58 protein-coding genes (2 of these 58 cut by a window edge) are annotated in these 56,544 nt (G+C 46.9%); 35 read left to right on the top strand and 23 right to left on the bottom strand.

Annotated features, from left to right (window positions below; genetic code table 11):
- From ORJ00_RS06770 to ORJ00_RS06725, 10 genes are all read left to right on the top strand, one after another.
- A protein-coding gene (locus ORJ00_RS06770) for a glycoside hydrolase family 97 protein (RefSeq protein WP_306139359.1) crosses the window boundary here: on the top strand, positions 1-730 show its 3' end. It extends 1,298 nt beyond the left edge of the window; 730 of the gene's 2,028 nt are visible here — the last part of the coding sequence; its start codon lies beyond the left edge, outside the window; its stop codon occupies positions 728-730.
- A 204-nt stretch (positions 731-934) separates the two neighbouring features.
- The gene (locus ORJ00_RS06765) at positions 935-1,231 is read left to right on the top strand and encodes a hypothetical protein (protein ID WP_027669985.1); all 297 of its coding nucleotides are present in this window, start codon (positions 935-937) and stop codon (positions 1,229-1,231) included.
- Positions 1,232-1,302: 71 nt separating this feature from the next.
- On the top strand, positions 1,303-1,650 hold the full coding sequence (locus ORJ00_RS06760) for a hypothetical protein (RefSeq protein WP_306139358.1): 348 nt from the start codon (positions 1,303-1,305) through the stop codon (positions 1,648-1,650).
- A 173-nt stretch (positions 1,651-1,823) separates the two neighbouring features.
- Positions 1,824-2,213: a hypothetical protein gene (locus tag ORJ00_RS06755; protein ID WP_027669987.1), complete on the top strand. Its 390-nt coding sequence runs from the start codon at positions 1,824-1,826 to the stop codon at positions 2,211-2,213.
- A gap of 242 nt (positions 2,214-2,455) precedes the next feature.
- Entirely contained in the window at positions 2,456-2,752 is a 297-nt protein-coding gene (locus tag ORJ00_RS06750; RefSeq protein ID WP_306139357.1) for a hypothetical protein, read from the top strand.
- A gap of 35 nt (positions 2,753-2,787) precedes the next feature.
- Complete coding sequence (locus ORJ00_RS06745; RefSeq protein WP_306139356.1) at positions 2,788-3,120, top strand: hypothetical protein; 333 nt, start codon at positions 2,788-2,790, stop codon at positions 3,118-3,120.
- Between the two features lie 38 nt (positions 3,121-3,158).
- The gene (locus ORJ00_RS06740; protein WP_027669990.1) at positions 3,159-3,530 is read left to right on the top strand and encodes a PH domain-containing protein; all 372 of its coding nucleotides are present in this window, start codon (positions 3,159-3,161) and stop codon (positions 3,528-3,530) included.
- A 37-nt stretch (positions 3,531-3,567) separates the two neighbouring features.
- On the top strand, positions 3,568-3,903 hold the full coding sequence (locus ORJ00_RS06735) for a gamma-glutamylcyclotransferase family protein (protein ID WP_027669991.1): 336 nt from the start codon (positions 3,568-3,570) through the stop codon (positions 3,901-3,903).
- A 6-nt stretch (positions 3,904-3,909) separates the two neighbouring features.
- Positions 3,910-4,095, top strand: coding sequence for a DUF5655 domain-containing protein (locus ORJ00_RS06730; RefSeq protein WP_306139440.1), 186 nt, complete (start codon positions 3,910-3,912; stop codon positions 4,093-4,095).
- A 34-nt stretch (positions 4,096-4,129) separates the two neighbouring features.
- Positions 4,130-4,501: a VOC family protein gene (locus tag ORJ00_RS06725; protein WP_027669992.1), complete on the top strand. Its 372-nt coding sequence runs from the start codon at positions 4,130-4,132 to the stop codon at positions 4,499-4,501.
- 47 nt (positions 4,502-4,548) lie between these two features.
- Here ORJ00_RS06725 and ORJ00_RS06720 read toward each other — a convergent pair whose 3' ends face one another.
- Positions 4,549-6,015: an MFS transporter gene (locus ORJ00_RS06720; RefSeq protein WP_027669993.1), complete on the bottom strand. Its 1,467-nt coding sequence runs from the start codon at positions 6,013-6,015 to the stop codon at positions 4,549-4,551.
- Between the two features lie 204 nt (positions 6,016-6,219).
- Between ORJ00_RS06720 and ORJ00_RS06715 the strand changes: the two genes are divergently transcribed.
- The 3 genes from ORJ00_RS06715 (at position 6,220) to dauA (ending at position 10,984) form a co-directional block, all read left to right on the top strand.
- Positions 6,220-7,947: an alpha-amylase family glycosyl hydrolase gene (locus ORJ00_RS06715; protein ID WP_306139355.1), complete on the top strand. Its 1,728-nt coding sequence runs from the start codon at positions 6,220-6,222 to the stop codon at positions 7,945-7,947.
- 106 nt (positions 7,948-8,053) lie between these two features.
- Entirely contained in the window at positions 8,054-9,091 is a 1,038-nt protein-coding gene (locus ORJ00_RS06710; protein ID WP_306139354.1) for an alpha/beta hydrolase family protein, read from the top strand.
- 129 nt (positions 9,092-9,220) lie between these two features.
- Positions 9,221-10,984, top strand: coding sequence for a C4-dicarboxylic acid transporter DauA (dauA, locus tag ORJ00_RS06705; RefSeq protein ID WP_306139353.1), 1,764 nt, complete (start codon positions 9,221-9,223; stop codon positions 10,982-10,984).
- A gap of 5 nt (positions 10,985-10,989) precedes the next feature.
- Here dauA and ORJ00_RS06700 read toward each other — a convergent pair whose 3' ends face one another.
- Both ORJ00_RS06700 and ORJ00_RS06695 read right to left on the bottom strand, forming a co-directional pair.
- Entirely contained in the window at positions 10,990-12,018 is a 1,029-nt protein-coding gene (locus ORJ00_RS06700) for a LacI family DNA-binding transcriptional regulator (RefSeq protein ID WP_306139352.1), read from the bottom strand.
- Between the two features lie 174 nt (positions 12,019-12,192).
- Positions 12,193-12,651: a hypothetical protein gene (locus ORJ00_RS06695; protein WP_027669997.1), complete on the bottom strand. Its 459-nt coding sequence runs from the start codon at positions 12,649-12,651 to the stop codon at positions 12,193-12,195.
- Positions 12,652-12,850: 199 nt separating this feature from the next.
- Here ORJ00_RS06695 and ORJ00_RS06690 point away from each other — a divergent pair, with 199 nt between their 5' ends.
- From ORJ00_RS06690 to ORJ00_RS06675, 4 genes are read left to right on the top strand one after another with little or no spacing between them, the layout of a single operon-like run.
- Positions 12,851-13,666, top strand: a complete 816-nt coding sequence (locus ORJ00_RS06690; protein WP_240474820.1) for a MipA/OmpV family protein — start codon at positions 12,851-12,853, stop codon at positions 13,664-13,666.
- Complete coding sequence (locus ORJ00_RS06685; RefSeq protein WP_027669999.1) at positions 13,666-14,046, top strand: DUF3019 domain-containing protein; 381 nt, start codon at positions 13,666-13,668, stop codon at positions 14,044-14,046. The genes ORJ00_RS06690 and ORJ00_RS06685 overlap by 1 nt, the downstream gene beginning before the upstream one ends.
- Positions 14,046-14,738 carry a winged helix-turn-helix domain-containing protein gene (locus ORJ00_RS06680; RefSeq protein WP_027670000.1) on the top strand — a complete coding sequence of 231 codons (693 nt, stop codon included), beginning with the start codon at positions 14,046-14,048 and terminating at the stop codon, positions 14,736-14,738. Before ORJ00_RS06685 ends, ORJ00_RS06680 begins: the two co-directional genes overlap by 1 nt.
- Positions 14,739-14,748: 10 nt before the next feature.
- The gene (locus tag ORJ00_RS06675) at positions 14,749-15,966 is read left to right on the top strand and encodes an ATP-binding protein (RefSeq protein WP_306139350.1); all 1,218 of its coding nucleotides are present in this window, start codon (positions 14,749-14,751) and stop codon (positions 15,964-15,966) included.
- 11 nt (positions 15,967-15,977) lie between these two features.
- On the opposite strand, the gene ORJ00_RS06670 is transcribed toward ORJ00_RS06675, so the two are convergent.
- Together ORJ00_RS06670 and ORJ00_RS06665 are read right to left on the bottom strand one after the other, a co-directional pair.
- Positions 15,978-16,658, bottom strand: a complete 681-nt coding sequence (locus ORJ00_RS06670) for a DUF3334 family protein (RefSeq protein ID WP_027670002.1) — start codon at positions 16,656-16,658, stop codon at positions 15,978-15,980.
- A 74-nt stretch (positions 16,659-16,732) separates the two neighbouring features.
- Positions 16,733-17,422 carry a substrate-binding periplasmic protein gene (locus ORJ00_RS06665; RefSeq protein WP_169338534.1) on the bottom strand — a complete coding sequence of 230 codons (690 nt, stop codon included), beginning with the start codon at positions 17,420-17,422 and terminating at the stop codon, positions 16,733-16,735.
- 210 nt (positions 17,423-17,632) lie between these two features.
- Here ORJ00_RS06665 and ORJ00_RS06660 point away from each other — a divergent pair, with 210 nt between their 5' ends.
- The gene (locus ORJ00_RS06660; RefSeq protein WP_027670004.1) at positions 17,633-18,814 is read left to right on the top strand and encodes a multidrug effflux MFS transporter; all 1,182 of its coding nucleotides are present in this window, start codon (positions 17,633-17,635) and stop codon (positions 18,812-18,814) included.
- On the opposite strand, the gene ORJ00_RS06655 is transcribed toward ORJ00_RS06660, so the two are convergent.
- Positions 18,811-18,963, bottom strand: coding sequence for a hypothetical protein (locus tag ORJ00_RS06655; protein ID WP_169338535.1), 153 nt, complete (start codon positions 18,961-18,963; stop codon positions 18,811-18,813). The genes ORJ00_RS06660 and ORJ00_RS06655 overlap by 4 nt on opposite strands.
- Positions 18,964-19,103: 140 nt before the next feature.
- On the opposite strand from ORJ00_RS06655, the gene pyrC reads away from it, so the two are divergent.
- Entirely contained in the window at positions 19,104-20,135 is a 1,032-nt protein-coding gene (pyrC, locus tag ORJ00_RS06650) for a dihydroorotase (protein WP_306136741.1), read from the top strand.
- 144 nt (positions 20,136-20,279) lie between these two features.
- Here pyrC and ORJ00_RS06645 read toward each other — a convergent pair whose 3' ends face one another.
- Positions 20,280-21,782, bottom strand: coding sequence for a YifB family Mg chelatase-like AAA ATPase (locus ORJ00_RS06645; RefSeq protein ID WP_305976525.1), 1,503 nt, complete (start codon positions 21,780-21,782; stop codon positions 20,280-20,282).
- A 183-nt stretch (positions 21,783-21,965) separates the two neighbouring features.
- Here ORJ00_RS06645 and ORJ00_RS06640 point away from each other — a divergent pair, with 183 nt between their 5' ends.
- The 3 genes from ORJ00_RS06640 to ORJ00_RS06630 are packed head-to-tail and all read left to right on the top strand — an operon-like array spanning position 21,966 to position 26,688.
- Positions 21,966-24,263 carry an efflux RND transporter permease subunit gene (locus ORJ00_RS06640; RefSeq protein WP_306139349.1) on the top strand — a complete coding sequence of 766 codons (2,298 nt, stop codon included), beginning with the start codon at positions 21,966-21,968 and terminating at the stop codon, positions 24,261-24,263.
- Entirely contained in the window at positions 24,256-25,047 is a 792-nt protein-coding gene (locus ORJ00_RS06635; protein ID WP_305976527.1) for an outer membrane lipoprotein-sorting protein, read from the top strand. The genes ORJ00_RS06640 and ORJ00_RS06635 overlap by 8 nt, the downstream gene beginning before the upstream one ends.
- Positions 25,048-25,065: 18 nt before the next feature.
- Complete coding sequence (locus ORJ00_RS06630; RefSeq protein WP_306139347.1) at positions 25,066-26,688, top strand: FimV/HubP family polar landmark protein; 1,623 nt, start codon at positions 25,066-25,068, stop codon at positions 26,686-26,688.
- 35 nt (positions 26,689-26,723) lie between these two features.
- On the opposite strand, the gene ORJ00_RS06625 is transcribed toward ORJ00_RS06630, so the two are convergent.
- Positions 26,724-27,272, bottom strand: coding sequence for an SRPBCC family protein (locus tag ORJ00_RS06625; RefSeq protein ID WP_306139346.1), 549 nt, complete (start codon positions 27,270-27,272; stop codon positions 26,724-26,726).
- Between the two features lie 240 nt (positions 27,273-27,512).
- Between ORJ00_RS06625 and ORJ00_RS06620 the strand changes: the two genes are divergently transcribed.
- The gene (locus ORJ00_RS06620) at positions 27,513-30,716 is read left to right on the top strand and encodes a DEAD/DEAH box helicase (protein ID WP_306139345.1); all 3,204 of its coding nucleotides are present in this window, start codon (positions 27,513-27,515) and stop codon (positions 30,714-30,716) included.
- A 17-nt stretch (positions 30,717-30,733) separates the two neighbouring features.
- Here the strand turns inward: ORJ00_RS06620 and ORJ00_RS06615 are convergent, their stop codons facing one another.
- Positions 30,734-32,158: an alpha-amylase family protein gene (locus ORJ00_RS06615; protein WP_306139344.1), complete on the bottom strand. Its 1,425-nt coding sequence runs from the start codon at positions 32,156-32,158 to the stop codon at positions 30,734-30,736.
- A 257-nt stretch (positions 32,159-32,415) separates the two neighbouring features.
- On the opposite strand from ORJ00_RS06615, the gene ORJ00_RS06610 reads away from it, so the two are divergent.
- Positions 32,416-32,916, top strand: a complete 501-nt coding sequence (locus tag ORJ00_RS06610) for an Mpo1 family 2-hydroxy fatty acid dioxygenase (RefSeq protein WP_306126386.1) — start codon at positions 32,416-32,418, stop codon at positions 32,914-32,916.
- An 83-nt stretch (positions 32,917-32,999) separates the two neighbouring features.
- A complete protein-coding gene (locus ORJ00_RS06605; protein ID WP_306139343.1) occupies positions 33,000-33,740 on the top strand; it encodes an endonuclease in 741 nt (246 codons plus the stop codon).
- Between the two features lie 5 nt (positions 33,741-33,745).
- On the opposite strand, the gene ORJ00_RS06600 is transcribed toward ORJ00_RS06605, so the two are convergent.
- Together ORJ00_RS06600 and ORJ00_RS06595 are read right to left on the bottom strand one after the other, a co-directional pair.
- Positions 33,746-34,531 carry a polysaccharide deacetylase family protein gene (locus tag ORJ00_RS06600; RefSeq protein ID WP_027670016.1) on the bottom strand — a complete coding sequence of 262 codons (786 nt, stop codon included), beginning with the start codon at positions 34,529-34,531 and terminating at the stop codon, positions 33,746-33,748.
- Positions 34,528-35,280 (bottom strand): substrate-binding periplasmic protein, encoded by a 753-nt coding sequence (locus tag ORJ00_RS06595; protein ID WP_306139342.1) that lies wholly within the window; start codon positions 35,278-35,280, stop codon positions 34,528-34,530. The genes ORJ00_RS06600 and ORJ00_RS06595 overlap by 4 nt, the downstream gene beginning before the upstream one ends.
- Positions 35,281-35,429: 149 nt before the next feature.
- Between ORJ00_RS06595 and ORJ00_RS06590 the strand changes: the two genes are divergently transcribed.
- Positions 35,430-35,825: an MAPEG family protein gene (locus tag ORJ00_RS06590; RefSeq protein WP_027670017.1), complete on the top strand. Its 396-nt coding sequence runs from the start codon at positions 35,430-35,432 to the stop codon at positions 35,823-35,825.
- Between the two features lie 79 nt (positions 35,826-35,904).
- Here ORJ00_RS06590 and ORJ00_RS06585 read toward each other — a convergent pair whose 3' ends face one another.
- Positions 35,905-36,810 (bottom strand): hypothetical protein, encoded by a 906-nt coding sequence (locus ORJ00_RS06585; RefSeq protein ID WP_306139341.1) that lies wholly within the window; start codon positions 36,808-36,810, stop codon positions 35,905-35,907.
- A 295-nt stretch (positions 36,811-37,105) separates the two neighbouring features.
- A complete protein-coding gene (locus tag ORJ00_RS06580) occupies positions 37,106-39,163 on the bottom strand; it encodes a tetratricopeptide repeat-containing diguanylate cyclase (RefSeq protein WP_306139340.1) in 2,058 nt (685 codons plus the stop codon).
- A 184-nt stretch (positions 39,164-39,347) separates the two neighbouring features.
- Between ORJ00_RS06580 and ORJ00_RS06575 the strand changes: the two genes are divergently transcribed.
- Positions 39,348-40,199, top strand: coding sequence for a PA4780 family RIO1-like protein kinase (locus ORJ00_RS06575; RefSeq protein WP_306126390.1), 852 nt, complete (start codon positions 39,348-39,350; stop codon positions 40,197-40,199).
- 3 nt (positions 40,200-40,202) lie between these two features.
- Here ORJ00_RS06575 and ORJ00_RS06570 read toward each other — a convergent pair whose 3' ends face one another.
- Positions 40,203-41,066: a hypothetical protein gene (locus tag ORJ00_RS06570; protein ID WP_306139339.1), complete on the bottom strand. Its 864-nt coding sequence runs from the start codon at positions 41,064-41,066 to the stop codon at positions 40,203-40,205.
- Positions 41,067-41,305: 239 nt separating this feature from the next.
- Between ORJ00_RS06570 and ORJ00_RS06565 the strand changes: the two genes are divergently transcribed.
- Complete coding sequence (locus ORJ00_RS06565; protein WP_306126392.1) at positions 41,306-41,971, top strand: DUF4097 family beta strand repeat-containing protein; 666 nt, start codon at positions 41,306-41,308, stop codon at positions 41,969-41,971.
- Between the two features lie 57 nt (positions 41,972-42,028).
- Here the strand turns inward: ORJ00_RS06565 and ORJ00_RS06560 are convergent, their stop codons facing one another.
- Positions 42,029-42,652 carry a DUF2799 domain-containing protein gene (locus tag ORJ00_RS06560; RefSeq protein ID WP_306139338.1) on the bottom strand — a complete coding sequence of 208 codons (624 nt, stop codon included), beginning with the start codon at positions 42,650-42,652 and terminating at the stop codon, positions 42,029-42,031.
- Between the two features lie 231 nt (positions 42,653-42,883).
- Here ORJ00_RS06560 and ORJ00_RS06555 point away from each other — a divergent pair, with 231 nt between their 5' ends.
- On the top strand, positions 42,884-43,651 hold the full coding sequence (locus ORJ00_RS06555) for a hypothetical protein (RefSeq protein WP_306139337.1): 768 nt from the start codon (positions 42,884-42,886) through the stop codon (positions 43,649-43,651).
- Between the two features lie 70 nt (positions 43,652-43,721).
- A complete protein-coding gene (locus ORJ00_RS06550; RefSeq protein ID WP_305977885.1) occupies positions 43,722-44,552 on the top strand; it encodes a substrate-binding periplasmic protein in 831 nt (276 codons plus the stop codon).
- Here ORJ00_RS06550 and ORJ00_RS06545 read toward each other — a convergent pair.
- The 3 genes from ORJ00_RS06545 to ORJ00_RS06535 are packed head-to-tail and all read right to left on the bottom strand — an operon-like array spanning position 44,546 to position 45,380.
- Entirely contained in the window at positions 44,546-44,932 is a 387-nt protein-coding gene (locus ORJ00_RS06545) for a TM2 domain-containing protein (RefSeq protein ID WP_306126396.1), read from the bottom strand. The two genes, ORJ00_RS06550 and ORJ00_RS06545, sit on opposite strands and share 7 nt — an antisense overlap.
- On the bottom strand, positions 44,910-45,161 hold the full coding sequence (yidD, locus tag ORJ00_RS06540; RefSeq protein ID WP_306126397.1) for a membrane protein insertion efficiency factor YidD: 252 nt from the start codon (positions 45,159-45,161) through the stop codon (positions 44,910-44,912). The genes ORJ00_RS06545 and yidD overlap by 23 nt, the downstream gene beginning before the upstream one ends.
- Entirely contained in the window at positions 45,162-45,380 is a 219-nt protein-coding gene (locus ORJ00_RS06535) for a DUF4177 domain-containing protein (protein ID WP_306126398.1), read from the bottom strand.
- A gap of 176 nt (positions 45,381-45,556) precedes the next feature.
- On the opposite strand from ORJ00_RS06535, the gene ORJ00_RS06530 reads away from it, so the two are divergent.
- From ORJ00_RS06530 to ORJ00_RS06515, 4 genes are all read left to right on the top strand, one after another.
- Positions 45,557-46,108: a histidine phosphatase family protein gene (locus ORJ00_RS06530; RefSeq protein WP_306139336.1), complete on the top strand. Its 552-nt coding sequence runs from the start codon at positions 45,557-45,559 to the stop codon at positions 46,106-46,108.
- An 80-nt stretch (positions 46,109-46,188) separates the two neighbouring features.
- Positions 46,189-46,854 (top strand): hypothetical protein, encoded by a 666-nt coding sequence (locus ORJ00_RS06525; protein ID WP_306126399.1) that lies wholly within the window; start codon positions 46,189-46,191, stop codon positions 46,852-46,854.
- 113 nt (positions 46,855-46,967) lie between these two features.
- The gene (locus ORJ00_RS06520; RefSeq protein WP_027670029.1) at positions 46,968-47,291 is read left to right on the top strand and encodes a YceK/YidQ family lipoprotein; all 324 of its coding nucleotides are present in this window, start codon (positions 46,968-46,970) and stop codon (positions 47,289-47,291) included.
- A gap of 7 nt (positions 47,292-47,298) precedes the next feature.
- Positions 47,299-47,958, top strand: coding sequence for a hypothetical protein (locus ORJ00_RS06515; protein ID WP_027670030.1), 660 nt, complete (start codon positions 47,299-47,301; stop codon positions 47,956-47,958).
- A gap of 245 nt (positions 47,959-48,203) precedes the next feature.
- Here the strand turns inward: ORJ00_RS06515 and ORJ00_RS06510 are convergent, their stop codons facing one another.
- The 5 genes from ORJ00_RS06510 to ORJ00_RS06490 all read right to left on the bottom strand — a co-directional run bounded on the left by ORJ00_RS06510 (position 48,204) and on the right by ORJ00_RS06490 (position 55,338).
- Complete coding sequence (locus ORJ00_RS06510) at positions 48,204-48,746, bottom strand: hypothetical protein (protein WP_027670031.1); 543 nt, start codon at positions 48,744-48,746, stop codon at positions 48,204-48,206.
- Positions 48,747-48,948: 202 nt separating this feature from the next.
- Positions 48,949-49,812, bottom strand: coding sequence for a DUF7281 domain-containing protein (locus ORJ00_RS06505; protein WP_306139335.1), 864 nt, complete (start codon positions 49,810-49,812; stop codon positions 48,949-48,951).
- On the bottom strand, positions 49,812-51,053 hold the full coding sequence (locus tag ORJ00_RS06500) for a hypothetical protein (protein ID WP_027670033.1): 1,242 nt from the start codon (positions 51,051-51,053) through the stop codon (positions 49,812-49,814). The genes ORJ00_RS06505 and ORJ00_RS06500 overlap by 1 nt, the downstream gene beginning before the upstream one ends.
- A complete protein-coding gene (locus ORJ00_RS06495) occupies positions 51,053-51,673 on the bottom strand; it encodes a hypothetical protein (protein ID WP_305977045.1) in 621 nt (206 codons plus the stop codon). The genes ORJ00_RS06500 and ORJ00_RS06495 overlap by 1 nt, the downstream gene beginning before the upstream one ends.
- Positions 51,673-55,338: an ATP-binding protein gene (locus ORJ00_RS06490; RefSeq protein WP_306139334.1), complete on the bottom strand. Its 3,666-nt coding sequence runs from the start codon at positions 55,336-55,338 to the stop codon at positions 51,673-51,675. Before ORJ00_RS06490 ends, ORJ00_RS06495 begins: the two co-directional genes overlap by 1 nt.
- A 410-nt stretch (positions 55,339-55,748) precedes the next feature.
- On the opposite strand from ORJ00_RS06490, the gene ORJ00_RS06485 reads away from it, so the two are divergent.
- Positions 55,749-56,544, top strand: the 5' portion of a protein-coding gene (locus ORJ00_RS06485; protein ID WP_306139333.1) for a hypothetical protein. Its footprint extends 77 nt past the window's final position; only the first 796 of its 873 coding nucleotides appear in the window; the start codon lies at positions 55,749-55,751; its stop codon lies off the right edge, out of view.

Here is a 56,544-nt window from a genome sequence, read left to right as displayed (position 1 = left end):
GATGGTAAACCATTATCTGTATTCAGTGACTGAAGCAGCCAAACGGCAGATCAGCATTAATACCCATGAACCCATCAAAGACACCGGCCTGCGCCGCACCTACCCGAACTGGCTTAGCCGCGAAGGCGCCCGTGGCCAGGAATATAACGCCTGGGGCTCACCACCGAACCCACCAGAGCATACGGCCATGCTACCGTTTACCCGGATGTTATCCGGCCCGATGGACTTCACGCCCGGCATTTTTAATTTGGCTTATAACGGGCTGGATGCAGAAAACCGCGTGCAAACCACACTAGCCAAACAGTTAGCATTATATGTGGTGCTGTACAGCCCCATTCAGATGGTGGCCGACTTACCCGAGCATTACGACGCCCACCCTGCTGCGTTTCAGTTTATTAAAGACGTACCCTCCGACTGGGCACAAAGCAAAGCACTGCAAGGCGAAGTCGGCGATTTTGTGGTATTCGCCCGCCAGGATAAACACAGCGATGACTGGTATGTTGGCGCGCTTACCGACGAAAAGCCCCGCACTGTTACGGTAAAACTGGACTTTTTACCGGCTGGTAAACGCTTTAGCGCGCAAATTTACCGCGATGGTAAAGACGCCGACTGGCGTACTAAACCGTACGAGATGATTATCGAGCAGCAAAGCGTAACCGCCAACGACAGCTTAACTTTACCAGTCGCCAGCAGCGGCGGCGCCGCCATCCGCTTTAAAGCAGAAAACTAAACCCACGCAAAACGTTCTACAAAGCGCTGAAAATCAGCGCTTTTTTCGTTAATCAACACACCGCAAGTTTGCCCCCACTTTCAACACCCATTTTATGCTTCGACCAGGTAAGATGTAGTTGATTTAGTGAAAAATATTAGCTAGTTTAACAAAATGTAAATACTGGATATAAAGAAAATTTCCGTGTGAAAATAGGGACACCTCATGACCAAAAATGAAGTTGAAGCTCATTTGCTTTTTAATAAAATGCAAAGAAAAGAAGCAATATTAGAGGAGTTTGAAAGGCTTCGTCCAAATTGGAAAGGCAGTGTAATCAGATTTGCTAGCATGGTTTTAGGTATAGCATTTTTAATCTTGATGTACCCAGAAATCATGCAGCAGCCTGTATTGTATGTTTTTTTAATACTTATTTTTGGTATGAGTGCCGAATTGCATGCAGAAAGCAAAAAAATCAATAAGCGTATAGATGCGTTGCACAGGTTGTTAAACGATGATGTATGACAAGGCGCTATTGTCGCCCCAAAGCTTTGCGTTAGCTGTGTTTCGGCCTCAAATCACATAAGGAAGATAAAATGAAAATTAAGGCAAGTTTACTGGTTACTACTTTACTGGCGTCGGTGTCATGCTTCGCGGCTGATACTTACCAAGTATCCACGTCTGTGTACTCTCAGGGCAAACTGGTTGCTTCTCCAACCATGGTAGTTGAGGCAGATAAAATGGGCTCAATCACTATGGATAATGGCTTCAGCTATAACCTTACAGTTAAACCAAACCAAGATGAAACCGCAGGTATTGTTGCTGCAGTTACCGTTGGTGATAGTACGATGAATCCTTCATTTACTGTTGCCTACGGTAAAGAGGCAACAATGGAAATTGGTGCTCAAAAACTGACGCTACTGGTAAATAAGGTTGGCAGCTAACAAGTTACTAAATTTCGTTCCGGCCACTAACATCGTGGCCTCCACGGGACTGGAATCGCGAGTTGCTCACGTGAGTGGCGGGCGTTATAGCTAATTAAGATCTAGTCTTATAGACAACACTACAAGCCATCTTTCTAGCTTATAACCTTGCTGTTACGCAGGACAAGTATTCGATGATTACGTTATTCGCCCAGGCGATTGTTACTCTAACTGGGGTTTTTCTTCTTTGCCTGGCAGTGGCTTCGGTATTCAGGCCACGGCTAGCGGCACATTTTCTGAATGGGTTTGCCAACTCTGCGCGGGCACATTACAGCGAAATCAGCCTAAGGCTGCTTGTTGGTGCGGCCCTTATACTGGCAGCCCCAAGCATGCATTTCTCCTACGTATTTAAGCTGTTTGGCTGGTTGATTGTTGTTACTAGTATGGTATTACTGCTATTGCCATGGCGTTGGCACCAGCGCTTTGCCCAAACTGTACTGCCACCACTCACCAAGCAGGTGTGGCTGTTTGCTCTGCTTTCACTACCCCTTAGTGTTGCACTTCTTTACGCTGTTCTATTTTAAATACTGGTGATTGCTACTTAATTCCTTACGCTAGACGCGATGATGTTTGTTACCTACGAGGAAAACTAGTTGCCCGGCTGAGTTTAAGCAAATTGAACTGCTGATTGAAAAAGCTTATTAGCTTCCACTACCGCCACACAAACTGCCATTTCCCTGCGTTACCGCCACTAAACGTTATCTGCTATAACCACTCACGTTTGGTGTTATAGTTTTGCCAGACTGATCCGGCATAAGGCCCTAACATGCACGTAGATAAAGCGAAAAAACGTATCGCCAAACTTATCAACAAAGGCTTTGGCGGTTACCCACAAATTGAATTGGCCTACTTTGGTGCTACTGAAGATTGTGCTACTGAAGTGGTAGTTAGTTTTGTCTTAACTGAAGGCGACGCACCGCAGCAACAGCGCTTTACCAGCACGCAAGATGTGCGCAACGATGAAACCATTCAATCAGTACTAATTAAAATTATCGACCGCGCTAACGCTGGCACAGTAACAGAAGTAGCTGGCGTTGCTTTACCACAAAAAAACATTCTATAGTGTATTTGGCAGTAAAACATTGGAGCATTAGCGAGATGAAGCCTGCGTTAAAAGCCCTGTCTGAACTCATCGCTAAAGCGAACGATAGGTTTTATGCAAAACACCCAAAAGTACATACAGTAATGGGTATTATGGATAAAGCCTTGCGTAATCAAGGTGTGGCTGCCGATGCTATAACACTTGATTGTTCAGCACTTGACCGGAAAATTGTATTCTTATTGCCTGACAGCAGCCCTGACAGGTTTACAGTTGCCATTGGTAATAAAGCTGGTGACATTCACAGTAGCTCTGAACATGATAGGCCTGAACTCACGGTAAGCCAGATTGTCAGTCTATTAGAAACGCACCTACTAAGCGATAATGCTTAAGTTTGAGTGACTTAAACTAACACAACTATAGAGTTAACATGATCGACTTTAACAATAAAACAGTGTTTAAGCTAAAACAAAACCCCGAGTATGCCGAAAAAGTTAGCAGCTTGCTGCTTGGTGATGAAAGCATTGTCGACAGCTACAGTTCAATGCGTGACGGCGTGGTGTTTACCACTAAACGCATCATAGCCGTAAACGTGCAAGGCCTTACTGGCAGTAAAAAAGACTTCACTTCAATGCCTTACAAAAATATTGTCGCTTATTCAGTAGAAACCTCTGGTACCTTTGATCTGGATTCAGAACTGGAGCTGTATTTCTCTGCCATTGGCAAGGTGCGGTTTGAATTCAGTGGCAAAACAGCGATTATCGAAATATCAAAGCATATTTCACAGCATGCTTTGTATTAATAGATTTGTTTTGCGTCAGAGACTAACAAGGTAAACCATGCCTTTATTATTTTCCTACGGCACATTGCAACAACGTGAAGTGCAACTGGCTAATTTTGGCCGCGAGTTAAACGGCAGCAAAGACTTACTGCAAGGCTATATCGTAGCTGAAATAGAAATTACCGACGCGCGTGTGTTGCGTGAGAGTGGTAAAGCTATGCATCCTATTTTGCGTTACAGCGGTAATATTGCCAATGAGGTGAGCGGTACCGTATTCAATTTAACGGATGCGGAATTGGCGCAAGCAGATGACTACGAAGTTGAAGCGTATGTACGTATTCAAGTCACATTACAATCTGGCACCCAGTGCTGGATTTATGCTGCAGCTATATAAGCCTTAATTTCCTCCTCAACTGCAACCCGGCTAGACTTAGGACTTAATTTAAAAGGAGTTGAACCGGCAGGAAAACTTGAAGCGTCTGGCAGCTTTAATGCCATGTGCAGCCACCGCATACGCTTAACCTGTGCAACGGATATTGATGATCACGTTAAGCATTGGCTGGCAGAGGCTTATAAACGCAGCTAAGCTGGCTAAACAATTCCAGTAAGGAGAGATAAAAATGGATCTGGGTGCATTTTCTGTCAGCTTAACGGTTAAAGATATTGCCGCTTCCAAAGCCTTTTACGAAAAGCTCGGATTTACTTACAAAGGTGGCGACCAAAGCCAGGGCTGGCTAGTGCTGAAAAATGGCACTACGGTTATCGGTTTATTTCAAGGCATGTTCGATAAGAATATTCTTACCTTTAATCCGGGCTGGGACAGCAACGCGCAACACCTGGCTGAATTTACCGATGTACGCGATATTCAAAAACAGCTACAAGAGCAAGGTATTACGCTGGCAGTAGCCGCAGATGCCAACAGCAGCGGCCCTGCGCATATTGTGCTGGAAGACCCGGACGGCAACCAGATTATGCTGGATCAGCATCGCTAAAAAACAACAAAGGCGCCCAAGGGCGCCTTTGTTAATATAGCGGGATGTTATTTCGCTGTGACAGTGTCTGGTTCTTTCACCAACCACACCGACAGTGCGCCCAGCACCATGGCAGCACCGGCCAGCATCACAATATAGACGGCATGGTTTTCAAACACGGAGCCTAAAATCCAGCCAGCAATTAAACCTGAGATAATCTGTGGCGCAGCAATGGTAAAGTTAAATATGCCCATGTACACACCGGTTTTCTCTGGCGGTAACGCGCCAGCGAGTATTGCATAAGGCATCGCCAAAATTGCCGCCCAGGCGATACCTACACCTATCATGGGCAGCATCAAACCTAACGCGCCTTTGGGGATTTCTACCTGGGTGATAAGCAAGTTAACGTGCGTCATGCTGGGATCGGTAAACAGCACAAAGCTTAAGTAGCCTAAACCGCCGGCTAACAACGACATGGAGTAGACAAACTTACGGCCAAACAGGTTAGCCAGTTTAGCCATGACCAAGGAGAACAGCACAGCAAACAGCGAGTAACCAGCGTATAAAATACCTACCCAGTCCCCTGCTGCGCCTTTAGCTGCAGCAATATGCGCCGGTACACCGCCCATTTGCGCAATGTAGCTGCCATCGTACCATTCTACGCCCACACCCCAGGTGTTTTGCGCAATAGCGGCGGGAAAGTAAGTCCACATAATAAACAGCGCAAACCAGGAGAAAAACTGCACCAATGCCAACTGTTTCATTATGCGCGGCATGCTTTTCATTGTTTGCCAGAAATCACTGAGTTTTTCAGTTAACGAACGTGATTGGCGTACCTGCTCTGCCAGCGCTTGTGCCTCTGAATCCAGGCCTTTATAAGCATAATATTGTTCTGGCGCGTATTCTTTGGTGCGAAACACTGTCCATAACACACTGCCTAACAGCACTGTTGCGCCGATGTAAAACGCCCACACTACCGAGGGCGCCACCTCACCGGCTTTAGAGGCGTTCTCCAGCCCGACGACGTTAGTCAGTACAAACGGCAAAATAGAGCCAAACACCGCACCGATATTGATCAGCAACGTTTGTACCGAGTAACCCAGGTTGCGCTGCTCCGCCGGCACCATGTCCGATACCAAGGATCGAAACGGTTGAAAGGTAACGTTAAACGCCGCGTCTTTAATGGCAAAGATCACCAGACCAAACAACATTGGCGGAATAAACGCCACCATCATTGACGCGTTAGGTAACAACACCATCGCTGCAGCCGCCACAATGGCACCACCAAGCATAAAGGGTAAGCGTCTGCCCAGTTTGTTCCAGGTTCGGTCTGAGGCAGCGCCCACAATAGGTTGAACCAGCAGCCCCATGATAGGTGCAGCCAACCAGAATAACGACAGGGACGACAAGTCAGCACCTAAGTCTGACAAGATGCGGCTAACGTTACCATTTTGCAGTGCAAAGCCTATTTGAACCCCTAAAAAGCCGAAACTGAGGTTCCAGATCTGCCAGAAGGATAACTTAGGTTGTTTCATTACTCGTCCCCGGATATTTTTATTATGATATGAAACCGTATTTGTTTGCCTAAGCTACACGATAGCAGCCATTTTGCGCAAAACTGTGCATACGTATTCATCTTGTTGTTGCACTGTTTTGGCGTTATTACGAACAATAAGCAAGCATAGCAGCACGGCGTTGCAGCGCTATGGTGCAACATAGAAAATACAAACGGGGATGCAATGAAAGCCTTTACTTTAAGCGCACTGGCATTGTCTTTATTGTTGGCGGGTTGTAAACCAGCGCCACAAAATGATGGTAACCAAGCAAACAACATAACACCTTCGACAGCGGCACAGCATAGCCATTCCAGCACATTACAAAGTGAAGCCTGGTGGCAAAACGCCGTGTTTTATCAAATTTGGCCGCGCAGCTTTTATGATACCAACGGCGACGGCCATGGTGATTTTAACGGCATGACCGCTAAGCTGCCCTATTTACAGGAGTTGGGGGTAAATGCACTGTGGCTAACGCCAATGTTTGAAGCGCCGTCCTACCATGGTTATGACTTTACCGAGTTTTATCAGGTAGAAAGTGACTATGGCAGCATGCCCGAATTTGAAGCCTTTATTCAGGCAGCGGATGCCAAAGGCATGAAAGTGATTCTGGATTTAGTGATTAACCATATCTCTAGTGAACATGACTGGTTTAAGCGCTCAGCAGCCGGAGAAGCACCGTATAAAGATTACTTTATTTGGCGCGACGATATGCCAGCAGCCGGCAGCGGCTGGGGCCACGCCTGGAGCAATAACGACAACCCTGAAGCTGTATGGCACTACAACGACACGCGTAAAGCTTATTATTATGCTGCCTTTGGCGCCAGCCAGCCCGATGTTAACCTGCGCCACCCCGATGTAATAGCTGAAATGAAAAAAATGGCCAAATTCTGGCTGGATAAAGGCGTTGCCGGTTTTCGCCTAGACGCAGTGCGCTTTGCCATGGAAGGTGGCCCGGATGCTCAAGCCGACACAGCCGAAACCATTGCCTATTGGCAGGATTTTAACCAGTTTGTCAAAAGCGTAAACCCACAAGCCTATTTAGTTGGCGAAGCCTGGGTAGATATTCCTGTTGCAGCGCGTTACTTCGGCGACGGCACCGGTTTAGACCAGGGTTTTGATTTTGAAGTGGGCTACAAAATTTTGGGATTATTAAAACCCGATGCCAGCGGCGAAGCACAGTTTGGTACTATGCAGTCTAATGCACAAAAAACTGCTGATGCCTCGGTACTACAGCAGAATGTGCAGCAACGTGCTGATTCTGTCGCACCGCTTAGCTTTTTTGCGCCGTTTTTAACCAACCACGATCAAGAGCGTATTGCCTACCAGCTTAAGCAAGATAACGCCAAAGCCAAGTTAGCCGCAGCCATGCTGTTCAGCTCACCCGGCACGCCGTACATTTATTACGGTGAAGAAATTGGCTTAACCCAGGACCGTAGCGGCCACGACGTGTTTAAACGTGCACCCATGCTGTGGGATAACACCCAGCAAGCCGGCTTTACCCAAAGCGCGAATAGCTGGGTGGAGCAATTAGCATTGTTTGGCGACGGCTTCCCAAATTGGTATCCGGATTTTCTGGCGAAGCAACTTAGTGCAACCGATCGCAGTGTCGCAGCACAGCAAGCGCAACCTAATTCAGTATGGCAGCTATATAAGCTTTTAATTGCGTTGAAAAAACAGCGGCCAGAGTTGGGAACTGATGGCAGCTATCAGGTAAACCAGTTAGCCAATGGCATAGTGCAAATAACACGAGAACTCAACGGCAGTAAAAGCGTGTTTGTGCTGAATTTGGCCGACAGTGCGCAGGATATTAGCACCATTAACCGCGACGGCTTAAGCGCTAACTGGGCGTTTGATGTTAATGGTCAGCAGCTTGCAGCCCATGGTTTGCTGATTTTAAACAGCCAGCACTAAGTAGATATCGCTCTCCCTGAAACCGCCGGCTAGTTTAGCGGCGGTTTTTTCTTGCCTTCGCCAGCTTGTTAATTTATCGTTTCAATAAAATTAACAAGGAATGTGTATGAAGCTTTATCTTATGTTACTCAGCAGCTTACTGCTGACAACTGCCACACATGCTGAACCGATAAAAAGCCCAAAAGGCCCGCAGTTATTACCGGCGTTTTCCACAGCAAGCTCGCTAAAACAAAACTTCAGCTGCTATATGGGCCCCTTTGCCAGCTATGACAGCTGGTTGGCTATGATGAGTAAAAAGCCAAAATTTAATGCCGCAATGTTTGGCCAACGCTTCTCCAGAGCTGATGTTGAACGGCGGCAGCAGACGCTGGATTGTCGTGTATTCGCCTATGAATCTGACGGTGTTCTGGTGGAAGGCGTAATGGTACGACCAAAAAATACTGCAGCAGATGCAAAGTTACCCGTTGTGATTTATAACCGCGGTGGCAATGCTAAGGGTGGCACTTTGGTTTATGGCGCAATTCAGCACAATGTAATGCCACTGGCAGAGCTTGGCTATATTGTCATTGCCAGCCAGTATCGCGGTGCTAAAGCCTTTCCAACCCTTGTCACTGGTGACATGCAGCTTGATCAGTTTGGCGGCAATGATGTAAACGACATTAAAAACCTGCTGCCAATCATTAACGGCATGCCCGAAGCTGACAGCGAGCGGATTGCGATGAAAGGTTTTAGCCGTGGCGGCATGATGAGTTATCTGGCCGCACGTAATATGCCAAAACTAAAGGCATTGATTGTTGAAGCAGGTGTGGCCGATCTGGAAGCCAGCCTGGTAGTACGTCCAGCGATGGAAAATATTTTCACCAGATTTATTCCTAACTATGCTACAGAAAAATCCGCACAATTACAGGCGCGCTCGGTGCTGCAATGGCTGGATAAACTACCGCCCAAGTTGCCGATACTGCTTTTACATGGCGATAAAGACGAAAGGGTAGAAGTGGCGCAATCGCAGAATTTGGCAAAAGCACTGGCCGAAAAAGATCATCCGCATAAACTGGTAGTATACCCGGGCGCCAATCATGGTATGCATCCCAACCGCGCAGAAGCCGATGCCGAAACCGCGGCCTGGTTAAAACAATACCTGTAAGCCATTCTGCCGCTGCATTACTAAACTGCAGCAGCATAAAAACAATTAGTTGTCAGACTAATAGCGCATACCGCCAAGCAGGGTTTGTTGCTAAGCTCATTACACCTGTTCTGCTGTTGCGGAGTTGTGGTGTCTGACCGTTCCCATCTGTTTTCCCTGCGTATTGGCCATGCGCTACGCGAGGTGCTGGCCGAAGGCTATGGCCTGAATAAACTCAGTAAAGATCTGCTGGCCGGTATTACTGTCGGCATTATTGCCATACCGCTAGCTATGGCGCTGGCTATTGCCTCCGGTGTGGCACCGCAGTACGGTTTATATACCGCGATTATTGCCGGTTTTGTTATCTCGCTAACCGGCGGCTCGCGTTATAGCATTAGCGGCCCGACTGCTGCTTTTGTAGTTATTTTATATCCTGTCGCGCTCAAGTACGGTTTAAGTGGTTTATTGTTGGCTACTGTGCTGTCAGGTGTATTGTTGTTACTGATGGCGGCAATGCGACTGGGCCGTTTAATAGAATATATCCCTGAGTCAGTCACCTTAGGCTTTACTGCCGGTATTGCGGTGGTTATTGCCACCTTGCAGGTTAAAGATTTCTTTGGCTTGGCTATCCCACATATGCCAGAACATTATGTTGAAAAAATTGCGGCTCTGGCACTACGTTTACCACACATGTCCTGGCCTAGCCTGTTTGTTGCTGGCATCACACTGGCAGTAATGCTGCTATGGCCAAAACTAAGAACCATCATTCCTGCGCACCTACCAGCGTTGTTTATCGGCACCTTACTCGCGCTACTACTGCTTAGTCTGGGTTTTGAGCTTGATACCATCGGTTCACGTTTTAGCTATAACTTAGCCGACGGCAACAGCGGCAATGGTATTCCGCCCTACTTACCCTACTTTGACTGGCCCTGGTTGCGCCCCGGCCCAGACGGTGCTGCACTGGTTTTTAGCTGGCAATTAGTGAAAGACTTACTTGGCGCCGCCTTTGCTATGGCCATGCTGGGCGCAATTGAATCACTGCTGTGTGCTGTGGTGTTGGATGGCATGTCGGGGCGGCGCCACAGTGCCAACAGCGAGTTGCTGGGCCAGGGTATTGGCAATATTATTACGCCGTTTTTCGGCGGCATTACCGCCACGGCGGCACTGGCGCGCTCATCAGCGAATTTTAAAGCCGGTGCCCAATCGCCGGTAGCAGCGATGATTCATGCGCTGGTGTTACTGCTGGGCCTTGTCTTGCTGGCACCACTGTTATCTTACGTGCCAATGGCTGCACTGGCGGCATTGCTGTTAATGGTGGCATGGAATATGAGCGAAGCGCCCAAAGCGCTGCATTTACTTAAAACCGCACCGCGCAGCGATATCTGGGTGTTTGTCACCTGCTTTAGCCTCACCGTACTGTTTGATATGGTAATTGCTATTACCACCGGCATCCTGCTGGCGGCGTTATTGTTTGTTAAAGAAATTGCTGAAATGAGCAAAGTGACTGATATCAGCGGCAACCGCAAACAGGTTGAACAGCCAATTCCTCATGGCTGGCAGGTATTAAAAATTAGCGGGCCGCTGTTTTTTGCCGCCGCCGATCGGATTTTTGCCGATATTGCCCGTTTAACAGACCATAGCCGCGGCATAGTGTTATATATGGACGGCGTGCCACTGCTAGACGCCGGCGGCCTTGCAGCGCTAAACAAGCTCATTAGCAAATGCCATAAAAACCAAACCCAGTTGGTTATTGCCGATTTACAGTTTCAGCCATTAAAAACGTTGGCCAAAGCCGGCGTAAAACCCATACCTGGCACACTAAGCTTTTACCCCACGCTACGCGAAGCATTAGAGCCGCTATATGTCCAGGCTGCCACATTCACTTTTGCCACAGCAGTACCACTTGATGAGTAACCCTATTACAAATTATGGCCGCAAGACTTGCGGATTATTAACTTAGGTTCTATCTGATTTACCGTAATTGGCTGATCATTGATTAATTGCAGCAGGTTATTTACCAGCAACTCGCCAGCTTGTGTAGTGTCTTGTTGTATGGTGGTTAAAGGGGGTGAAGAAAATGATGCTACGGGGATGTCATCGAAGCCCATCACGGCAATATCTTCCGGCACTCTTAGGTTACGCCTTTTTAAACAGCGCATTACCCCAATGGCAATTAAATCACTGGCACAGAAAATAGCATCAACTTGCTGCCCCGATGCCAGCAATTGCTCAGTGGCATGATCACCAGCACTTTCGGTAAAGTTAGCGTCATATTGCGGTACCTGGCTAATATCCATGCCTGCATCAACCAAGGCATCAACAAACCCCAAATACCGCTCTGAAAATTCCGGGCTACCGGCAGAGGCATTCCCCACAAAAGCAAACGCTTTATGGCCAGTGGCCAATAAATGCTCTCCCGCGATGCGTCCGCCAAGCCGGTTATTGCTGCGTAGCGTAAATTCAGGATGACCATGCACGTCAGCCCCCCAGCAGACAAAGTGGGTTTCCTGCGCTAACAGTTTTTCTAGTTTTTCCTCGTAATCTTTATAGTCACCGTAACCCAACAAAATAATGCCATCGGCTTTGTTGCTGTCTTCATAGTCAGCATGCCAGTCGTCACTAAGCTGCTGAAAAGAGACTAATAAATCTTGCCCCCGTTTGGCACAGGCACGGGTAATACTGCCCAACATAGATAAGAAAAACGGGTTAATTAGAGACTGTTCGGTAGTGGGGTCTTCAAACAACAGCAGCGCCAGCGTACTACTACGTTGATTACGCAGATTGCTGGCATTTTTATCTACTTTGTAATTAAGTTGCCGGGCAATAGCCTGAACTTTCTCGCGGGTTTCTTTATTTACCTGCGGGCTATTGCGTAGTGCACGTGACACCGTTGACTGCGAAACGCCAGCCATGTAAGCAATGTCGAATGAAGTAGCTTTGTCTTTCATCTGATGCTCTGTTGTAACAGAAAATTATACATCTGAGCGCGCCATCAGAATGGGCGTATGGGCGCCGCCTTATGATTTTTATAACGTTATCATAGAGGGTATTGCAGATGGATTCAATTTTGTTATTAAAGCATTACATTGCCCTACTTTCAGAACTCTCACAACTATGAACTGCTAGCAGGGGGTAACTTTAACCTGCTCCTGAATAGACAAGGGTTTGTCGACACGCGGAAACAACACCAGCATCCAAGGCTGTAGCACGACTGTTGGCACCGCACAATTCTCACCGGCATATTCTGCCTTAAGTACAATATTCACCTGCGTGGCCTGGCCCTGAAAGGCCCCCACCGCTAACGCTTTGGCTGGCTGCTGTGAGCCGCTCATCACCAACAGAACCTGATATTCAGCAAAGTTAATAGTTTCCGGGGTGCCGCTGCGGTTAAGCACCTGATAAAAAACATCATCGAAACTGGCTTGACTACTAATTACCTGAATAATTTTATCGTCACTTTGCGCACTGTTACCACGCGCCAAATACTGATAAGCCGAAGTGTCGTCTGCCGTTAAGTCTTCTACACAACCGCTTAACAACCAAAGCGATGTAACAGCAATAAATAGCATACTTAGCTTCATAACATGTCCTCACCTATTTTTTAAGCTAGTCTAGCCACGCAACAATAGACATACTGTGACTATTCACAGCAAATTGTGAAACATTGTTATGTTGTCTTATGTCTAACGCAGCAACTTGCTAAACTGATGTAGTGGAAAATAAACCTAAATATTAAGGTGCGAATTGCGATACTGGTTACTAATACTTTTTGTACTAAGCATGGCAGCGAAAGCTGACACCGCAGAGGTGTGCCTTGACGACCCGGGCTGTGCCACTGAGCAAAAGCTGTATTTAAGCCTGGCGCTAGGTTATGGACAACGCAGTAACCCGCTGTATGACGGCGAAGAGCTTCCTTTGATATTGTTGCCGGAAGTGTATTACTACGGTGAAAATTGGTTCTTTGACAACGGTAAGCTAGGCACTAGCTGGGCGTTATCTGAACAATGGCATTTAAGTCTGGTTAGCCAACTCAATTCAGAGAAAGGCTATTTTCAAAAATGGTTTGGTGGCAACGTTTTTCAATTTAGTCAAAGTTTCACTAATGCATCGATATCTGAAGAGCGAATTGGCCCGATGCAGGCGTCAGTACACGAAATCAGTAAACGCCCTACTGCAGTAGATGCAGGCTTGCAGCTTGATTGGTTTAGCGATAACTGGCAGGTGCAATCAAATGTGTGGCAGGATATCAGCAACACCTATCAGGGCCAGCATGCCAGCATTAGCGTTGGTCGCTACTGGGAAAACGCCTTTGGTCGATGGCAGTTTATTGCAAAGTTAAATTGGAAAAGTGCCAAACTTATTGATACTTACTATGGTATTGATAATAATGACCCATTCTATTTACGCCGTTATAATGGCAAGCCAAGCTGGCAACCGGAACTGCGTTTAAGCTGGCAACACCCTTTGTCAGAGCGATTTGCTGTGTTAGGGTTTTTGCGTTACTTACATCTGGATGATGCTATGACCGACAGCCCGCTGCTGCGTACCAACAATATTACAACCTGGTTCTTTGGCGTAAGTTACCGGTTATTTTAATGCAGTCTTTTTGGTTATTACTGGCATTAAGCGGTATGACAACACAGCATGACTTGCCTGTGAACTGCGACGCAAACATTTGCTGGGACGTGAGTCCGCAAATTTGCGTTACTGAACAACAAAAGCAAAGCTGCCAATCTCAACTGCAACTGCATTGGTACAGTGACACCGCCCAAAATACTTGCTTATATCTGGCAGAGCAAAAACTCCAATGTTGGCAAAATGTGACCCAAGGTCACTGGAAACAAAAGCTCAGCTGGGAAAATGCAGCACTCACCTTACGCAGCCCCGACAACCAAATATTGTTACAAACTGAACTGCAAGTACTAAGCCGTAAACCGGCAAGACGTCGCTTAAGCAGTCCATGGAGCATTTTCTAATGGCAAAAATTTTACTGGTAGAAGACGATATTCGCCTTGCTTCTTTGGTGCAAAGTTTTCTTACACAACATGGTTTCGTTGTGCAGCTACAAAGCCAGGGGGATGCTGTGGCTGAGCATTGCCGCCAATTTCAACCTGATCTTATTGTATTGGATTTAATGTTACCCGGGCTGGATGGTTTTGGTGTCTGTAGGCAGATCCGCCCATGGTACAAAGGGCCTGTACTTATACTTACGGCTAAGCAAGGCGACATTGATCAAGTGTTGGGGTTAGAATTAGGCGCCGATGATTATGTTATTAAGCCGGTGGAACCGCGCGTTTTAGTCGCCCGAATTAATGCTTTGTTACGTCGCAGCCAAAGTAGTCATAAGAGCGAACAGCAAGAGCTGCAATTTGACCGTTTACTGTTAAAACAGCGTTCTCGCGAAACCTGGTATGACAACGAACGGGTAGATTTAACCAGCTATGAATTCGACTTACTGTGGATGCTAGCAAAACATGCCGGGCAAACGGTAAAACGTGAAGCTATTCATCAACAAATAATTGGTCGTGAGTATGATGGCTTAGATCGTACAGTAGATGTGCGCATCTCGCACCTGCGCCGCAAACTGGGCGATAACGCTGAAACACCTTTTCGAATAAAAACCGTTTGGGGCAAAGGCTACCTATTTGTCGCCGATGCGTGGCTATAACACTTTGCCTATGCAACGCCTTTTCTGGCATTTTTATCTGTTTATTTTTTTGGTGCTGCTGGGTTCTGGCTGGGCAGTAGAGCAGCTATGGCAGCACTGGAATCCACCAGCACAGCAGCCTTGGCTGGCAAGCTACACCGCGTTATTGCAACAGCAATTACAACAGCCAGCGTCGACCTGGCCTGACACTATTCCTCTAACCATTCTGGCTCAGCCTGCTGACAGTATTAGCTGGCTAGCAGACGAACTGGCTCAATTACAACAAGGTAATGTCATCAGCTTATTTGAAGCAGAAAAAGTGTATTTTTATTATCTGAGCAACCAGCAACTTTTGCAGCTCGGTCCGCTGACATTAGTACAAAATGATGGTGCTAGCTGGTTTACGCTCTTATTTTTCGTCTTGCTAGCCATAGCTGTTGCCGCGTGGTTATGGCCGGTAGCGCGCGACATCAATAGTTTACAACATAGTCTGACAAAATTTTCCGTCAATATTGATACCACATTGCAATTACCCAGCCGCTCATTTATTGCCCCTATCGCGCAAAGCTTTCAGCAGATGAGCATGCAAATACGTGAACTACTAAAATTGCAGCGTGAAATGACACAAGCCGTATCTCATGAATTAAGAACGCCCATTGCCCGCCTCAGCTTTGCACTGGAAATGGCACAGCAACTGCCAGAGCAAGAAAGGCAGTTAATGTTGCAGGATGTACGAGAGCTGCAACAGTTGGTCGATGAAATTCTCGACTACGCCCGGCTTGAAACAGGCCAGATACCCCTGCAAATGCAACAAATTGATCTCACCGAACTCATTGCCAATGTCCAGGAGAAACTTGAACCGTTGCCCGGTGCTGCGATAATCCTGCAATTACCTGAACACGCCGTGCTATATGGTGATGGCCATTACTTAGAGCGCGCACTTCAGAATCTGCTGGTTAATGCAAAAAAATATGCGGTGCAACACATTCGATTAAGGCTGAGCAAGCATAAGCAATGTTGGCAATTAGATATTGAAGATGATGGCCCTGGAATACCTGAGCATTTACGTCAGGAAATTTTTAAACCTTTTTTTCGGGTCGAGGCCAGTCGCAATAAAAAAGCCGGCGGATTTGGACTGGGGTTAGCCATTGTCCAACGAGTAGCCATATGGCACAAAGGCGACATAGGTGTTATGCAGTCGACATTGGGCGGCGCGCATTTTGTGCTGCGCCTGCCTCAGCATCCTTAAAAATATACCAATTACAAACCAAGGTTTTTCATAAAGTCGTCGTCTACATCTACATCGACATCAACGCTAACGGTATTCTCTGGCGTATACTGCTGTGCGTTTGCCAAAATATCGTCAGGATGTTCCTGTTCAATTTTGTCAAATTCATGCAACTGTATAAACTCGGTTTTATCCATCGCCAGTTCCAGATAAAAAATATTGTGTTCTGGCGTACTGAAAGTCACTCGTCTGGCTTGTGGTTGATCCAGTTGAGTATTAATTAAAATTTGTACCTGTTTATTAATCGCCATCATCTTGGGCTGACTCTGGTTGATAGAGGTGTGCAGGTCATATCGAACAGTGTTGGTAAAGTCACCTACAATCTGATTCATCAATTCACCCATCACATTTCCGACCTCATCCGAGGTATGAAATTGCGCCAACTCTTCTTCCGGCATACCCATGCTCTTAAGGTATTTCTTATAAATTTCCATCGCTGCCTGGGCAGTGAAGTTAATGATCACTAAACCAGAGAAACCACCATCAAACAGTACAAAGCAGCCTAAGTCAGGGCGCAAGCAAGTTTTCTGTATTTTTTGTACCATCGGCGAGTGCGCAACGTTATTGTTGCCCGCGCCAGAGAGTACTTTAGTTACTGATTGGCAAAGCGTCAGTAATATTTCGTCTGTTGTTATCGTTTTAGTTTTTTTCATTGTTTCAATCCAACTGCCTAAGTAAGAACAGTATAAGCGTATTCTGTGAGCTTAGGCTATATTATCCCACTCGCTCAATTGGGAAGATATTGCAACAACAGTTGCTTCAGTTTTCCTGACTGCTGCAGTTGTGCCAATCCCCGATTAAACACCGTTACCCATTCAGCTTGCCAGCAAGCCGCAGGATACAAAGCCTCATTAAATAAATAATGCGTTTCAAGTGGTTGTTGCGGTGCAACTTTATTGGCTAAATAGTGCAATACTCGCTGCTCACCAATAACTAAATCAACACGATGGCTAAACAGCAACTCTAGTTGCAGTTTTCTCTCTGCCAGTTCTAGATAACTTGCCTCGCTGATAGCATGTTGGTAGTTCTGGCCTAATATCTTTTCCGCTTGCTGATAAGCGACAATACGTTTCCCTGACAAATCAGACACGCTGTTTAGCGTTATTGCTGCCTGCTGCAAGCTAATTGCGACGTCTTTAAAGGGTAAATACGGTTGTGTGTAAATAGCGCCAGCAATATCTACAGCTGCGGGTGAAATACAGTCCAACTTATGATCGCTAAACTGCTTTAACAACCTGCTATAGCTGTGCAACTCGAACTCTACCTGATATCCAGCCTGGCTAAATATCCGTGACATCAATTGATACTCAATGCCATCAAGCGCGCCAGCGTCATTATAAAAAGACCAGGGCGCAGATAAATGCAAGCCTACCCGCAATATTTCAGCAGCCTTAACCGACGTTGCTAATAAAGCCAAATAGATAATCAATATTCGTAAACAAGATACAATCATGGCTCTACAACAGGTTTTTCTTATGTACGACTATTAAATAGCGATAGAACTGCAAAAGCAATGTCTTCCTTGATTTGCAGACATATCTGTTAACTTATACTTACACTTCAATATTAGCCGTGACGGCCAAAACTACGTATTATAATGCGCCGCCAATTGGAGAGCCTTAACCCGATGTCACATAAACCCGCTGGCTGGATTATTTTACTGCTTGCAGCCGTTGTTGCCACTACGCCGCTGGCTATTGATATGTATCTGCCCGCGATGCCAATTATGGCGCAGCAGTTAGATACCTCTATTGGCATGGTGCAGCAATCTCTTAGTATCTTTTTAGCATTTTTCGGTATCAGCATGCTGGTGTGTGGCCCGTTAGCGGATAGCCTGGGGCGGCGTCCCCTGGCAATTTTCGGCCTAAGCGGCTTTGTGCTGGCCAGTATTGCATTGAGTTTAGTGAGCTCAATTGAATGGTTTTTAGCCTGGCGGGCGGTGCAAGCACTGTGTGGTGCAGCTGCCACCGTTGTAGTGCCTGGTATAGTCCGTCACATTTACCAAGAGCATACTGCTAAAGGTATGTCATATGTTTCTATGATTATGATGCTCGCGCCGCTGCTAGCCCCTGCAATTGGCAGTGGCGTGCTATGGCTGGCAAACTGGCAAATGATTTTTGTCACGCTGGCCGGTTACGGCGCCGTGGTGCTGTTGCTAAGCTGGCGTTATTTGCCTGAAATCCGTACTTCGGCTCAGCAGGTAAAACCCACATTTCTATCTGGCTACAAGGTAGTATTTTCCCGTGTATCAGCCCGGCCTGACATCGCAACATCCATGTTCGCGTCTTTTTCTTTTTTCTGTTTCCTTACCGCTGTGCCCTTTGTTTACATCAAATTCTTTGGTGTGAACGAGCAGCAATTTAGCCTATTGTTTGGTTTTAACGTCGCAATGTTGATGCTGGCAAATTTTGTCAACAGCAAAGTGGTAACGCGCCTTGGGCCACAACGCATGTTGCGTGTTGGGCTGGTGCTAGCCATGATCAGTGCCAGCGCGTTGGCGTTGTTTAATTTCTGGCAGTTATCTCTGGTGTACACTGTAGTATCCATTGCGCCGTTAATGGCAAGTTTAAGCTTAATTGCCACCAATGCAGACGCGATGATTCTGATGAAATTTCCTGATAACAGCGGTACCGCAACAGCCGTTATTGGCACCTTACGCTTTGGCATAGGCGCACTGGCCGGGCCACTGCTGGCCTTTTTTTATAATGGCACAGCGCTGCCATTTTCATTGTTAATGCTGCTCGGCGTGCTTTGTATTGCAGTTAGCCAGTTATGGCACAAACCCACTGAGCAATCTACAGCAAACTAAATCTTGCAAGCACCGCCGCTGCATTCATCGTCGTCATCACCAAACTGCGGCGCCTCAGCACGCTCCAATTCGGCTTGCTGCTGGCGCTCTACATTCTGTTCAGCGGCAGTAAAATCAAGATGGTCCAGATCGAAATCTAAGTCAGACATTGTCAAGCTCCTGTCAGGTAATGGCACAAAGTGTAGCAAACAAAATGGCCATTGCTAAAGATGATTTAACCAATGCAGCTCGCCACTGAACTTGATAGAATAGTCGGCAGTTTTCGCCCCACCGCCTGCAGGAGCCACGCATGACTAGCTTAACCATTCAAACCCCGGACGACTGGCATTTACATTTTCGTGATGGTGATATGTTGCTGGAAACCGTCCCCGCAACAGCACGCCAGTTTGCCCGTGCTATCGTCATGCCAAACTTAGTGCCGCCAGTAACTACCGCAGCCATGGCGGTGGCGTATCGCGAGCGGATATTGGCAGCACGCCCTGCGGGCAGCCAGTTTCAGCCGTTAGTTACGTTATTTTTAACTGACAAAACCAGTGCCACAGATATTGCTGAGGCTAAGGCGGCGGGTGTGGTCGCGGCTAAACTGTATCCGGCTGGCGCGACAACAAATTCATCAGATGCCGTTAGCGCATTGGATAGCTTGTACCCGGTGTTTGAAGCCATGGCTGAGCAGGGTATGTTGCTTTTGGTACATGGTGAGGTAACCGATCATGATATTGATATCTTTGATCGGGAAAAAATCTTTATCGACCGCTACCTGCAGCATATCGTTAACCGTATTCCAACGCTAAAAGTAGTGTTTGAACATATCACTACTGCGGATGCAGCCAGCTTTGTCGCCAGCAATGCCGCCAATATTGCCGCCACCATTACGCCACAGCACTTGCTATTAAACCGCAACGACTTGCTGGTGGGCGGCGTACGGCCGCACAATTACTGTTTACCGGTATTAAAGCGTCGCACACATCAGGAAGCATTGCGCGCTGCGGTTGCATCGGGGTCGACTAAATTCTTCTTAGGGACAGACTCTGCACCACATGAAAAACATCGCAAGGAGTCCGCTTGCGGTTGTGCCGGTTGTTATAGCGCACACAGTGCAATAGAACTTTATGCTCAGGTGTTTGACGACTTAGGTTGTCTGGATAAACTGGAAGGCTTCGCCAGCCACTACGGCGCAGACTTTTACGGCCTGCCGCGAAATAGCGGTACCGTAACGTTGCAAAAACAGCAGTGGCAGGTACCCAATGAAATTAGCCTGCCAAACGGTAACCCAATAGTACCGTTTTATGCCGGTGAAACATTAAACTGGAAATTAATTTAACTTATCGGCTCAGGCGTAACACATGAGCCGATATACTCACGTCAACACGCCGCAAACCCATCCCTGGGGGCTCGATTTGGCCATCCAGGCCTGCAACGGTTGACTTAGAGTACATCGCGACTCCTGCTTTAATCTACCCGTGGGTCAGTTCTTTAAATAACTCAGCAGCCGCTCTAACGCACGGTAGCTGAGTGCCTCCATTAAATGTGCACGACTTATTTTTGGTTGCTGTTGCAAATCGGCAATACTGCGGGCGACTTTAATTATTTTATGGTAGGTGCGGGCCGACAGCTTAAAGCGATGAATAGTGTCTTCCAAAAATTGGGCATCGGCCTGTTGCAACGGGCAAAAATCGGCAATTTCACTGCCACTTAAGCGCGCATTGGCTTTACCCTGCCGGGCCAATTGCAACTCACGTGCTGCCAATACTCTTTCGCGCACCTTAGCACTGCTTTCTTCCTGTGTTCGTTGGCTTAACATACCTTTGGGCAATAGCGGCACTTCAATTTGCAGCTCAATGCGGTCAATAAAGGGACCGGATAAACGATTTAAATAGCGCATCACCTGTTCCGGGGTGGCGCGCCCATCCTGATGATGCCCTGTTGGGCTGGGATTTAACGCCGCAACCAATTGAAATTGTGCCGGAAATTCGGCTTGCCGTGCCGCCCGGCTAATATGCACTACGCCAGTTTCCAATGGCTCTCTTAAAACATCCAGCACCTTGCGCGGAAACTCAGGTAACTCGTCTAAAAAAAGAATGCCATGGTGTGACAACGAAATTTCACCTGGCCTTGGCACTGAACCACCCCCGACTAACGCCACTGCCGAGCTGGTATGGTGCGGGCTACGAAATGGCCGTTGCTGCCAGTCGGTTAAATTACGTTGCAAGCCTGCAATAGAATAAATGGCCGCCGTTGCCAGTGCTTCCTGTTCCGTCAACGGTGGCATAATGCCGGGCAGGCGCTGCGCCAGCATCGATTTTCCGGTACCAGCAGGGCCCAGCATTAGCAAGTTATGCTCGCCAGCCGCAGCAATTTCTAATACCCGCTTGGCATGAGCCTGCCCTTTCACATCGGCCAGATCCGCTTGCTTTGACACTTCACGTGCCGGAAGCGCAGGTATCGCCGGCAATGCCTGTTGTGCCAGTAAAAAGCTGTGCACTTGCAACAAATGCTCGGCACCGTGCACCGCGACCTTAGGTACCTGCTGAGCTTGCTGGGCATTAAGCATTGGTAGCACAACTTCACGCCCGGCATCCCGACACGCTATCGCCACCGGAATTTCGCCCACTATCGCCCGTATTTCACCAGACAACGCCAGCTCGCCGCAAAATTCATACCCCTGCAAACTTTTTTCGGCAAGCTGGCCAGAGGCCACAATAATGCCCAGCGCTATGGGTAAATCAAACCGACCGCCTTCTTTAGGTAAATCGGCCGGGGCAAGGTTAACGGTAATTTTACGGTCTGGAAACGCAAAGCCGCTGTTTACCATCGCACTTCTTACTCTGTCGCGAGATTCCTTTACCGACGTTTCGGGTAACCCAACCAGCTGAAATGCCGGCAAACCATTACTAATATGCACTTCAACGGTAACTAAAGGGGCATCCAGGCCATGTCGGGCCCGACTGTACACCACGGCCAGTGACATCCTGTCTCCTGTCTTTGACATTTAAAAGATAAATAATGTTTAGCATAATGTTAACTATTAGCAAGCATAAATATTCCAATTAGCCTGCAGTTAAATCAGCTACACTGTTAACCGAGCCAGGGAAAGGCAATTATTATCGCTCAAGCTGTTGCTCGGCATAACAAAATGGGCTTTGGAGAAAACATGAAACAACTTTGGTTAACCAGCGTATTAAACACGCCTTGGCGGGTGTTGTTTGGCTCATTGCTACTAACCTTGTTAATGGGTGCAGGCATTAGCAAGCTAGAGTTTCGCGGCGATTACCGTATTTTCTTCTCAGCCGATAACCCACAATTGCTCGCCTTTGAGCAAATGCAAAATGCGTTTAATAAAAGTGACAATATACTTATTGGCATCGCCCCTGCTGACGGCAATGTGTTTAGTGCAGAGACCCTCAGCCTGATCCTTCAGCTGACTGACGCGGCCTGGCAGACCCCGCACTCTATCCGGGTTGACTCGTTAACTAACTATCAGCTTACCGAGGCCGACGAGGATGACCTCATGGTAGGCGATCTAGTCCCGCAGTCGATGCCATTAGCCCCACAGGCGTTAGCCCGAATTCGCCAGATTGCTCTTAACGAACCAAGCATAGTTAAACGGCTTGTAGCCGACACTGGCAAAGTTGCCGCTATTAACATTACTGTGCAATTTCCTGAGGTAGATAAAAACCGGGAGGTGTTTGATACTTATAATTTTGTGAAGCAACTCACTGACGAGTTCAGTCGGCAATATCCTCAGGTTCAGTTCCATCTGGGCGGTGTTATTGCTATGAACAACGCACTGGCCTCTGAAGCAGAGCAAGACGCGCGCACACTTATTCCGCTGATGTTTTCGATGATCATTATCATGTTAGCGCTATTACTGCGTTCTATAGTGGGTGCGCTGGCGACCATTATTATTATTGTTATTGCTATTGTTAGTACCTTAGGATTAGCGGGTTGGGCTGGTATTTTCTTAAGTATGACCACAGTGAATGTCCCAACCATATTAATGACTCTGGCGGTGGCAGACTGTGTGCATGTTATCGCATCCATGCAATTTGCCCTGCAGCGCGGCGATAACAAAGCCAATGCTATTCGCTACAGCATGCAACGTAATATCATGCCGGTGTTTATTACCAGTTCAACCACGGCCATTGGCTTTTTAACACTTAACTTTTCCGAAGTCCCTATTCTGGCGGATTTGGGAAATATGAGTGCAACCGGTGTTATGCTGGCATGTGGTTTTAGCCTGATAACCTTGCCCGCCTTGCTGTATTTACTGCCACTTAAGGCCAGCCTGGTACCGAAACCAGAGAGCAGTACCGTTATGGATAGGTTGGCCGGTTTTGTTATCCGCCGCCATAACCTGCTATTGCCGATAATGTTACTCATAATGCTGGCATTTACCGGCTTTATTAGCCTGAATAAAATTAATGATGAGGCAGTAAAGTACTTTTCGCCCAATACCCAATTTCGCCAGTCGATGGACTTTCTTGATCAACATCTTAGCGCGTCGGCTTCCATTGATTTTGCGTTAAATAGCGGGCAAAGCAGTGGCATAAACCAGCCAGAGTTTATTGCTGCTGTAGACAGTTTTAGCCAATGGTTAGCGCAACAACCAGAAGTTGTGCACGTCAACGCTATTAGCGACACCTTTAAGCGGTTAAATAAAAATATGCATGGCGATGACCCGGCGTATTACCGCATACCGACTGCATCGGACGAAGCCGCACAGTATCTGTTGATGTACGAAATGTCACTGCCGTATGGCTTGGATTTAAACAATCAGCTTAATTTGGATAAAAGCGCGACACGCATTGCGGTATCGCTACAGAATATGGGTAGTAAGCAAATTACTGAGTTTGAGCGAAAAGCACTAAGCTATCTGACACAACATTATCCGCAATACTCCGCTAGTGCCGCCAGTACCGCATTGATGTTTGGTCACATTGGCGAGCGTAATATGGCCTCCATGCTACAAACACTGCCACTGGCATTGTTACTTATTTCACTGTTACTGGCGTTAAGCTTGCGATCCTGGCGTATGGGGTTAATTAGTTTGGTGCCAAACATTGCGCCTGCCGCTATCGGCTTTGGTATCTGGGGCTGGTACTCGGGTGAAATTAACCTGGGATTATCGGTCGTTGCCAGCCTGAGTTTGGGCATTATTGTCGACGACACCGTGCACTTCTTGGCGAAATATCAGCACGCTCGTCAGGAGGGGCGTAACACCGAGGCCGCCGTGCGTTATGCGTTTACCAGTGTTGGCCGGGCACTCTGGATCACAACTGCGGTGCTCATCGTCGGTTTTAGCGTACTAATGCTATCCAATTTCCGGTTAAATTCGGACATGGGGCTGTTAACAGCTATCATTATCTTTACCGCACTGGTAATAGACTTTTTATTCTTACCTGCGTTTTTGTTGAAATTTGACACCAAGGAATCCAAGCGCCATGCGTAATTATCTCTCTACCTCATTGCTATTGCTTAGCCTGGTTAGCGCGGTTAACTGTGCCACGCTATTGGCCGATGAAGCGAAGGGCCTGGCTATCGCACAGGAACGTAAAAACCGCGATGCAGGTTGGGGTGATAGTGAAAGCCTTACTTCTATGATATTACGCAGCGCGGGTGGTGACGAAAGCCGCCGCGAAATGCGTACCGCAGCGCTTGAGGTACAAGGTGATGGTGACAAGGGGTTAACCCTATTTGATGAACCTCGCGATGTGCGCGGCACCGCGTTTTTAAACCACGCCCACCCCACTGCAGAGGATGACCAATGGCTATATTTACCCGCACTAAAACGGGTTAAACGCATTGCATCACGCAATAAATCCGGCCCCTTTATGGGTAGCGAATTTGCCTATGAAGATTTAAGCTCATTTGAGCTGGCTAAATATCGCTTTAATTATCTGCGGGACGAACCCTGCGGTGACGGCCAGTGTTTTGTTATTGAGCAAACCCCTGCTGATGAATACTCCGGTTATAGTAAAACAGTTGCCTGGCTCGATAAAACTCATTACCAGCCGATTAAAGTAACCTACTACGACCGTAAGAACAGTTTGCTGAAAACGCTTAGCTTAGAGGACTACAAACTCTATTTGGAAAAATACTGGCGGCCGCACAAACTTACCATGGAAAATCACCAAACCGGCAAGAGTACTGATTTACTGATCCACAACATTCGCTTTAACACCGGCCGCACAGCGGCTGACTTTGACACCAATGCGCTGCAACGCGCGCGCTAGCAGCAGGACGTTGACGCAATGCGTACACTTTTAACAGTTGTGGCTCTTATTTGTACTCAGGCACAGGCAACTGAAACAACCTTAGGACCGGTACAAAGCGCCGATACCTTGTGGAAACTTGCTACCCAAGCCAGGCCTGATGATCAGGTAGCTATGGTGCAGGTCATTTATGCGTTGTGGCAAGCAAACCCGCACGCATTTACGCTTAATAATATCAACGCATTACGTCAAGGTAGTCAATTAAATATACCGCAGCGCCAACACATGCTTAGCATTCCGGTTGCGGTTGCCAGGCAGTGGTACAACAATGCGATTACCATTCCTGCTGGCAGGCCCGCTAAAGCCTCTGCCAACGTATCAAACCAAGCCGCTGCCGAAGCAGAACAACCAACAGCCGTACCGGTAGTTACACAAGCAACTGAACAACATGACGATACACCACCGCAACCCACCTCAGTGCCTGCAATACCTGCGCGACAACAAACTAAAACCCAAGCAACAACCTCTGTCTCTGGGTTTACCCCGCCCAGTCAGGATTATACCTTAACCTTGCAACAACGTTATTACGCCAAGCCAGGCGATCAGGCACAAGCAAAATCACATAGCCGGGCCAGCGTGAGTGCCGAATGGGTATGGCAAAGTAACGACCGTGCACACCTGTTGGCGCTAGAACCGTTTTTACGCTGGGATCAGCAAGATACTGAAGGTAATTTAATCGACCTGCGCCAGGCATACTGGCAATACGCTGGCGACGGCTATGATATTAAAACCGGCGTAGACATTGTGTTTTGGGGCGTTACCGAGTCCCAACATCTGGTAGATGTCATTAATCAAACAGATTTAATAGCCGGTGTTGATGGTGAGGCAAAGCTTGGCCAACCCATGTTCAACCTCAATAGGTATGGCAGCGCCGGCACGCTGGCGGTATATATTTTGCCGTACTTTCGTCCACGCACACTTGCAGGACAGGACGGCCGCTTACGACCTCCTCTGCCGGTAAATTCGGATCAGCCGTTGTATGAATCGGCACAAGCTGAGCGCAATCTGGATTTCGCCTTGCGCTGGAGCCAGCAGTTTGGTGCCCTGGACTTGGCTTTAAGCTATTTCGAAGGCAACAACCGTGAGCCGATATTACTGCCAAGCGCTGAAAACACCCTGCAACCGATGTACCTGCAAATGCAGCAATTAGGCATTGAGGCGCAGCTCATCAGCGGGAGCTGGATTTGGAAACTGGAAAGCATTTATCGTAAAACCCGGCAGCAGGATTTCAGCGCCGCCACATTAGGCTTTGAATATACCCAGGTTGGCGTATTTGAAACTGACTGGAATTGGGCTTGGATTGCTGAGTATCAGTATGACAGCCGCCAGCAGCTCGCGCCGGTACCAGGGCAAAACGACCTGTTTATAGGCAGCCGTTTTGTTGCCAACGATGCCGCGGGTAGCGAAATGTTGCTGGGGCTGTTGCAAGACTTGGATAACAGTGCCAGTAAGAGTGTCAAACTGGAAGCCTCCATGCGGCTGTCTAACACGCTTCGGCTAAGAATAGACGCCTGGTTATTTCAAAGTAATCTTCCGTCTGACACACTGTACTTTATTCGACATGACGATTATTTTCAGCTGAGTCTGGACTATTATTTTTAATTTTTGCATTGAGTTTAGCTAGCTTATTTGACCGCTTACTCTGTTGCCGTCGGGCTTTCTAAAATCAACCGTAAATTATCAAGCCCTTGCTGCAAGTCTGTCGCTATCACGTTTTCCACATCCATAAACAACAGCATCAGGTTCATTGGATAAGGCACATGCCCCTCAAAGCCCCAGGTTACGCGGGTTTGCTCGGGCGAGATGGCCTCTGTCTGCATATAGGCCGGCGATGTTGCAGCAAAAGGTGCCATAAAACGTAGCTCATAATCGATGCGCTGCGCTTCAACTATCGCTTTAATTTCCTGCTCGCCGGTACCCACATCCGGGTTGTCACTATGCCAACTCGAGACAAAACCAACGGTACCATCTATGCCACGAGAAGACTTTTGCATATTGGGGTCCATGCTCGCCCAAACGCTGTAATTATCCTGGTTTGATAAAAAACGGATGTAGTCAAACACCACCTCCTTAGGCTGCTTTATCACTACCGTGGTATCCACTTTGTAATCTTGCTTAATAAACAGCGCAGTAATCAGCGGTATAGCTACCAGCATACCGATGACCAACAATAATTTTTTTAGCATAGTGAATTATCCTTATTATTATATTTTTCACCGAAATAAAAGCGACCAGTGATGCTGTGCCATTTTTCCGCTTAAACATAGCTGGCTTTTTATTAACCCTCCACTTCAAGACAAAACTGGCGTTAACTCATCAGCTCACTGGATAATAATTGCAGATATTTGCTTTATTTCACGCTATCGCATTTGGCTTAAGGCAAAACTGCGGTAGCATTACGCCTTTGCGTTCAACTTTCAGACGTTATGACTACAGAAACTGCGTTCCCCCTTAGCCAGCAACAGCTGGAACAATGGTTTGATGCTGTTACCTTTCAACGGGCGCAGGCGTATCTGCAAGCCGGTAAAGTGGTTAAGCTGGAATACAATAGCGACCTGTCTGACATTAGCGCTCAGGTGTGGGGCGCGGCATTTACGCCCTACCGGCAATTTATCAATCTTAAACACACCAGCGCGGGCTGGCAGCTGCAGAATCGGTGTACCTGCCCGGTTGGCGCCAATTGTAAGCATGTACTGGCCGTATTATTGCGCCTGCAACGCGATTATCAGCAACATAAGCTGCAACTTGAGCAGCGTCCGGTGCGCCAGCTTAATCAGTGGTTTGAGCAGGTTGAACAGTCGCAAATGCCGGCTCGGGAAGAAAAAGACGTCGTACTGTATCTGTTGTCGTATGGCCAGGCGGGCTTACAGCTAAGCCCGCGTCGGGTTAGAGAGAGCAAAAAAGGCGGTTATACCAAAGGCGTAGCCATCGGCAAATATGACTTAGTAAGCCCGGCGATACCGCATTGGATAGAGCAGCAGGATTACCGGCTATTAAGTTACTTTCGTGCGCAAAGTTTGCGCGATCTGCCATTGTTAGAAGGCGACTGGGGCTATCAGTTGTTACAACAATTGCTAAGCAGCGAACGCTGTTTTTTCTCTGAAGCACGCTATCCGGTTACCTCTGGGCCAAAGCGGACACTGCAATTTATCTGGCAAGAAACAGTAGCTGGCCAACAACTGGGTTGGCAGTTAGACGATGCAGACCGCGATTTTGAATTAGTCTATACCGACCCGCCTTGTTATTTAGACACCAGTTATTATCAGCTCGGCGAACTGGATACCAACCTCAGTAGCAACCAACTCAAGCTGCTTAACAAAATGCCGCCTATACCGCAGCAAGCTTTAATGTCTAGCGTTAGCCGCCTACAACAACTGTTTAAACAAACCAGCCTGCCACTTCCGGCTGCACCGGGTTTAAAGCAAATTAAAGCCAAACCCAGACCCGTGTTACAGCTAAAAATGTTGCCGCAAAAAAGCCGCGGACGAAACGAGCCTACCGCGGTACTGCAGTTTCAATACGACAACTACCTGTTGCCATTAGATCTGACCCAGGCCCAAACCGAATTGAAACAAGACGGCGATACCATATTTGTAAAACGTGATCGCAGCAGCGAAACGCATGCTCTGGAACAATTACTGGCCCTGGAGCTAGTGCAATTACCCCCATTGGCAGCCCCCTATACTGACCAATGTGGTTTTGGCGTTGGTGAAGGCCCTGATAACCCGCTACTTTGGCAACCGCTGCTAGATGCGCTGCCAGAGCTTGAGCAACAAGGCTGGCATATTGCACGCGATGAAAACTTTAATCTGGACATCCTCACGGGCAACCCCTATTTGCAAGTGCAAGACAATGCTGTTGGCGGCTTTGCATTAGCAATACAGGTTGATATTGATGGCACCCAGGTACCGCTATTACCTCTGATCAGCCAATGGCTGCGCCAGCATGGCCTGCCAGATGCCGATAAGCCCATCTGGCTGTCGTTACCGCAAGGCAAATTGGCGTTACCTTTGGCACTGATCCAACCCTTTATTGACACCATTATTGAGCTGCTAAACCCCAATAGGCCACAGTTCAGCATGGACTTGCCGGCTTTTAAAGCGGCGCTATTGCCGCCTGAAACAGCAAAAGACATTCAGTTTTTAAATGCACAACGGGCACAAAAATTAACCTCACTGCTGCACAACTTTGCAGGTATAACACCGTGCGATTTGCCAGAGGGCCTGCAAGCGTCTTTACGCGACTATCAGTTGCAAGGCCTAAGTTGGTTAAGCTTTTTACGTGAGTTTGGGCTTGGCGGCATTTTGGCCGACGATATGGGGCTGGGTAAAACGCTACAAACCTTGAGTTTGTTGTTGGCATTAAAACAACGAGGCGAGCTGACACATCCGGCCTTAATCATTTGCCCTACCAGCCTGCTTGGGAATTGGCTGGCAGAAGCGGCACGCTTTACGCCGCAGTTGCGTGTGCTACAGATACATGGCAACAAGCGTCAACCCTTGTTTAATGCTTTAGCTGACTACGATGTTATTGTCACCAGTTACCCGTTAGTGGTGCGGGATCATAAGTATTACCAAAGCCAACCTTTAAGCGCCGTTATATTGGATGAAGCACAACATATTAAAAACTCGGGCAGCCAGGCGGCTAAAGCGGTACGTTTACTCAAAGCCGATTTTAAACTAGCGCTATCTGGCACGCCGCTGGAAAATCATCTGGGCGAATTAAAATCTATTTTCGACTTCGTATTACCTGGCCTGCTTGGCAACGATACGCATTTTAATCAAGTGTATCGTAAACCGATAGAAAAACACGGCGATACTGAGCGCGCGCATGCGTTAAAAGCCCGCATTGCTCCCTTTATGCTGCGCCGTACTAAAGCACAAGTCGCCAGTGAACTGCCTGAAAAAACTGAAATAGTGCAGTTGCTGGAATTAGAAAGCGACCAGCGCAACCTGTACGAAAGTATCCGTTTGGTGATGGAAACCAAGGTACGTGAACTGTTTGTACAAAAAGGCGTTGCTGCAAGCCAAATCCAGTTTCTTGATGCACTGTTAAAATTACGCCAGGCCTGTTGCGACGCCAGATTAGTGCCGGTAGAACATGCCCGCTCGGTGCAAAGCAATGCTAAATTACAATGGCTGCGCGATACGCTGCCAGAAATGCTGGAAGAAGGGCGTAATATTTTACTGTTTAGCCAGTTTGCCAGCATGCTAACGCTAATTGAAGACGACCTGAATGCACTGGGTATTCGCTACAGCAAGCTGACCGGCCAAACCAAACATCGCCAAGCGCAAATAGATGCCTTTCAAAATGGCGAAACACGGGTGTTTTTAATCAGTTTAAAAGCCGGTGGCACCGGCCTAAACCTTACCGCTGCCGATACCGTTATTCACTACGATCCCTGGTGGAACCCGGCAGCCGAAGCGCAGGCGACAGACCGCGCTCACCGTATAGGTCAGCAAAAAAATGTGTTTGTTTATAAATTAATTGCCAGCAATACCGTAGAACAAAAAGTGCAATTACTACAAGAACATAAGCGCCAGCTAGCCGACCAATTGTTCTCCGGCGGCAAAGGCCAACCGTGGCAAGGTAAGGCTGAAGATTTACTGGCGCTATTTACTACAGACTAAGTTTATCGCTGTCTAGGTTAATCGGCGTACCACATTCTGGCCTGACGGGCCGGAATGCTGAAGGTATAATTTCCACCGCTGATATACACCAAATTAGCCCCGCTTAACGCGTCACGATAATTGCGGTACCAGTAAAACCTACCATTGGTATTAACATTAAAGTTTTGGCTGCTACCGCACTTATTAATGCCCACTACGCCTTCCTGACCACGACGAAATAAAATGGCGCAGTCGTTCCAGGCCAACATTTCCATGCCCTGCCCTTGCATACGATTATGAAAATTCAGCATTTTACTGATATGGCTGGCTTTATAAGCATTTACCCAGCGGTTATTATCGGTACCGGTGCTGTCGCTGAAAATCAACGGCTTGCCACCATCACGGCCCATTACATAGGCATAAGCCAGGTATTCGTCCGTTGGGTCCATGATGAGATAACGAAAGCCATCATTTGTTGGAATATCATGCGTAACGGTAAAGGTCACTGCCCGATTATTTTGTAATGCCTGACCGTAAGCTGCCGGATTGACCAACTGGCTTAAACTGCCGCCAAAGCCAAAGGCGCTGCGAATAGTATTAAACAAAGGAAAGTCATAGGCTTTGTGATCAGTATTGGCCAAATAGGGTGATAAAAAGCTGTTGTATTCGTTATTGCCAGCACCACCACTGGTAATAATTTCACCAAACACGTACATACCATTTTTGATGGTGCTGGTGAAAATCTGATTAATATGCCAATTGCTCATATGTTTGGCAGCATCAACCCGAAAGCCTTTTACGCCTAAGCTTTTTAGTGCACTTAAGTAAGCACGCTGTTGTTGCACCACCCAATTATTTGGGTTTAAATCTGGCAAGCCGCTATCGCCAGCACCACCGCACAGTCGCCAGTTCTGTACTTGCCAGACATCGTTATAGTTACTAATGCAATTTGCCGGATTAAAATCCCACGGGCTAAACAACCCCTGGCTAAGATTGCCAAACAGCTTTTGGTTATTCCAGTAGCTGCTGTTGCTACTATAGCTATTTAGCGCCGCCTGACCTGGGAAATCGGTAGCACCGCCGCGCTCATTTGCCATGTGGTTAAGCACGATATCGGCATACACATCCACTTTTCGCGCAGGGTTACTGTCGTTTAACGCATTAATCATATTAACAAACGACTGCTTATTGCCTTTGCAGTGGTCAATTACGCGGATATCCTGAGGTTGGTAACGCTGCCACCAGGCACAATTAGCTGCATTGGATTTTAGCGGTGGTGCAACCAACACCGCTTTATAGCCAAGGTTTTTAATTTCTGTCGCTTTAGCGGCTACTTCATCATAGTGCCAGTCAAAAGCGTGCAAAATTGCCTCAGCACTGGCATAGCCGCCAAACAGCAACGGGGTAATAAGCAACATCAGCCGGATAAGCTGACGCTTGAACAACGTCTTGATTACTTGCATGTGTCTATCCTTTATTTTTTATTGGTTTATGCAAGTCATCCATGAGCGGGCAGCGATGCTGTTACTGCAGCATCACTAAGTGTTAGTGACTACTAGCTCCGTTAACACACTCTTAAGCTACGCCTTTAGCCAGACAATTTATTGCTTATACACGCCAAGTTTACAACTTAGCTACATTAGGAACAAAGTGTCTCATTGACCCTGCTAAGCGGTAGATTTAGGCTAATGCCAACCTTGTTTGCTGCACGTGGTAACCGATGAAAAACTTAACCGAACACCTAAGCCAGTACGCGCAGTACCATCGCGACGAACGTAATATCCTCACCCATTACGCCGGCATCCCGCTCATTATCATTGCAGTATTTGGCTTGCTGTACTGGCCGCTTTTTAGCTTGGCTGGCTTAACTATTACACCCTCGTTGGTATTGTTTATAGCCGCTATGGCTTTTTACCTGCGGCTTGATCTGCGCTTTGCAGTAGTAATGCTGCTGTTTAGTGGAACTTGCCTGTTGCTGGCGGCACAACTGGCAAGCTTATCGCTCTGGCTATGGCTAGGCAGTTCAATCGCATTATTTGTTGTAGGCTGGTTATTGCAGTTTGTTGGTCATTACTTTGAAGGCAAAAAACCGGCTTTTGTCGATGATATTATTGGGCTCTTTGTTGGACCGCTGTTTATCGTTGCCGAATTAAGCTTTAAGCTGGGTCTGCGAAAACCGTTACAGCAGGATATCGAGCAAATTGCCGGTAAAACGCATTAAGTCAGCCCAAAGCTGATGCAGCTTTTTTAGCTGCCAGAATCCCAAGAACTGGATTTAGGTCTCACTGAAGTAAGTGGTAGTGAATGAAATTTTTATCTTTTTGTACCGGCAGCTTGGTGCTGCTGTATTCGGTATTTACCTTAGCCGCACCCGCTAACTTTGATCAGGCAAAACGTTTAGCCCAGGGTATTCACGCAGCAGATGCCAAAAGCTTTTATTGCGATTGTGATATTAGCTGGCAAGGCAAAAAAGGCAGCCCCAATTTGGCGACCTGTGGTTATCAGGTGCGCAAAAACAACCAGCGCGCCAACAGAATAGAATGGGAACATATTATGCCTGCTCACCACTTTGGCCACCAACGCCAGTGCTGGCAAGAGGGTGGCCGGAAAAACTGCGTCAAAACCGACAGCGTATTTCGTGCCATGGAAGCTGATTTATATAACCTAAAACCCGCCATTGGCGAGGTAAACGGCGATCGCAGCAATTATCGCTTTGGTGTATTGCCTTCAACCCCGGCGCAACATGGCGCTTGTCCGGTAAAAGTCGATTTTAAACAACGCGTGTTTGAACCCGCTCCGCCAGTGCGTGGCGATATTGCGCGTATTTATTTTTATATGGCAGACAAATATAACCTTAACCTGTCGCGTGCACAGCAACAGCTGTTTATGGCCTGGCACAAGCAAGATCCTGTCACGACAAAAGAGCAGGATCTAAACCGGCAAACCGCCAAAGAAATGGGCCACGACAACCCTTTTGTCAGCGGTGTGCGTGAATGGAATTTAGGTTATAAACCGACAGGTTATGGCGTAACCAGCAACCAGTAAACTGGCTACTGTGCTTTCACGTATCGCATTATATTTATAAAGGTATCTGTCCAGTAGGTCGCTCGATTTGCAGCGAGGTACGCCAGCAATTGATCATGTGCCTGAGCAGAAACACTTAGGTGATCGCCACCGACGCCATGAAAGGTGAGATTAACCATTGTGCCGTGCTTCGCGGCTTGCTTAACGAAGGCGATTAACTCAGCACCACTGCTACCAACAGGGACTATGACTTCTACCGCATAAACATCAAACTCTGCCATATCGGCGATTATTGCCCCCGGCTTTGCCTTTATCGCTACAAAATCTTTATGAATTAACGGCCAGTATGGCTGCCCTCGTGCCAGCGCATCACCGCAAGGAGCAGTAAACGTGCGCTCGGTTTGGCCGTCAATAGTAAATAACATGCTATTGGCTAGCCGAATTTGTTGTACCAGCTGCGTAGCACTGATGTTATCTAGATCATCGTCAGCGCCAACCCAGTCACGTCCGGGTTTGCTGGCCGAGCATTGGTGGAATAAAGTATGGTTACCCAGTTCATGACCCTGTGTTGCTGCAGCACGCCACTCACTTAAACGTGACGTGATAAGCGGACTGGATAATTGCAGATAAAAGCTGGCTTTCAGGCCGTACGCATTAAGCGCCGGAATGGCCACATCCAGCTGCGATGCCAGCGTATCGTCATACGCCAGGCTAACTGCAGCTTTAGCACCATGGGGCCAGTTATCCCCTTTGGCGCTAAGATGCCAGCAACAGCACAAAAGAAGCAGTAGAGTAGTAAAGATATTACTCATGGGTTACTAGCATCTGTATAGCGTTGGATTAAGACATTAATAGTGCCTTCTTGGCGCATCTGTTCTAATTCCAACTGCATGCGCTCAGCAAGCTTTACCGGGAAGAGAAGGTTTAACGCCAGATAGTTATCGCCAACATCTTCCAATTTAAATAATGCCTCAGCACTGTCTTCTGGTAACTTGTTATTACGTAACCAGGTACGTAAAGAGCGCTTAGAGCCCACCAGCAAGTCTACCCGTTTTGCCATAAACAATGGTACTGGCTCAGACTTAGTGGCGAAATCTAACATATTGCGACCAAACTCAAAGCCATGACGCTTGAAATAGCTTTCGTACACATCGCCACGAGCAACGGCCAGCTTAAAATTTTTTGCTTCCTCAAGATTAGTCGGGTTAACCTCGGTTCTGCCTTTTAAACGAAACAAATAACCCCAGTCTGATGCGATTGGCCCAACCCAGCGAAACAACGGTTCGCGGGCGGCGCTTCGCGCAGTTGAAAACACACCACTCATCTGCTGATGCTGAGCATTTTCGTAAGCCCGCCGCCAGGGTAATACCGTGATATTGCAGTCAAGCTCAAGACGCTGACACAACTGATGCATAAGCTCGACATTAATACCATCTGGCCGGCCATCAACAATATAGCTGTACGGTGGCAGATGCTCGGTATATAAATGAAGGGTTGGCGGTTGCTGAGTTGCCGCGGCATAACCGGACAGAAATACTAAGCACCATAGTACAAAACGCATTGAGTTTCCGGGCAGATATTTGATACTTCAGACTAATAGTAAATCAAGCAGACAGCAAGCTTATAAGATGCATAAATCAGCACACTTACAATAGCTCGATATTCCGTTATGATAGAACGACATAAGTTAATCTATACCAAGGAGTCGTTATGATAACTGCATTGTATGCCGCATTGCTGGCACTCTTTTACATTGTGTTGAGTTTTAAAGTGGTTGGTAAACGCCGTCAGTTTAAGGTGGGTATTGGTAGCAATGGTGAAATGGCTTTGGAGCGCGCCATACGAGTGCATGGTAACTTTGCTGAGTATGTACCTTTTGCGCTGTTACTGATATTTTTCGCTGAATATAGCGGATTAGCGCCGCTTTATCTTCACATACTCGGAATTGCACTACTGCTGGGCAGGCTAAGCCATGCCTGGGGCGTACGTCAGGTTTCTGAGCCACTAAAATTCCGAGTGTTTGGCACAATACTGACATTATCGGTACTGATGTTATCTGCAGTGGCGATATTGGCGCTATACAGTTCCAGGCTCTTACTCGCCTGATAAAATGCAAAGCCAGCCTATGTCTAGCTAACCTATTAAGCCCTGGGTAGGCCAACAGGCCCACCCAGGATAAAAGCCGCTAATTAATCGCGATAGCTTGCTGGCGCAGTGGCTCAAGTCCCTCTAAACGCTTCTGATACGATGAGTAATCAGGGGTAAGACTATTTATTAACTTACCCGCGGGGTTATATACCCAACTGTACCAAGGCTGTATTGGCAGTACTTCTGCATTTGCCTGTGCCAATAACATTGCCGCGCGATCGTTACTGGTAGCTTGCATTAAGAAAAAGGGCTTTGACAGAACTATGCTAAGTTGTTCTGTGATTGCTATATCATCCCTAGCCAAGTCTTCTTTTAGCGCTGCGGCTATGACATTATCACCAAACACCCATTCGCCCGATAATGCTTGCAACAAACTTAACTCCTCAGGGGTAAAGGGCGCTAGCCAGCTATCAGGCATCATATCGGCTTGCTGTTGTGGTTCAATTTGTTGTTTAAGCACAGTGGCAAAATTAAAGTGGCGTTTCACCGCCTCAATACTGATCATTTTGCTAAGCAACAAATTATTATCAGATAAAACGGTGCGCCAGAATTGAAGGTCTTGCTGCAACAATAATCTGACAGTCGCGATATCCTGCTGCTGTGCCGCTAGCCAGGCCTGTAATAACAGCAGCTGCTGGGCATGCATAATGCCGTGATAAGACGGTAATGCTTGTGCTGCGTCAGCCACTGCTGGCTCATACCAATAAGGATAACTGCGCACCTGTTGGTAAAAATCTATCAGCGGCTTATGCGCTTCAATAAGTTGGGCTAAATTTGGTTGGGCAGCTAAAACCGCATTGCAGTCTTCTGTATCGCACTGACGCATCAACTGAGAAAAAGTGTCAGACACAGTATGTTCAGTTGCACCTGCATGCTGACGAAAGTATTCATAGCCATTATTATCAGGGGTAATTTCTGCCGGAACTTCCTGCAGAGTACGCATAGTAGAAGCTGCGGTGGATGGTGCCTCGTCTTGCCAATTTATTACAAGCAACACAACGTATATTGTAACTACTATAGACAATAGCGTCGCAACCACCTTAAAAATCAATTTTATCCATTTTAACCACAACATCCATTACACCTTAACGTCGATTGACCAGTAAATTGCTAATATTAATACTTTAAGTTTTTAACAAAATTCATCTGCAATTACCACCTTTAACGCACTTTACAGGCTAAGTCGGCGTTAACGCCATTTTCATGCCAAAGCATTTTACATGAAGCGCAAACCCCATTTAGCTTACAGTACCACCTGGACCGTGAACTGTGCCGACATCCAACATACCCTGTTGAATTGCGCCGGTTAAATCGCTGTATAGTAATGCTTCAGCTTGCTCAAAGCTGACAGTTAACCCTTTAATCATGCATACCTGGTTACGGCCATTGGCTTTACTAAGATAAAGTGCCATATCCACAATTTGCATGACTTTTTCCCAATCGAGATGCTCTTCTTTGATGCCGGAAAAGGGTAAGTGAATAAAACCACCGCTGGCAGTAACATGAATATCGTATTGCTCGAACTTAACCGTGGGTTCGGCGATGACATGTAAAATACGCTGAATAAAACCATCGAGCAGAGAAGGGCTAATATTCTCCAGCACAAGCAGTATTTCCTCGCCGCCCCAGCGCACAACCATATCATTTTCACGACAGGTTTTTTGCAAGCGGCGACTAATATCTATTAATACCGCATCACCCGCACTATGACCATAATGGTCATTAATACGTTTAAAAAAGTCGATATCCAGTAACAGCAGCCCGGTTAAATTACCGCTGGCATCCTGCTCGCGGCGTTGTTTACTGCGCAATTGCATATGCTCTTGCAAAGCCCGCCGGTTGTATAACCCGGTTAAGTGATCACGTTGCGACTGAAATGCCAGTTGCTTATTGGTTTCGTATAATTTCCGATTTGATCGGCGTACTTTACGATATAACTGCAGCAAAGCCATTGCCGCAAATAACATAAGCAGCACAAACAATAAGGTTAGCTTCTGTTGTAGCTGTTTATTCTCCAACAGCTGCGCCTTTAAATTATTTTCCTGTTCCAAAATAGTAATTTGCTGAGCTTGTGCTTTAGTGTTGTATCGATTTTGCAGTTCATTTAGCCGTGCCTCACGCCCTGCTGAGCGAATATCCTCGCGTAACGCCATTTGCTCTAGCAGGGTGTCCGCTTGCTGCTGATACATGCCTGCGGCAGCATATGCCTTTGCCAGCCATTCATAGTACGGTTCAAACTCAGCTTTTGTCGCGTGCTGACTAAAATAGCTCATACTCGCTTTTATTTGCTCAATACCAGCACTTTGTTCGCCCTCAAAAACACGAATATATCCTAAATTCATTGTAATCAGCTGCTGACTGTATTCATCTTTCAGCCTGCCAGCGCGTACCAACGCCAGCAGTAAAATACGTTTCGCCGCAGCATAATCTTGCAATTCAATATAGGTAGCACCCAAATTATTTTCAAACGTCAATGCCGTGTATTCGTCGTTGTTCTCTAAAGCTGCAACTAAACCTTTTTTATTCACGCTAATCGCTATATCAAACTGTTTTTCTGAACTGGCGATATAGCCTTGTAGCAAATACAATTCGGGTAACACTGTTATATGCTGGTATTTGATGGCATCAGCAATAAGCTGTTTTGTCAGCGCCTTCGCCTGCGGCCAGTTTTTTAATTCGGTATGAACCTGGGCAATATTAAAATTTAGAAAACCGCGACGGCGTAGAGTTAAGGCATCATCTGTTTCCGAGACACTATCGAGTGCACGAATAAAGTGCTCTAGTGCGCGCTCGTACTGGCTATCTGCTTTGAACAGCCGCCCTAAAACGTTATTGGCGTAATAGCTTACCCGGGTGTTTGACGCATCTTTAAGCTGCAACACAAGTTTATCCGCTTTAATGACAGCATCATCTAACTTTTGTTGATACATTAGCAATTCTAGCTCTGTGGCAAATATTTCACTCAATGCATCAGGGTGTTCAGTGAACTGAGCTTGCTGCATTAATTGTTGCATCAGACGCTCTGTTTTTGCGGTGTCTTTGCTGTAATATGCATCAAAAACCAAATAACTGATTAACCTTACCCGGCTTTGTATCGCCACTTGCATAATGTCGGTTTGCGCCAACTCATTTAACAGTACACTGGCTTCAGTTTGGTCTTGTTGAATGACCTGAATGTAACGGTCTAATGTTTCTTCTATGGCTAAATCAATTTCACTGGCAATAGTTGGCATCATGAACAGTAAAATACTGACAATAAAACCAAAACGCTTAGACGTAACACGAAAATCAAGCATAAAAAGCAATACTCTGGCTGGCTTTCATTATTTTTAGTTCAACATACGTTATCAGTATAGTTGTTGCACATTTTTAAGGCTAAATTCGTCGATCTATATTGATCTGTGTTAGCAACCAACTATTTTCATGACACAACAACTTCAAGCTATTTATATGCGGAGTTAACTAAGGTATAACGGCGCAATGAAAATACCAAAACGCATTCAACCCTTAGTAGACGAAGGCTTAGTAGATGAAGTTATTCGCCCGCTAATGAGCGGGAAAGAAGCTTCTGTGTATATCGTCCGCTGTGGCGAGGACATTCGCTGCGCTAAAGTTTACAAAGACGCAGACCAGCGCAGCTTTAAACAAGCTGTGTTGTACCAGGAAGGCCGAAAAGTTCGCAGTAGTCGCCGTGCCCGCGCGATGGAGAAAGGTTCTAAATTCGGCCGTAAACAACAAGAAGAAAGCTGGCAAAATGCCGAAGTGGATGCCTTGTTTAAGTTGGCCAAAGCTGGTGTTCGCGTACCTGAACCTTATGGCTGCTATGACGGCGTGTTATTAATGGAACTGGTATGTGATGACGAAGGCATGGTTGCCCCCCGCTTAGGTGATGTTGCGATGGATGCAGATCTCGCGATAGCTGATCACGCCACCATGATCCATTACATAGTGTTGATGTTGTGCGAAGGCCTGGTGCATGGCGATTTGTCTGAATTTAACGTACTGGTAGATGATCATGGTCCGGTTATTATTGACTTGCCGCAAGCTGTCGATGCGGCGGCAAATAATAATGCCAAGTGGATGTTTGAGCGTGATGTAAACAATATGCGCGATTACTATGGTCTGTATGCGCCTGAGTTACTAACAACCCAGTATGCCGCGGAGATATGGTCACTGTATGAAGCCGGTGAGCTTACCCCTGAGGTAGAGCTAAGTGGAGAATTTGCCGAAGACACACACAGCGCCGATGTTGACGCTGTGTTAGAGCAAATTAAAGCCGCCTTTGCTGAAGCTGAAGCACGCAAAGCCGGCCTGGCAGATGACGATGACTAGACCTTAGTCTGCCGGTTGGTAATACACAAAAAATAACGTCTGCGCGCCCGCCAATCGCAGCCGATCTTTGTCACTGGCCGGTTGAATATAAATATGTGGAATACTAAACGCCTGTCCCATATTGCGATTGTAGTCAAAACCTGGCGGTATATTTTGCATCAGCGCTACGGTATCGCTTCCCGATCTGTGCATCTGAAACGTTGGCAGCTGCTGACGATAATAAGCCAGTACTTGTGCCGGACTTGCCTTAGTAATAAACGATGCACCCGGTAATGTTTCATAGCGTTGTTCATCAATCTCCATCTCGCTTTGAGCAGGGATATTAATTAACAACTCTGCCTCTGGGTACAATGGCAACGTTATTAATGACTCCGAACCTTGGCTACCCGCTATCATAGCATCAACCATCTGTTGCATCTCAGCCACACCACGCTGCTGCATGCGCTCGATAAGCTGGTCCATTTGTTGTTGCTCTGCAGCAGTTGGGTCGCGGTCGCCAATGCGGTCAGATAAAGCATCAAGCTCCGCCATTAACGGATCATCCTGTTGTTCCGTATCACCATCGCGGTCACAAGCCTCCCAACGCTCCTGCGCTACACCGCTATGCTCTACAATGCTACTTTCTAAACATGCCTGATGTGCGGGGCTAGGCTCATCTGACATCATGTCCCCCATGCCACACTCAGCGAAGGTTTGCCGATAAACGCGTTTAAGCCTATCTTGTGACACACCAACACACTGCGATATACGCTCTAGCTCACCCATGCGCTCCATCATGGTCAGCATCATGTTTATTTGCTGTTCTTGTTGAGCTGGGTTTGCCAGCGCACTGCCGGTTAACACTAACAACACCGTTAATATTTTCATCCTGCCGCCTCAATTAACAAATAGGCTGAAATGATAACCAAATGTGTATTTAAAGGTAAATCTAAATTTTACATCCTCACTTAATACTGATGTTTAAAAAGTGGCCTATTCTGCTAACTATTAGTCAAAATTTATAGAGCTAAAGTTCTCAGCAAAATTATTTCCATAATTATCAACAACCTAAAAATGGCAAGCCTTTTGCTGTAACTTGTTTAAAGTAAATAATAAAAGGTAATAGCATGAAATTCTCTCAATTTGCAGCAGTCAGTTTAGTTGTGGTATCAGGTTTTTTGCTTAGCAACGCCTCAGCAGAAAATAGCTATGGTGATATTGATAAGGTACTAGGCAGCGCCTCGGTTGAATCCGGACAACACTACAACGATATTTCGGTGGTTAACGGCAGTGTAAAAATGGCCAGCGATAGCAGTGCCAATGAAATATCTGTTGTCAATGGCAGCATTAAGATGGGCGAAAATGTTAGTGTTCACAGTGCATCAACGGTAAATGGTAGTATTGAAGCCGATGGCGGCTTAAAAACCGCGGCAAATTTAGAAACCGTTAACGGCAAAATACGTCCTGGCAGCAATGCTTTCGTTGGTGGTAATGTTGATACAGTAAACGGCGATATTGCACTGGACAGTAGCGAAGTAGCGCAAGATGTCAGCACGGTCAGTGGCGACATATCGCTAACTGGCAGCACAGTGATCAAGGGAGATTTGGTGTATAAGCCTCGTGGTAAACGTAAAACGTTTTTTGGCTGGGGCAACGACAGTAAACCCACCCTACATATCGGTGCCGACGCAGTGGTAGCAGGCCGTATAATTCTGCAGCAACAAGTCACTCTACAACTGGACAACCCTGCTATGCAGGATAAAGTAGAATATCAAATTAACGATGGCCGTTAAGCGCCAAGCTTAGTGTAATACTAAAGCGCCGCAGTCATACCCATGCGGCGCTTACTGTTATTGATATTTAGCGAAGTTTTTTTCACCACGAGCCAGCGCTTGCTCAGCGCGGTTTATATTCTGTTCTAATTCAGGCATGTAATCCGCGGTTTCAATTAACTGGTGCTTTGCATCTTCAATTTCATTAAGTAACGCAATACGCTCATCTCGCGTTAGCCCGTCTTCAACTAACAACTCTGTTTTAACTACAATATCTTGCTCAAGCTGGGTTAATAACCGCTGCTGCTTGTCAAAGGCACTGCGTGCCGCATTAACAGCTCGCTGCAACTGATATAGCTGTTGACCATCACGAAAGCCGCTTAAAAAATCCGCTTCCAGTGCCGAAGGGCAGCTACTTTGATAACTGCCGCCGCTACGTCCAACTGCAAAACCATTACGATGGGTGCAATACTGCTCTGCACCTTCCCGATGACCGCGGCGATACGCCGTTAAATCAGGAGTTACACCATGGTCAGCGCAATCTTGGCGATATTCGCTAATCGCTGTTTCATTTTTACCTTTTGCACCGTCTTCAAAACCAATAGTACGCCAATCTGCAGTTAGACATTCAGATTTATCCATCGAGGCGCATGCAGTAAGCATGGCTAACGTAATACAAAGTAAAGCAGCCTGTTTCAACATCGTTATTCCTTATTTTGTTGCTTGCCGACATTAAGCCACTGAGCAAGGTGCAGGGTCAACGGTTTAACCGCTTTTCGCCCCTACTTTGCTGCACAGCATCAGCTATACTTTGACAACTCCAGTGGTATTAATTTATACGCCATGATAAAAAACGTTAGACTTTACTGGCGGTATTTGATCCTACTCAGTGCTTGCTGGTTTACAGTTGCTCCAACATTACGGGCGGAATCGTTGGTCATTGTCGATGCCGTGTCATTATTACAGCCTCAGGCGCAACCTACCAACGAAAGCCTGCTACTGCGGCAACTTCTGCAAGCCTATCCTGCAGATTATAGTATCGTCGATCTGAGCCGAAATCGGGCTCGCGAATGGGTAAAAACAGCCGATAATGCCTGCATGCCCTGGCTAAAGAAAACTGCTGCGCGCCAGCAAGACTTTCTGTTTACTTTGCCCTATATGATTGAAGCGGCGTTGCAACTAGTGGTTGCCGCCGACTCCGATGCATTACCATTATTAGACAGACTAAGCGGCAACAATAACACCCTCTCTTTGACACATTTACTCCAATTAAAACAAGCACCTTTGTTAGGCATAGAGTTAAACCGGACCTACGGCAACAATATTGACTCACTGGTTAGCCAGCGTTACGCCAGCTGGTCAATATATACCCGAACCAGCTCCAGCAATGAAACCGGTAGTATGCTGCCGATGTTGGAACGTGGTTTTATTGATGCTACGCTGGAGTATCGCAAAGTTGCAGAACGCAGCGCTATGTCGTTGCGATATTATGCGATCCAAGAAGCTGAACCGTTTAATCTGGTTTACTTTGCTTGCTCAAAAGGTGAACGTGGTCAACGCGTTGTTAATTTACTCAATGAATCAATAAAACTAAAAAGCCAGCAAGTTGCTTATCAGCAGCTGGTTTTAAAGAGCATTACCGAGCAAAACCAGCCACAGGCACTACATATTTGGCTGCAAGCTTTACAACTTGTACCTTAAAGGTCGCTGGCAAATCAGTAGTAGCTAAGGTAAAACTATAGCCGCTAGCATCAACGGCAAAAATACACTGATGCACCACAAAACCGACACCGGAAAGCACAATATGTTCGTTGCTAAGTCACTACGCTATTTTTACCTATGCTGCTTGCTGTTGCTAAATGTCGACAGTGTTGCCAGTACCGCAGAACAAAAACCGCTTAAGGACTTAACAGAACTGCAGCTGAGTGCTGGCGAATGGCCACCTTTTCTCAGCGAAACCCTTCCACACCAAGGCGTTGTGGCCCATCTGCTGAGAGATGTATTCGCCGAGGCGGGCTATAAAGTCAGTTTTACCTTTTTACCTTGGGGTAGAGCTTATCATGACACGAATAATGGTAAATATGCTGCAACAGCCGTATGGATGCTAAGCGAAGACAGAACAAAAGATTTTATGTACAGCGCGCCGGTGTTAAGTGAAAAGTTTGTGTTTTTTCACCTAAAGCAGCGCCGCTTCGACTGGCAAAACTTAACCGATTTGCACGGCCTGCTACTTGGAGGTGGCTTAGGCTACAGTTACGGCCAAGCCTTTGATCAAGCATTGGAAAACAAGTTATTTAAAATGTCACGCGTCGGCACTACCGAACAGAACTTTCGCCGGTTAGCCGCCGGCCGTATTGATGTTTTTGCCGAAGAAATCAGTGTAGGATACCATACGCTAAATAACCAACTTCCCGAACTGGCTGATGCCATCAGCCATCATCACCTACCACTGCTTATTAATCAGAGCTATCTATTATTCCCCAAAAGCAATCTGGATAGCGCGCAGATAATTTCACAATTTAATCTACATTTAGAAAAATTTAGGCAAAGTGGCCGTTATCAAAGCTACTTTGACCTTCTGAAGCAAGGCGAATATCAGTAATGTTGTTGCTTGTTAGCAAGCAAACGCTGCATTATTTGATTATTCCAATGCTGAATAATAATTTGTGCGCGAAACAACGCCCATAGCTCTACCACACTGATCGCCACAATCAGCCCCCAACCTAACCAGTAAAAACCCATCAACAGCAATAATACCCCAACGATAAACACCATTAAATTGGCCACACCGCGCAGCCATTGTCCGAGATAAAAATGATGCAGGCCAGCGAGAAAACACCAATTTAGCGTGGCATAGGTATCAGGGTCGCGCAGCTCATGCTTTAGCTGCTGATAAAGCGCCAACCTTTCAGTATCCGGTAACGCTGCAGCCTGCTCGCGTAACCGCTCTTCTTCGGCATCAACCTGTTGTTGATTTAACATGCTCAGCCTCCGGTACCGGTTCAATACATTTACAAAAACTGTCGCGCTGACTACAACGCCGAATACGCTGCCAGCCCATACTTACGCCCTTACGCGCACCAAAACGGCTAATTGCGGTATAAGTATATTCAGAACAAGTGGGTTCAAAGTTGCAGTCAATGCCAAACCAGCGCTGCCCGCCACCGGTAATGCGGTAACGCCGTATTGCCCATAGTAGCAGGCGCTGCACTTAACGGCCTAAGGTTACGATCATGGCTTCACGGGTCCAAAATAGCCAAAAACGTTTTTGTTCAATTACCTGAAACACTACCTGCCAGCCTTGTGCCGCCTGCGCATTTAGCTCGGCTTCCACTTTTTTCAGCGGCAAACCAGACGCCCCCAGAAAAATAGTGCCACAGCCACCCTCGGCAATATGCATAACTTTGTATTCTTTAAAGCTTGTTGCCATGGTGTCGTCCTCTATTTAAACATCGACAGCTAATCTGCTGATACTGCTTAATAAGTTAACCGTTATGGCCTTACTTTAGCAACATACACCAAGCATATAACAGCATATTGACATAATCTAAACTGTTCTCTGTACAACAGCGTAAGCATTACATTATTTATTGATGAGGCTTAAGCATGACAAGATTCATTTTATCACTCTGCCTATTGCTACCAATGATGGCGCCTGCTGACGGGTTGGCTTGGACTGCCTGGCGCGAAGGCAAGGCGCTACTGATTATGCGCCACACCCTGGCGCCAGGCACCGGCGATCCGGCTAATTTCACCCTAGGTGATTGCAGCACCCAACGTAACCTTAATGTTATTGGCCAACAACAAGCTAAAGCATGGGGAGAGCGGCTTCGCCAACACTATAGTGACGCCATTCAGGTATTTAGTAGTCAGTGGTGCCGCTGCCTCGACACGGCAAAACTAATGGCACTGGGGGATGTAACGCCGATGCCGCTATTGAATTCCTTTTTTGCTGGTCGTGGCGATGGCGATAAACAAAACCGGGCTTTAGTACAGCAGTTTGCTCAATCTCAGTTAGCCAAGCCAACGGTACTGGTTACCCATCAAGTCAACTTTACCGCCCTAACCGGTATATTCCCACAATCAGGCGAAGCCGCTATTATCGCCCTGCCACTATCACAGCCTGCAACCGTGCTGGCACGGCTCGACACACCTTGATACAAATAGAAACCACTTATATGAAAACAACAGGTTATCTTACAAGCTTTAAACGTGCCTTATGATGACAGAGGATCTCCATGACAATAAAAGAATTAAATAACACGACTCTGTTACGTACTGGTGGCTTTGCCGCCATAGGCATGGCGCTGTGCTATATCAGTGTGGCGGTTATTTTCTTTGGTCTGTTAGCCGTACCAGAGGGGTTGGATAGCCTTGGCCGGATGCAGTTTTACTTGCAGCAGGAATACCTGTTGGTCTCCATAGGCTGGGGCATTGGTTACCTGCTGTTTGGTGTGCTGCTGGCAATTTTACTACAGGCATTGCGCCAGGCAATGCCACAAAACCAGTCGGCTATCGCAGCTTTAGCTGAGCGCTTTGGCAATATCTGGGTAATGCTGATGATGGCATCTGGCATGGTGGCGTTAGTTGGCATGAATATGACATTACGCCTGCTCGACACCAGCACTGACCAAGCCTTAGCGCTTTACAACACCAGCAACCTGTTAACCAATGCCCTTGGCGGTGGCATTGAGCTGGTCGGCGGGCTCTGGGTGCTGCTGCTCAGCATTGCAGGGTTACAACAGCAACGCTTTGCCAAAGCGCTGCATCTGCTGGGGTTAATTGTCGGTAGCTTAGGCATCTTCACCTTGTTGCATACTGTGCCCTATCTGAAAGATGCTTTTGGTATTACTCAACTGATTTGGTTTATTTGGCTCGGTGTGGTGCTTTTGCGCACCCCATAATGGTTAAAAAATTTGGTAGCCACGACTCAATTAGCATATCTGTATGCAAAAATTTACTTTGTTGAAACAATAATCTAGAATCCGGCAAAATTTAACTGCTGGTACGCTAAACAATGAAATTGCTTTTAATTGCCATGATAGTAAGTCTGTCGGCCTGCGCTACAGTTAAAACACTTCCCACCACCACAAGCCATGTCAATATTGAGCATCACGGCAAGCGCAGCTATTGCCAGAGCATACCGCGCATTTACAGTGGTTTTTCTTATAACTTATGTAAATTACATGGCGAACCCAGCCGGCAGGTAAACCTGGGGGACAGTTTTAACAATGTGCCATTTTTTATAATTGATGGCACATTTTCACTAGTTGCTGATACGGTGATATTGCCTTACACGCTGTATACACAAAACAAGCATGGCAGTATTGATGTAAATTAGGCTGGCAATGGAATACCGTTTTTACCCACCTTACAACCAACATTGTGGCAGGCAAACCCAAGCTCTGATCATTGCTATTTTTATGTTGATTAGCTTGTTACCGCTGTTTTTTGATTATGGTAGGGTGCCTCAGCTTAAATTTATGCTGCTCGTATTTAGCCCCGGACTTGCGTACTGCGTTGTTGTCGCTTTTGATTATTTGGCGTCTCGTTATCTGATGCCCGGTTCGGTAAAACCATTTAAAATAACAGCATCACAGCTATTTATTCCTAAATGGCTGATACACAGTGAGGATAGTCAACTAGCGCAAGACACTATCATTGATGTTAAAGACCTACTGAGGATAGTCATTAACAGCTATACACTAAGGTCAAAACGTGGTGAGTTTGATGCTATAGATACGATTTGTCTGCAGTTTTATCATCAACGTATTTACCTGGATAGTAAAAAGCTAATGTTTGAAAGTGTAATAACCGATAAAAATAAGCTCATAAAAGCCTTAAAGTCATTGCCGTGCGATACAGCCTATGAAAATAAGAACAATTTTGGTGATGTGCGATTGCTTCACACTGTTGCTCAAGGCCGCTGGGGTTCTACCTATACGCTTTTGATCATTCTGATGTTTATTTTAATGTTTGGCAGTTTTCTACGACTGATATTCTGGTGACGATGAATCCCGCCCTCAACCCAACTGCATCCCGCCAATTTTACTCAACGTCACAAAAGTAACTAAAACCTGTTTTGGAGCGGTTACACCGGCATTACTCTGGCTTTTTGCAGCATACAAAACGCCGTTTCTCGGCGTTTTTTCAGAATAAGGGTCAGAACTAATAATCGCTACGTCTTTGCAAGGCATTGAAATACATAGCGTAAACTTAACTCGTCTTTAAATGTCTCCGACCCCTTTTTCGGTTATGAACCTTTGATCAGGTTAGAAAACCCTTCATTTTGAACTATTTTACCAATCAAATTCTGAACTGCTGGCATTAACGCTTGAGCAGTTTGATTACATGCTGTCTCACCATAAAAGCTGCTTGTAAAAGAATAGCTTTCAGATACAGATATTGACTGCCCATTCGATGAATTAATTGTCATAGCAATATCCCAACTGCCTGATGCAGATGAAAAATCAATTGAATTCAAGGTGCCTGTAAGGGTTACTGGAGCATTGCCATCATAGAGCTCTGCCATTTTCAACTCATCAACAAATGCTTTGCGAATAAACCCTTCAAAAGTTTGACCGTCAGGAGTTTTTATGGGTCCAACACCGCGACACATAATACTGGTTTTGCTTTCAGTGGCGGAGTTAAATTCACCAACATTTATATTGCTACCCACCACACTTTTTAATGATGAAATATTATCAACTGATACAGCATATCGATTTACAGAGTAAGTTGAACAAGCAGAAAGGCTTAAAACAACCAATGAGGCTAAACCCAATTTTTTAAACATTGTATCCATTTCCTTTTTTTAATTTTAACATCCAAACTATTTAGTATTTTTTCAACGCCCTTAAGGGGAATTAGACTTAGTAAACAATGCTTTAGTTTTACATTATTTATTTATCATGCATTATGTATGTTACAAATTTTGCATGATTTTATTCTGCAACCTAAAGTTAAATCAAGTTGTTTATAAATGAAATATTTCACATTTAAGTTGCAACATACAGCAATAACATCCCTTGCATATTCTGCTGTCTTAGCCCCTTTAACTGCTCGCAAAGTACCTGCTGGTAAGGCGTAAATTCAACTGCTACGGTTTTTGCTTTGATACCCGCGATAAAGCCAAGCTGCTTAACCGGCAGCATCGATTGGCTGGCGTGTTGTTGCAGTGTGGCAAGCTCGGGTAAAAGCATGGCGCTGTAGCCTTCGTTTAAGGCAATACTTACCCCTTTGGCGTCAAAATCACCAAAGTACAAGGTAGGTTTATTCTGTTTAAGCCACTGTGCTTTAAGTGCTTTACAGCCGCTACTATATTGGCTGTCACCGCGATAAATAATCAGCGGTTGCTGATAGGGTAATTGCAGTGTAAATGCATCAAGCTGGTAAAAGCAGTCTAGGTTTTCTACTACCAATAATGCGTCAAACTGCGTAAGTGGCAGTTGCTGCCAGTCGATGTCGATAATATCCGCAGCTATGCCCAAGCTAATATCAGCTGGCTTGTTCAGCTTTAATAACGCCCTGTGCTGGCGGGGTTTTAGGCCAACACTTTTAAGCTCTTGCTGGCTGCGCGTGGCATTGTCTAATCTGCTGTGTTGTTCTGGTGCATCCAAATAGCAGGCGTGTTTTAACTGGCGCTGCACGCGGGCGATGTCGCTTAGCAAAGCCAGGCTAAAGCTAAACTGCGGCAGGTTAAGACTGTTGCCTGGCACCAGTTCGTGCTCGATACACCAGAGCAGCACCTGCTGCACTGTTTTACTGCGGGTACTTACCCGTTCGCTGCCACTGGCATTTAGCCGTTGCTGCAGTTGCTGCAACCACCGCAGGCTTTGAGCAGTTAGTGCCGGGTAACTCATCAGGCAGCCTTTAAGCCCAGGCTGATATCACGAATAAGCAGTAACTGGTTCATGCTGCTGGCTGGCGCTTCGTCACGGACAATAGCAAACATCTGCTTTTCGTCCAGCGGCAGTGCTTGGTACTCGGCGATAATTTGATACAACCAAATTTCGCTGTCCCATTCCAATTGCTGCTGGGCTAAATAATCCAGCGCACTCAGCTTTCCGCCGTGGTCAATAACGCGTAAGTAAAAGTTCTCCACGTCAGTTTTCAGTGCTTGTTGCCGTGCGGCAATGGCGTCATCCTGCCATTGCTGGGCAAAACTAGCCGCTGGTGTTTCACTTAGCTGTGTCGCCTTAGTGCGCGGCAAGGCACGGACTAAGTCTGCCAATATTTGCCGCTCACTGGCTTTGTCCAGTGCAATGGCTGCATGTGGCTTTATGATGGCTGCTTGGTTAAACAGGGCTGGCACGTCAGTGCGATTAGGGTAATCGGCTGGCTGATACTTCGGGTGCTGGCGCAAAAACGCTGCCATGTTGTTAATCAACATCGAACGCGCTTGTTGCTGGCGAAATTTAGCCAGCAGTTCCACCAAGCGTTTCTGCACTTCTAACAAACTACTGTGATGCGAGCTCAGCTGGTTTTGTAGTTGGCTTACCAGTAACTTTCGCAAATGATTATTGCCTTCAGACAGCTCAATCAGCTCGTTAAAATCGAGTAAATCCAAGCCATCAAGCAAACGTCGCAGTTGTTTTTGCGCCCGCTCATTCTCACGAATTTTATCATCCAGGCTGGCAACAAAGCCAAAGTCGCTGTTTAGCCGGTGCCATAAGCTGTCTATCGCTTCTTCAAACTGGCCGCTTAGATCATGCACCTGTTCGGTTAGCCGCTGCAGTTGCAGCTCGGCCACGCTGTAATCGCCTTTGTATTGCGCATCACGATACGCCTGCACCCGGTTACGGATTTGCTCCAGCTTTTCGGCCACATCGGCGTTAATTTGCCGCCGGTTTTCGTCGGCCACCATACTGGCAATTAATTCGCTAACTAACGGCCGCAGTGCCAGCGGTTGCTGCTCGTCGGGTCGCCATAAAATGCGCGCGGCAATCAGTTTTTTCAGCGCGCCTTCACTAAACGCCGTTTCATCAACAAACCCATCCAGATAACCCTGCATCAGCGCTTTGTGGTGCTTGCCTAAAAGCGCTAACCGCTCGGCGCCGATGGTTAACAGGTTAGAGGCAATCGCGCTATCCACCGGGGCCATCAGATTAAGGCCTCCTGTGTCGGGGTGTCGTCTACCGGCAGGTGCTCTTCGTCACGAATAAAGCGAATAACATCAATTAAATAATCAATTTTACCGGTGACAATGTAGTACTGCCGCTCCTGGTGCGGTTGCAGCAGGTAACCATGCTCTTTTAAGCGGCGGAAAATCAGTTTTACCTGGTTATCCAGCTGTTCACTTTGGCTGTTAAAAAAGCGGTCGCTGGCCAGCTGATTAAGGCGCTGCCGCAGGCTTTGGTTATCTTCAGTACGTAGGATAAACTCCTGCAACTTAATGGTGTCGCCTGCCGTTAAAGCGCTATCGCGGCCCAACGTTTCCTGCACCAATTGCAGCCATTCCAGCAACGGCAGCAGTGACTGCACTGTTAAGGCAAATTGGCCGCTTAGCTGCTCACGGGCGTCTTTTGTTAGCTCGTGATAACCCAGAAAAAATACACTGTTGTCTTCATTTGCCACCAAACGCCGGTTAAGCGGGCGCAGGTAATGGTTAATGTCGTGCTGGGTTTGCTCCACGCTTAAATGACGAAACGCATCTTCATCGGTGATGCAGCAAATAAACTCGCCAGCCAGCAGGCGCTCAAGTAAAGGTCCGTGTTGCAACATTAGCTTGCCTCCTGCTGTTTGCTGGCCAGTCGCTCGGCTAAGCGGCTAACTTTTGGCTGAATGCGTTTTAATCGGCGTTTAGCCGGTTCATGCTGATCAGGTTCAATTAAATAGCGGTGCGAAAACAGCATCAGTACGTCCGACTCCGGGTTGGGGAAGGCACCAACAATTACAATGTTATTGCTGCTACAGGCAGCAAACAGTTTTTCCACATTGTGATACGCTAGCGTGCCAATTTCATCGATTGGCCAGTGAATAGCCACCTTGGCATCGCCACGCAGCAAGCGGGTAAAAGCCAGTAAGTACTTACATAAAATTAAGTAAGCCATACCGTGGCTGGACGATTCCAGCAGCTGGCGATCATTTTTAATTACCAGCTCAGAGCCACCTTCGCTTAAATGCAATTCAAGGCGCAGCAGCGATTCAATGCTGTATTGCTCATCTGCACGTAGCAGATCGACTACATCGGCCAGCGCGTTTAGGTATTGATCAGAGGGCAGTGCCTTGCCTGAAGCGCCCCAGTCATCATACAGTTTGGCGAAGTGCTTTAACGGCTGCCAAAAGCCCAGCTCGTCTATGGTGGATAAAATGCGCACTTCAGATTTACTAATACCCTCAAGCACCAAGTCGTCGGCGACGGCTTCACTTAAACGCCGGCTTTGCAGTGCAATACGGCGGTTTATGTCGCTAAACACGGTAAAGAACTTTTTAAGATCGCCGCCAATATTTTCGCCCATTTCCAGCAGTTGTTGCTGCGCATCTTTTAAAATTTGCAGCAGGCTGTGCAAAATAGGCAATTGCTGGCGTTTACCGGCATGCTCGGGTAACTGGCGTTGTTCGTGCTGCAGCCGGTCTAAAAACTCGGGGCCGGCATCTTTGCTTAAGATCGTTTCAAACTGTTCCAGCGCCGTTTTTAATGCACTGTCCAGTTTGCTGCGTTGCTCCAGCGCTTCGTTAGCCCGCGCCAGCCGCTCGACAATATCAGCAGAAGCAACAAGCGTTGCCGGGCTAACATCGGCCAGATATAACTCGTTAAAGCGGGCAAATACCGGCCGTAACTGCGCCAGCAGTTGCTCAGCCTGGCTCATCAACTCCTGTTGCTGGCGTTTTTGCTCGTCAAGTTTTTTCTGGTTAGCGCTGTAATCGGCTTTTTGCTGCTCAAGTGCTTGCTTAACCGCACGCAGCTGCTGTTTTAAGTCGGTTTCTTTTGCTAACAACTCTGGACGAAGTTGTTGCCAGTCCAGCGCGATAAATTTTTGCCAGGCAGTTAATTCATCCTGACGCGCCTCAACTGCTTTAATGTCGGTTTTAAGTTGATCTTGCTTGTGCTTAAGCTCAGTTAAACGACGCGGGTCAATACCCTTGGCTGACAGCTCTTCGTTAAACGCTTGCTGCAGCTCTTTAATCTGGTTTTTATTGTCGTCGCGCTTATGTTCCAGCTGACGTTCCAGCTCGTCTATTTGCTCATCAAACACTTGCAGTTCGGCCTGCCAGTCAGCTTTGTGCTCTAGTTTCTGGCTGTTGTGGTCAGCTTTGAGTGCTTGTAAGTCGGCGTCTTGCTGCTGCTTCAGTTTTTCCAGCTGTTGCTGCTGAACGGCAAGTTCGGCTTTAACATCAGCTTGCCGTTTAGCTACCAGCTCACGCTGCTGCGCCTGCAGGCGGTTGCGCGCATCGCGGGCATAATCAATATTTTGTTCGTATTGCGTTAGCTGCCATTGCGCCTGCTCCAACTGCGCACGGCTAATTTCGGCTTGCTCGTGCTGTTGTTGCAGTGTTTTTTCTGCCTGAGTTTTATGTGCAGCTGCCTCTGTTAGCCGTTGCTCTGCGCTGGCAATATGGTGGCGAATTGCCGCTTCGTCCTGCGCATAGTCGGGGGTGTCAATTGCAGTCAGCTCAAGTTGCAGGCCGTACAGGCTATCGCTTAATTCAGCCAGGTGCGGCTGTAAATCCTGCCTTTCTAGCAAACGCTCATCCAGCACCTTGCCCAGCTTTTGCTCCCAACCGTTATAGTGCAGGCGCAGAAAATGACGCAAACTACCCTGCTCTGGCGAAAGCTGACGGTGCAATTGCTGCAATTGTTGCTCGGCACTGTGCAGCGCTTTTCGACTAAGTTCCAGTTGCTGATCGGCATTATCACGCGCCGTGCGCGCCAGCTGATGCTGCTGTTGCAATTGCTGCAGTTGCCGTCCTTGTTGCTGTGCCTGTTGCTGAGCCTGCTCTAACCGCAGCTCTGCACTGCGCTGCTCTTCCAACTCGGCCTCTGTCAGGCTAGACGTCGCTAATTGACTTTGTAGTACGGCAATACTGCTGCTGATACTACTAAGCTGCTCGGAAAACTGCTGCTGCGCCTGTTGCAAACGGCTTTGAAATGCCTGTTCTAACACGGCTAGCTTATTATCTTGCTGTTCGCGGGTGCTGTCTTTTTGCTGTTGCAGTTGGCGGGCTTTGCCGCGGTGTTGCTCGCTTAAGCGGTTAAAAGCTTCGGCCAGCTTTATTTTACGCTGCTCTAGCTGACGCTCTAAGTCGCCGTGCTGCTCTACCATCAGCTGATATTGCTCTACAGTTTCTTCCAGCTGTTCACGCCATAATGGCAAAGCATCACTGTCACGCTGCAGCTTAGGCATATCTTTGCTGTCATAGTCGTCATAACGCTGTTGTAGTTGATCTAAGCGGGCACTGGTTTCATGTAAATCGGCTTCGGCTTTTGCCAGCGCGCTGTTTAGCTCCAGTTGCTGCTGGCTAAACTGCTCTTTTAAACTTTGCAGCTGGCCGCGCAGCGCATTGACCTGCTGCTCAGCATCGGCTTTGCGCAGCTTTTGCGCGCTGTCATCTTGTTGTAACAACGGCAATAAAGCGACTAACTGGGCTTCGCTGGCCGCTAATTGCTGCGCCAGCTGGTTTAACCGCTCAAAATCCTGCTGCAATTTGTCTAACCGCATCGACTGGCGCATTTGCTGGATCCACTCCCGCGCCTTGGTATTTTTTACCTTGGTGGTAGGCAGCGTTACGCCGTCTTCTTCAAAAATAGCCGCCAACATGGCTTTTAGCGTGTCCATTTTGCCTTCTTTGGCATGCACCGCACTAACCAGCTTTTCAATATGCCGTAACTTATGGCCGCTGCCTACCAGACTAAAACTGCCGGCCAAACGTCGCAGTTTTACGCTGTCGGCATTGTTACCGCGCAAAGCCGCAGCGTCGTTTTGAATAATACTGCGATACTCGCTGGTGGCGCTGATTTTAGCTGACACCTGCACCTCGGGCCGGCTGCGCATCGCTGCTGCCCAATCGCTGTAGCTCATGGCTTTTACATCATCGCCACTGTGTATCAGATAAAAGTCACTCTGATAGGCTGCACCAACAAAGCGGTAATCCACCCCGCCGTCGCTTTTCCGGGTTAGCACCACCTGACACACCGCGCCATCTTCGCGTTGATATTCATAAATCAGGTAGCTGTTCGAAAACGGCAGGTAAAATTCATCAAACTTTTTGCGGGTTTTGGGCACCACCCGGTTTGGCTGTTCGCCATAAAACACAGGCACTAAACGTTGCAGTGTGGTTTTACCCGAGGCATTGGTACCACAAATATTAGTGTGCTGATCCAGCTGTAACTCCACCACGCCAGGTAGATGAGTGTGCAGCAACACAATACGGAGTAATTGAGACATAGCGCATCCTGTCGGCCGCGCTGAGTTCAGCAATAAAATGGAGCGCGGCGAATATCAAATAATGCTGGATATTATCCACGTAAATGCCATAAACGCTAGCCCCGCGGACATAACAGACTTTCACACGCTAACAAGCAGGTTAAGGCTTTCGTTTGTAGACATAAGGTTACATAAACACAAAGATCAAGCCATGAAAAACGTCAGATTTATTTACAAAAATAATTAACAAGGAAGATGGGCAAATGTTAAATCTATGTTTTTATTGGTTTTTAACAAAATTAAAACATGGCTCGAAAATTGCTAAAACGAAGGCATGTTAAATAGGAGTAATAAAATTGATTAAAAAATATACAAATATAGCCTTGTTAGCAACTTTTGCTTTAGCCTTTGACGCGAGTGCGGGGGTTATTGTGAATGCATCCACAGGTTGTTTACCCCTAGCCGGTACTGGATCGAGCAGCTGGGACAGTTTAGAAGCCAATGGTACGGTAAGTAGCAGCTGTGGTGAGTCTTCTGCCTGGGCCAGCATAGATAGCGACACTGCTACTATGAAATTATACACCAATGCAACGACGACGCCAGGTTCAGTATACAATACTACTTTAGCAAACGCGGCAATATACGACACCATTACACTGCTGTCAGAGTTGGACTATGTGCAGGTTGCGCTTGAGCTTTACTTTCACTTTGACATGAGTGCTAATTACACTTTTCCGGCTGGTACTGAGGTTTTAACCGCCCCTAACGCAAGAAATTTTAGCCCGGGAGCGTTAAGCAGAATACAAGGCGAATTAGGCATTAGTGGTTATGACTACAATGCAGAACCCGATAACTACGAAGAAATTTACGGCAGATACCGCTTTAATGCTGATTATGAGTTTAACTTTCAGGCGGGGCCTTTTATCGCGAATAATTACCCTTCAGAACATTTGGTGACCGAGCGTTTTAACGATACTCAATCTGAAAGTTTCGTCTTGCCAAATGCACGTTCAAGCGGTTTCGTTATTAGCCAAATCCTAAATTTACCCAGCAATTCAACACTGGATTTATTTTACAGTATTGATATGAGCCAAATATGCTCATTAGCGGCACTATGTAACTTAACGGCTGACGGTAGCAATACATTCTCTATTGGTTTAACCGCGCTAAATGGGACTTTGGTATCTGAAAATGGTTATGGTTATCAGCCAGCAAACGGTTCGCCAA

Source organism: Rheinheimera baltica, assembly GCF_030731985.1.
In the GTDB taxonomy this organism is placed as follows: domain Bacteria; phylum Pseudomonadota; class Gammaproteobacteria; order Enterobacterales; family Alteromonadaceae; genus Alishewanella; species Alishewanella baltica.
The sequence above is the reverse complement of the archived record's forward strand: the minus strand, read 5'-3'. Positions and strand labels throughout refer to the sequence as shown.

What these genes read in the sequence shown, in the direction of transcription:
- ORJ00_RS06765 (WP_027669985.1), top strand. Translation starts at nt 935, where the DNA reads ATGACCAAAAATGAAGTTGAAGCTCATTTGCTTTTTAATAAAATGCAA.
- ORJ00_RS06760 (WP_306139358.1), top strand. Translation starts at nt 1,303, where the DNA reads ATGAAAATTAAGGCAAGTTTACTGGTTACTACTTTACTGGCGTCGGTG.
- ORJ00_RS06755 (WP_027669987.1), top strand. Translation starts at nt 1,824, where the DNA reads ATGATTACGTTATTCGCCCAGGCGATTGTTACTCTAACTGGGGTTTTT.
- ORJ00_RS06750 (WP_306139357.1), top strand. Translation starts at nt 2,456, where the DNA reads ATGCACGTAGATAAAGCGAAAAAACGTATCGCCAAACTTATCAACAAA.
- ORJ00_RS06745 (WP_306139356.1), top strand. Translation starts at nt 2,788, where the DNA reads ATGAAGCCTGCGTTAAAAGCCCTGTCTGAACTCATCGCTAAAGCGAAC.
- ORJ00_RS06740 (WP_027669990.1), top strand. Translation starts at nt 3,159, where the DNA reads ATGATCGACTTTAACAATAAAACAGTGTTTAAGCTAAAACAAAACCCC.
- ORJ00_RS06735 (WP_027669991.1), top strand. Translation starts at nt 3,568, where the DNA reads ATGCCTTTATTATTTTCCTACGGCACATTGCAACAACGTGAAGTGCAA.
- ORJ00_RS06725 (WP_027669992.1), top strand. Translation starts at nt 4,130, where the DNA reads ATGGATCTGGGTGCATTTTCTGTCAGCTTAACGGTTAAAGATATTGCC.
- ORJ00_RS06720 (WP_027669993.1), bottom strand. Translation starts at nt 6,015, where the DNA reads ATGAAACAACCTAAGTTATCCTTCTGGCAGATCTGGAACCTCAGTTTC.
- ORJ00_RS06715 (WP_306139355.1), top strand. Translation starts at nt 6,220, where the DNA reads ATGAAAGCCTTTACTTTAAGCGCACTGGCATTGTCTTTATTGTTGGCG.
- ORJ00_RS06710 (WP_306139354.1), top strand. Translation starts at nt 8,054, where the DNA reads ATGAAGCTTTATCTTATGTTACTCAGCAGCTTACTGCTGACAACTGCC.
- ORJ00_RS06700 (WP_306139352.1), bottom strand. Translation starts at nt 12,018, where the DNA reads ATGAAAGACAAAGCTACTTCATTCGACATTGCTTACATGGCTGGCGTT.
- ORJ00_RS06695 (WP_027669997.1), bottom strand. Translation starts at nt 12,651, where the DNA reads ATGAAGCTAAGTATGCTATTTATTGCTGTTACATCGCTTTGGTTGTTA.
- ORJ00_RS06690 (WP_240474820.1), top strand. Translation starts at nt 12,851, where the DNA reads ATGGCAGCGAAAGCTGACACCGCAGAGGTGTGCCTTGACGACCCGGGC.
- ORJ00_RS06685 (WP_027669999.1), top strand. Translation starts at nt 13,666, where the DNA reads ATGCAGTCTTTTTGGTTATTACTGGCATTAAGCGGTATGACAACACAG.
- ORJ00_RS06680 (WP_027670000.1), top strand. Translation starts at nt 14,046, where the DNA reads ATGGCAAAAATTTTACTGGTAGAAGACGATATTCGCCTTGCTTCTTTG.
- ORJ00_RS06675 (WP_306139350.1), top strand. Translation starts at nt 14,749, where the DNA reads ATGCAACGCCTTTTCTGGCATTTTTATCTGTTTATTTTTTTGGTGCTG.
- ORJ00_RS06670 (WP_027670002.1), bottom strand. Translation starts at nt 16,658, where the DNA reads ATGAAAAAAACTAAAACGATAACAACAGACGAAATATTACTGACGCTT.
- ORJ00_RS06660 (WP_027670004.1), top strand. Translation starts at nt 17,633, where the DNA reads ATGTCACATAAACCCGCTGGCTGGATTATTTTACTGCTTGCAGCCGTT.
- ORJ00_RS06655 (WP_169338535.1), bottom strand. Translation starts at nt 18,963, where the DNA reads ATGTCTGACTTAGATTTCGATCTGGACCATCTTGATTTTACTGCCGCT.
- pyrC (WP_306136741.1), top strand. Translation starts at nt 19,104, where the DNA reads ATGACTAGCTTAACCATTCAAACCCCGGACGACTGGCATTTACATTTT.
- ORJ00_RS06645 (WP_305976525.1), bottom strand. Translation starts at nt 21,782, where the DNA reads ATGTCACTGGCCGTGGTGTACAGTCGGGCCCGACATGGCCTGGATGCC.
- ORJ00_RS06640 (WP_306139349.1), top strand. Translation starts at nt 21,966, where the DNA reads ATGAAACAACTTTGGTTAACCAGCGTATTAAACACGCCTTGGCGGGTG.
- ORJ00_RS06635 (WP_305976527.1), top strand. Translation starts at nt 24,256, where the DNA reads ATGCGTAATTATCTCTCTACCTCATTGCTATTGCTTAGCCTGGTTAGC.
- ORJ00_RS06630 (WP_306139347.1), top strand. Translation starts at nt 25,066, where the DNA reads ATGCGTACACTTTTAACAGTTGTGGCTCTTATTTGTACTCAGGCACAG.
- ORJ00_RS06625 (WP_306139346.1), bottom strand. Translation starts at nt 27,272, where the DNA reads ATGCTAAAAAAATTATTGTTGGTCATCGGTATGCTGGTAGCTATACCG.
- ORJ00_RS06620 (WP_306139345.1), top strand. Translation starts at nt 27,513, where the DNA reads ATGACTACAGAAACTGCGTTCCCCCTTAGCCAGCAACAGCTGGAACAA.
- ORJ00_RS06615 (WP_306139344.1), bottom strand. Translation starts at nt 32,158, where the DNA reads ATGCAAGTAATCAAGACGTTGTTCAAGCGTCAGCTTATCCGGCTGATG.
- ORJ00_RS06610 (WP_306126386.1), top strand. Translation starts at nt 32,416, where the DNA reads ATGAAAAACTTAACCGAACACCTAAGCCAGTACGCGCAGTACCATCGC.
- ORJ00_RS06605 (WP_306139343.1), top strand. Translation starts at nt 33,000, where the DNA reads ATGAAATTTTTATCTTTTTGTACCGGCAGCTTGGTGCTGCTGTATTCG.
- ORJ00_RS06600 (WP_027670016.1), bottom strand. Translation starts at nt 34,531, where the DNA reads ATGAGTAATATCTTTACTACTCTACTGCTTCTTTTGTGCTGTTGCTGG.
- ORJ00_RS06595 (WP_306139342.1), bottom strand. Translation starts at nt 35,280, where the DNA reads ATGCGTTTTGTACTATGGTGCTTAGTATTTCTGTCCGGTTATGCCGCG.
- ORJ00_RS06590 (WP_027670017.1), top strand. Translation starts at nt 35,430, where the DNA reads ATGATAACTGCATTGTATGCCGCATTGCTGGCACTCTTTTACATTGTG.
- ORJ00_RS06585 (WP_306139341.1), bottom strand. Translation starts at nt 36,810, where the DNA reads ATGCGTACTCTGCAGGAAGTTCCGGCAGAAATTACCCCTGATAATAAT.
- ORJ00_RS06580 (WP_306139340.1), bottom strand. Translation starts at nt 39,163, where the DNA reads ATGCTTGATTTTCGTGTTACGTCTAAGCGTTTTGGTTTTATTGTCAGT.
- ORJ00_RS06575 (WP_306126390.1), top strand. Translation starts at nt 39,348, where the DNA reads ATGAAAATACCAAAACGCATTCAACCCTTAGTAGACGAAGGCTTAGTA.
- ORJ00_RS06570 (WP_306139339.1), bottom strand. Translation starts at nt 41,066, where the DNA reads ATGAAAATATTAACGGTGTTGTTAGTGTTAACCGGCAGTGCGCTGGCA.
- ORJ00_RS06565 (WP_306126392.1), top strand. Translation starts at nt 41,306, where the DNA reads ATGAAATTCTCTCAATTTGCAGCAGTCAGTTTAGTTGTGGTATCAGGT.
- ORJ00_RS06560 (WP_306139338.1), bottom strand. Translation starts at nt 42,652, where the DNA reads ATGTTGAAACAGGCTGCTTTACTTTGTATTACGTTAGCCATGCTTACT.
- ORJ00_RS06550 (WP_305977885.1), top strand. Translation starts at nt 43,722, where the DNA reads ATGCACCACAAAACCGACACCGGAAAGCACAATATGTTCGTTGCTAAG.
- ORJ00_RS06545 (WP_306126396.1), bottom strand. Translation starts at nt 44,932, where the DNA reads ATGTTAAATCAACAACAGGTTGATGCCGAAGAAGAGCGGTTACGCGAG.
- ORJ00_RS06535 (WP_306126398.1), bottom strand. Translation starts at nt 45,380, where the DNA reads ATGGCAACAAGCTTTAAAGAATACAAAGTTATGCATATTGCCGAGGGT.
- ORJ00_RS06530 (WP_306139336.1), top strand. Translation starts at nt 45,557, where the DNA reads ATGACAAGATTCATTTTATCACTCTGCCTATTGCTACCAATGATGGCG.
- ORJ00_RS06525 (WP_306126399.1), top strand. Translation starts at nt 46,189, where the DNA reads ATGACAATAAAAGAATTAAATAACACGACTCTGTTACGTACTGGTGGC.
- ORJ00_RS06520 (WP_027670029.1), top strand. Translation starts at nt 46,968, where the DNA reads ATGAAATTGCTTTTAATTGCCATGATAGTAAGTCTGTCGGCCTGCGCT.
- ORJ00_RS06515 (WP_027670030.1), top strand. Translation starts at nt 47,299, where the DNA reads ATGGAATACCGTTTTTACCCACCTTACAACCAACATTGTGGCAGGCAA.
- ORJ00_RS06510 (WP_027670031.1), bottom strand. Translation starts at nt 48,746, where the DNA reads ATGTTTAAAAAATTGGGTTTAGCCTCATTGGTTGTTTTAAGCCTTTCT.
- ORJ00_RS06505 (WP_306139335.1), bottom strand. Translation starts at nt 49,812, where the DNA reads ATGAGTTACCCGGCACTAACTGCTCAAAGCCTGCGGTGGTTGCAGCAA.
- ORJ00_RS06500 (WP_027670033.1), bottom strand. Translation starts at nt 51,053, where the DNA reads ATGGCCCCGGTGGATAGCGCGATTGCCTCTAACCTGTTAACCATCGGC.
- ORJ00_RS06495 (WP_305977045.1), bottom strand. Translation starts at nt 51,673, where the DNA reads ATGTTGCAACACGGACCTTTACTTGAGCGCCTGCTGGCTGGCGAGTTT.
- ORJ00_RS06490 (WP_306139334.1), bottom strand. Translation starts at nt 55,338, where the DNA reads ATGTCTCAATTACTCCGTATTGTGTTGCTGCACACTCATCTACCTGGC.